This window comes from Pseudomonas sp. TAE6080, assembly GCF_018732265.1.
Lineage (GTDB): Bacteria > Pseudomonadota > Gammaproteobacteria > Pseudomonadales > Pseudomonadaceae > Aquipseudomonas > Aquipseudomonas brenneri.
In genome coordinates this window covers 1-56,865 of the sequence record NZ_JAHIDY010000027.1, presented here as the reverse complement: position 1 = coordinate 56,865, position 56,865 = coordinate 1, and the positions used below count along the sequence as shown (strand labels likewise).

Annotated in this window: 57 protein-coding genes, 1 tRNA gene, 1 rRNA gene and 1 pseudogene (1 of these 60 only partly in view); 16 read left to right on the top strand and 44 right to left on the bottom strand. The window is 57.9% G+C overall.

What is annotated here, in order from left to right; genetic code table 11:
- From KL786_RS19685 to trmJ, 21 genes are all read right to left on the bottom strand, one after another.
- Positions 1 to 736, bottom strand: the 5' portion of a protein-coding gene (locus KL786_RS19685) for a pyridoxal phosphate-dependent aminotransferase (protein WP_215518668.1). It extends 413 nt beyond the left edge of the window; only the first 736 of its 1,149 coding nucleotides appear in the window; its start codon is at positions 734 to 736; the stop codon falls past the left edge of the window.
- A gap of 146 nt (positions 737 to 882) precedes the next feature.
- Positions 883 to 2,352 carry a ribosome biogenesis GTPase Der gene (gene der, locus KL786_RS19680; protein ID WP_032858292.1) on the bottom strand — a complete coding sequence of 490 codons (1,470 nt, stop codon included), beginning with the start codon at positions 2,350 to 2,352 and terminating at the stop codon, positions 883 to 885.
- Positions 2,353 to 2,373: 21 nt separating this feature from the next.
- A complete protein-coding gene (locus KL786_RS19675; RefSeq protein ID WP_158682871.1) occupies positions 2,374 to 2,547 on the bottom strand; it encodes a hypothetical protein in 174 nt (57 codons plus the stop codon).
- A 63-nt stretch (positions 2,548 to 2,610) separates the two neighbouring features.
- On the bottom strand, positions 2,611 to 3,762 hold the full coding sequence (bamB, locus tag KL786_RS19670) for an outer membrane protein assembly factor BamB (protein WP_032858293.1): 1,152 nt from the start codon (positions 3,760 to 3,762) through the stop codon (positions 2,611 to 2,613).
- Entirely contained in the window at positions 3,755 to 4,396 is a 642-nt protein-coding gene (locus KL786_RS19665) for a YfgM family protein (protein ID WP_032858295.1), read from the bottom strand. The genes bamB and KL786_RS19665 overlap by 8 nt, the downstream gene beginning before the upstream one ends.
- A 41-nt stretch (positions 4,397 to 4,437) precedes the next feature.
- Positions 4,438 to 5,727 carry a histidine--tRNA ligase gene (hisS, locus tag KL786_RS19660; protein ID WP_032858296.1) on the bottom strand — a complete coding sequence of 430 codons (1,290 nt, stop codon included), beginning with the start codon at positions 5,725 to 5,727 and terminating at the stop codon, positions 4,438 to 4,440.
- A gap of 23 nt (positions 5,728 to 5,750) precedes the next feature.
- On the bottom strand, positions 5,751 to 6,860 hold the full coding sequence (gene ispG / locus KL786_RS19655) for a flavodoxin-dependent (E)-4-hydroxy-3-methylbut-2-enyl-diphosphate synthase (RefSeq protein ID WP_029298540.1): 1,110 nt from the start codon (positions 6,858 to 6,860) through the stop codon (positions 5,751 to 5,753).
- Positions 6,861 to 6,862: 2 nt separating this feature from the next.
- Positions 6,863 to 7,846, bottom strand: a complete 984-nt coding sequence (locus tag KL786_RS19650; protein WP_215518667.1) for a RodZ domain-containing protein — start codon at positions 7,844 to 7,846, stop codon at positions 6,863 to 6,865.
- On the bottom strand, positions 7,846 to 8,604 hold the full coding sequence (pilW, locus tag KL786_RS19645) for a type IV pilus biogenesis/stability protein PilW (RefSeq protein ID WP_215518666.1): 759 nt from the start codon (positions 8,602 to 8,604) through the stop codon (positions 7,846 to 7,848). Before pilW ends, KL786_RS19650 begins: the two co-directional genes overlap by 1 nt.
- Positions 8,605 to 8,616: 12 nt before the next feature.
- Positions 8,617 to 9,765 carry a dual-specificity RNA methyltransferase RlmN gene (rlmN, locus tag KL786_RS19640; RefSeq protein WP_029298546.1) on the bottom strand — a complete coding sequence of 383 codons (1,149 nt, stop codon included), beginning with the start codon at positions 9,763 to 9,765 and terminating at the stop codon, positions 8,617 to 8,619.
- A gap of 28 nt (positions 9,766 to 9,793) precedes the next feature.
- Positions 9,794 to 10,219 (bottom strand): nucleoside-diphosphate kinase, encoded by a 426-nt coding sequence (ndk, locus tag KL786_RS19635; RefSeq protein ID WP_017846179.1) that lies wholly within the window; start codon positions 10,217 to 10,219, stop codon positions 9,794 to 9,796.
- A gap of 91 nt (positions 10,220 to 10,310) precedes the next feature.
- Positions 10,311 to 10,511 carry a Fe-S cluster assembly protein IscX gene (gene iscX, locus KL786_RS19630; protein WP_215518665.1) on the bottom strand — a complete coding sequence of 67 codons (201 nt, stop codon included), beginning with the start codon at positions 10,509 to 10,511 and terminating at the stop codon, positions 10,311 to 10,313.
- A 14-nt stretch (positions 10,512 to 10,525) separates the two neighbouring features.
- The gene (gene fdx, locus KL786_RS19625) at positions 10,526 to 10,867 is read right to left on the bottom strand and encodes an ISC system 2Fe-2S type ferredoxin (protein ID WP_215518664.1); all 342 of its coding nucleotides are present in this window, start codon (positions 10,865 to 10,867) and stop codon (positions 10,526 to 10,528) included.
- A 3-nt stretch (positions 10,868 to 10,870) separates the two neighbouring features.
- Entirely contained in the window at positions 10,871 to 12,733 is a 1,863-nt protein-coding gene (gene hscA, locus KL786_RS19620) for a Fe-S protein assembly chaperone HscA (protein WP_215518663.1), read from the bottom strand.
- A gap of 51 nt (positions 12,734 to 12,784) precedes the next feature.
- A complete protein-coding gene (hscB, locus tag KL786_RS19615; protein WP_032858306.1) occupies positions 12,785 to 13,306 on the bottom strand; it encodes a co-chaperone HscB in 522 nt (173 codons plus the stop codon).
- An 8-nt stretch (positions 13,307 to 13,314) separates the two neighbouring features.
- Positions 13,315 to 13,638: an iron-sulfur cluster assembly protein IscA gene (iscA, locus tag KL786_RS19610; RefSeq protein WP_003175963.1), complete on the bottom strand. Its 324-nt coding sequence runs from the start codon at positions 13,636 to 13,638 to the stop codon at positions 13,315 to 13,317.
- A 28-nt stretch (positions 13,639 to 13,666) separates the two neighbouring features.
- Complete coding sequence (iscU, locus tag KL786_RS19605) at positions 13,667 to 14,053, bottom strand: Fe-S cluster assembly scaffold IscU (protein ID WP_003443374.1); 387 nt, start codon at positions 14,051 to 14,053, stop codon at positions 13,667 to 13,669.
- 99 nt (positions 14,054 to 14,152) lie between these two features.
- The gene (locus KL786_RS19600) at positions 14,153 to 15,367 is read right to left on the bottom strand and encodes an IscS subfamily cysteine desulfurase (RefSeq protein ID WP_065943314.1); all 1,215 of its coding nucleotides are present in this window, start codon (positions 15,365 to 15,367) and stop codon (positions 14,153 to 14,155) included.
- A gap of 50 nt (positions 15,368 to 15,417) precedes the next feature.
- Entirely contained in the window at positions 15,418 to 15,909 is a 492-nt protein-coding gene (gene iscR / locus KL786_RS19595; RefSeq protein ID WP_003210305.1) for a Fe-S cluster assembly transcriptional regulator IscR, read from the bottom strand.
- 238 nt (positions 15,910 to 16,147) lie between these two features.
- Positions 16,148 to 16,933, bottom strand: a complete 786-nt coding sequence (gene cysE / locus KL786_RS19590; RefSeq protein WP_215518662.1) for a serine O-acetyltransferase — start codon at positions 16,931 to 16,933, stop codon at positions 16,148 to 16,150.
- Between the two features lie 2 nt (positions 16,934 to 16,935).
- Positions 16,936 to 17,706, bottom strand: a complete 771-nt coding sequence (gene trmJ / locus KL786_RS19585; RefSeq protein ID WP_032858309.1) for a tRNA (cytosine(32)/uridine(32)-2'-O)-methyltransferase TrmJ — start codon at positions 17,704 to 17,706, stop codon at positions 16,936 to 16,938.
- Between the two features lie 145 nt (positions 17,707 to 17,851).
- Here trmJ and suhB point away from each other — a divergent pair, with 145 nt between their 5' ends.
- Positions 17,852 to 18,667, top strand: a complete 816-nt coding sequence (suhB, locus tag KL786_RS19580; protein ID WP_003175971.1) for a type III secretion system regulator SuhB — start codon at positions 17,852 to 17,854, stop codon at positions 18,665 to 18,667.
- Positions 18,668 to 18,873: 206 nt separating this feature from the next.
- Here suhB and KL786_RS19575 read toward each other — a convergent pair whose 3' ends face one another.
- The 6 genes from KL786_RS19575 to queA form a co-directional block, all read right to left on the bottom strand.
- Positions 18,874 to 19,416: a glycine zipper 2TM domain-containing protein gene (locus KL786_RS19575; RefSeq protein WP_032858310.1), complete on the bottom strand. Its 543-nt coding sequence runs from the start codon at positions 19,414 to 19,416 to the stop codon at positions 18,874 to 18,876.
- Between the two features lie 123 nt (positions 19,417 to 19,539).
- Positions 19,540 to 20,454: a protein translocase subunit SecF gene (gene secF / locus KL786_RS19570; RefSeq protein WP_215518661.1), complete on the bottom strand. Its 915-nt coding sequence runs from the start codon at positions 20,452 to 20,454 to the stop codon at positions 19,540 to 19,542.
- Between the two features lie 9 nt (positions 20,455 to 20,463).
- Positions 20,464 to 22,332, bottom strand: a complete 1,869-nt coding sequence (gene secD, locus KL786_RS19565) for a protein translocase subunit SecD (protein ID WP_215518660.1) — start codon at positions 22,330 to 22,332, stop codon at positions 20,464 to 20,466.
- 62 nt (positions 22,333 to 22,394) lie between these two features.
- A complete protein-coding gene (gene yajC / locus KL786_RS19560; RefSeq protein ID WP_032858314.1) occupies positions 22,395 to 22,733 on the bottom strand; it encodes a preprotein translocase subunit YajC in 339 nt (112 codons plus the stop codon).
- Between the two features lie 43 nt (positions 22,734 to 22,776).
- Complete coding sequence (gene tgt / locus KL786_RS19555) at positions 22,777 to 23,892, bottom strand: tRNA guanosine(34) transglycosylase Tgt (RefSeq protein ID WP_032858353.1); 1,116 nt, start codon at positions 23,890 to 23,892, stop codon at positions 22,777 to 22,779.
- 5 nt (positions 23,893 to 23,897) lie between these two features.
- Positions 23,898 to 24,947: a tRNA preQ1(34) S-adenosylmethionine ribosyltransferase-isomerase QueA gene (gene queA, locus KL786_RS19550; RefSeq protein ID WP_215518659.1), complete on the bottom strand. Its 1,050-nt coding sequence runs from the start codon at positions 24,945 to 24,947 to the stop codon at positions 23,898 to 23,900.
- A 108-nt stretch (positions 24,948 to 25,055) separates the two neighbouring features.
- On the opposite strand from queA, the gene KL786_RS19545 reads away from it, so the two are divergent.
- From KL786_RS19545 to KL786_RS19530, 4 genes are all read left to right on the top strand, one after another.
- Positions 25,056 to 25,140 (top strand) — tRNA-Leu (locus tag KL786_RS19545).
- Positions 25,141 to 25,303: 163 nt separating this feature from the next.
- Entirely contained in the window at positions 25,304 to 26,632 is a 1,329-nt protein-coding gene (locus tag KL786_RS19540) for a tyrosine-type recombinase/integrase (RefSeq protein WP_142580087.1), read from the top strand.
- Positions 26,633 to 27,620: 988 nt separating this feature from the next.
- Positions 27,621 to 28,601, top strand: coding sequence for an integrase domain-containing protein (locus KL786_RS19535; protein ID WP_215518658.1), 981 nt, complete (start codon positions 27,621 to 27,623; stop codon positions 28,599 to 28,601).
- On the top strand, positions 28,598 to 28,873 hold the full coding sequence (locus KL786_RS19530; RefSeq protein WP_142580090.1) for a hypothetical protein: 276 nt from the start codon (positions 28,598 to 28,600) through the stop codon (positions 28,871 to 28,873). The genes KL786_RS19535 and KL786_RS19530 overlap by 4 nt, the downstream gene beginning before the upstream one ends.
- Before the next feature lie 186 nt (positions 28,874 to 29,059).
- Here the strand turns inward: KL786_RS19530 and KL786_RS19525 are convergent, their stop codons facing one another.
- The 4 genes from KL786_RS19525 to KL786_RS19510 all read right to left on the bottom strand — a co-directional run bounded on the left by KL786_RS19525 (position 29,060) and on the right by KL786_RS19510 (position 33,374).
- Positions 29,060 to 30,481, bottom strand: a complete 1,422-nt coding sequence (locus KL786_RS19525; RefSeq protein ID WP_142580091.1) for an IS1182 family transposase — start codon at positions 30,479 to 30,481, stop codon at positions 29,060 to 29,062.
- Positions 30,482 to 31,058: 577 nt separating this feature from the next.
- Positions 31,059 to 31,190 (bottom strand): YHYH domain-containing protein, encoded by a 132-nt coding sequence (locus tag KL786_RS19520; protein WP_123722178.1) that lies wholly within the window; start codon positions 31,188 to 31,190, stop codon positions 31,059 to 31,061.
- 736 nt (positions 31,191 to 31,926) lie between these two features.
- Entirely contained in the window at positions 31,927 to 32,520 is a 594-nt protein-coding gene (locus KL786_RS19515; RefSeq protein WP_142580006.1) for an NADPH-dependent FMN reductase, read from the bottom strand.
- A complete protein-coding gene (locus tag KL786_RS19510) occupies positions 32,517 to 33,374 on the bottom strand; it encodes a sterol desaturase family protein (RefSeq protein ID WP_142580007.1) in 858 nt (285 codons plus the stop codon). The genes KL786_RS19515 and KL786_RS19510 overlap by 4 nt, the downstream gene beginning before the upstream one ends.
- A gap of 67 nt (positions 33,375 to 33,441) precedes the next feature.
- Here KL786_RS19510 and KL786_RS19505 point away from each other — a divergent pair, with 67 nt between their 5' ends.
- Positions 33,442 to 34,404: an AraC family transcriptional regulator ligand-binding domain-containing protein gene (locus tag KL786_RS19505; RefSeq protein ID WP_142580008.1), complete on the top strand. Its 963-nt coding sequence runs from the start codon at positions 33,442 to 33,444 to the stop codon at positions 34,402 to 34,404.
- Between the two features lie 581 nt (positions 34,405 to 34,985).
- On the opposite strand, the pseudogene KL786_RS19500 reads toward KL786_RS19505, so the two are convergent.
- Positions 34,986 to 35,891 (bottom strand): annotated as a pseudogene (locus KL786_RS19500) (tyrosine/phenylalanine carboxypeptidase domain-containing protein); the annotation flags it as partial.
- Positions 35,892 to 36,085: 194 nt separating this feature from the next.
- Here KL786_RS19500 and KL786_RS19495 point away from each other — a divergent pair.
- The 5 genes from KL786_RS19495 to KL786_RS19480 all read left to right on the top strand — a co-directional run bounded on the left by KL786_RS19495 (position 36,086) and on the right by KL786_RS19480 (position 41,127).
- Complete coding sequence (locus tag KL786_RS19495; protein WP_142580010.1) at positions 36,086 to 37,648, top strand: MltF family protein; 1,563 nt, start codon at positions 36,086 to 36,088, stop codon at positions 37,646 to 37,648.
- Positions 37,649 to 37,792: 144 nt separating this feature from the next.
- Positions 37,793 to 38,314, top strand: coding sequence for a hypothetical protein (locus tag KL786_RS19490; protein ID WP_252193781.1), 522 nt, complete (start codon positions 37,793 to 37,795; stop codon positions 38,312 to 38,314).
- A gap of 16 nt (positions 38,315 to 38,330) precedes the next feature.
- Entirely contained in the window at positions 38,331 to 38,453 is a 123-nt protein-coding gene (locus KL786_RS29890; RefSeq protein WP_286675743.1) for a hypothetical protein, read from the top strand.
- 42 nt (positions 38,454 to 38,495) lie between these two features.
- The gene (gene ppk2 / locus KL786_RS19485) at positions 38,496 to 39,317 is read left to right on the top strand and encodes a polyphosphate kinase 2 (protein ID WP_215518657.1); all 822 of its coding nucleotides are present in this window, start codon (positions 38,496 to 38,498) and stop codon (positions 39,315 to 39,317) included.
- Between the two features lie 49 nt (positions 39,318 to 39,366).
- Positions 39,367 to 41,127 carry a SulP family inorganic anion transporter gene (locus tag KL786_RS19480; protein ID WP_215518656.1) on the top strand — a complete coding sequence of 587 codons (1,761 nt, stop codon included), beginning with the start codon at positions 39,367 to 39,369 and terminating at the stop codon, positions 41,125 to 41,127.
- 43 nt (positions 41,128 to 41,170) lie between these two features.
- Here KL786_RS19480 and KL786_RS19475 read toward each other — a convergent pair whose 3' ends face one another.
- The 3 genes from KL786_RS19475 to KL786_RS19465 form a co-directional block, all read right to left on the bottom strand.
- A complete protein-coding gene (locus KL786_RS19475) occupies positions 41,171 to 41,539 on the bottom strand; it encodes a DUF5064 family protein (protein ID WP_215518655.1) in 369 nt (122 codons plus the stop codon).
- Positions 41,540 to 41,650: 111 nt separating this feature from the next.
- Positions 41,651 to 41,836 (bottom strand): hypothetical protein, encoded by a 186-nt coding sequence (locus KL786_RS19470; RefSeq protein WP_142580013.1) that lies wholly within the window; start codon positions 41,834 to 41,836, stop codon positions 41,651 to 41,653.
- Positions 41,837 to 43,096: 1,260 nt separating this feature from the next.
- Positions 43,097 to 43,762, bottom strand: coding sequence for a DUF2076 domain-containing protein (locus KL786_RS19465; protein ID WP_142580015.1), 666 nt, complete (start codon positions 43,760 to 43,762; stop codon positions 43,097 to 43,099).
- Between the two features lie 528 nt (positions 43,763 to 44,290).
- On the opposite strand from KL786_RS19465, the gene KL786_RS19460 reads away from it, so the two are divergent.
- The 3 genes from KL786_RS19460 to KL786_RS19450 all read left to right on the top strand — a co-directional run bounded on the left by KL786_RS19460 (position 44,291) and on the right by KL786_RS19450 (position 45,562).
- Complete coding sequence (locus tag KL786_RS19460; protein ID WP_109636033.1) at positions 44,291 to 44,509, top strand: hypothetical protein; 219 nt, start codon at positions 44,291 to 44,293, stop codon at positions 44,507 to 44,509.
- Between the two features lie 124 nt (positions 44,510 to 44,633).
- Positions 44,634 to 44,942 (top strand): hypothetical protein, encoded by a 309-nt coding sequence (locus KL786_RS30140; protein ID WP_123366410.1) that lies wholly within the window; start codon positions 44,634 to 44,636, stop codon positions 44,940 to 44,942.
- 389 nt (positions 44,943 to 45,331) lie between these two features.
- Positions 45,332 to 45,562, top strand: a complete 231-nt coding sequence (locus KL786_RS19450; RefSeq protein ID WP_215518654.1) for a hypothetical protein — start codon at positions 45,332 to 45,334, stop codon at positions 45,560 to 45,562.
- Positions 45,563 to 45,587: 25 nt separating this feature from the next.
- On the opposite strand, the gene KL786_RS19445 is transcribed toward KL786_RS19450, so the two are convergent.
- Complete coding sequence (locus KL786_RS19445) at positions 45,588 to 46,217, bottom strand: hydrolase (RefSeq protein ID WP_122840027.1); 630 nt, start codon at positions 46,215 to 46,217, stop codon at positions 45,588 to 45,590.
- A gap of 224 nt (positions 46,218 to 46,441) precedes the next feature.
- Between KL786_RS19445 and KL786_RS19440 the strand changes: the two genes are divergently transcribed.
- Positions 46,442 to 47,359, top strand: coding sequence for a LysR family transcriptional regulator (locus KL786_RS19440; RefSeq protein WP_215518653.1), 918 nt, complete (start codon positions 46,442 to 46,444; stop codon positions 47,357 to 47,359).
- Positions 47,360 to 47,539: 180 nt separating this feature from the next.
- Positions 47,540 to 47,749 carry a hypothetical protein gene (locus KL786_RS19435; protein WP_215518652.1) on the top strand — a complete coding sequence of 70 codons (210 nt, stop codon included), beginning with the start codon at positions 47,540 to 47,542 and terminating at the stop codon, positions 47,747 to 47,749.
- Positions 47,750 to 48,117: 368 nt separating this feature from the next.
- Here KL786_RS19435 and KL786_RS19430 read toward each other — a convergent pair whose 3' ends face one another.
- The 8 genes from KL786_RS19430 to rrf all read right to left on the bottom strand — a co-directional run bounded on the left by KL786_RS19430 (position 48,118) and on the right by rrf (position 56,678).
- The gene (locus tag KL786_RS19430; protein ID WP_215518651.1) at positions 48,118 to 49,863 is read right to left on the bottom strand and encodes an ABC transporter ATP-binding protein; all 1,746 of its coding nucleotides are present in this window, start codon (positions 49,861 to 49,863) and stop codon (positions 48,118 to 48,120) included.
- 55 nt (positions 49,864 to 49,918) lie between these two features.
- Positions 49,919 to 50,866 (bottom strand): acetamidase/formamidase family protein, encoded by a 948-nt coding sequence (locus tag KL786_RS19425; RefSeq protein ID WP_032858322.1) that lies wholly within the window; start codon positions 50,864 to 50,866, stop codon positions 49,919 to 49,921.
- 60 nt (positions 50,867 to 50,926) lie between these two features.
- Complete coding sequence (locus KL786_RS19420; RefSeq protein WP_215518650.1) at positions 50,927 to 52,546, bottom strand: ABC transporter substrate-binding protein; 1,620 nt, start codon at positions 52,544 to 52,546, stop codon at positions 50,927 to 50,929.
- Between the two features lie 29 nt (positions 52,547 to 52,575).
- A complete protein-coding gene (locus tag KL786_RS19415) occupies positions 52,576 to 53,502 on the bottom strand; it encodes an ABC transporter permease (RefSeq protein ID WP_252193780.1) in 927 nt (308 codons plus the stop codon).
- Entirely contained in the window at positions 53,503 to 54,351 is an 849-nt protein-coding gene (locus KL786_RS19410) for an ABC transporter permease (RefSeq protein WP_215518649.1), read from the bottom strand.
- Positions 54,348 to 54,941 (bottom strand): ANTAR domain-containing response regulator, encoded by a 594-nt coding sequence (locus tag KL786_RS19405; protein ID WP_215518648.1) that lies wholly within the window; start codon positions 54,939 to 54,941, stop codon positions 54,348 to 54,350. The genes KL786_RS19410 and KL786_RS19405 overlap by 4 nt, the downstream gene beginning before the upstream one ends.
- A complete protein-coding gene (locus KL786_RS19400) occupies positions 54,938 to 56,077 on the bottom strand; it encodes a transporter substrate-binding protein (protein ID WP_215518647.1) in 1,140 nt (379 codons plus the stop codon). The genes KL786_RS19405 and KL786_RS19400 overlap by 4 nt, the downstream gene beginning before the upstream one ends.
- A 485-nt stretch (positions 56,078 to 56,562) precedes the next feature.
- Positions 56,563 to 56,678, bottom strand: a 5S ribosomal RNA gene (rrf, locus tag KL786_RS19395).
- Between the last annotated feature and the right edge of the window lie 187 nt (positions 56,679 to 56,865).

Genomic DNA, 56,865 nt, shown 5'->3' with positions numbered 1-56,865 from the left:
CTGGCGCGACGACATAGCCGGTCTTCCAGCCAGTGACGTGATAGGTCTTGCCGAAGGAGCTGACCACGAATGCGCGCTGATACAACTCTTCGTGGGCCAGAACGCTGACGTGGGGCACGCCATCGAATACCAGGTGTTCGTAGACCTCATCGCTGACCAGATAGATATCGCGGTCACGGATCAACTCGGCCAACTGGTCCAGCTCGGCGCGACTGATCAGGGCGCCGCTGGGGTTGTGCGGGGTGTTGAGGATGATCATGCGCGTGCGCGGTGATAGCGCGGCCTTGATCTGCTCGAAATCCAGGCTGAAGTCCGCCAGCCCCAATGGCACATGTACACAACGACCGCCGGCCAGCTCCACAGAGGGCTCGTAGCTGTCGTAGCACGGGTCGAAGACGATGACTTCATCACCACTGCGGATCACCGCCTGGATCGCACAGAAGATCGCCTGGGTGGCGCCGGGGGTGATGGTCACTTCGCTGTCGGGATCAACCTGCACGCCGTAGCTGCGGGCGACCTTGGCCGCCACTTGCTCGCGCAGGGCCGGCAAGCCGGTCATCGGCGCGTATTGGTTATGACCGTTGGCAACATGTTTGCCCACCGCGTCGAGCAAGGCCTGGGGGCCGTTGAAATCGGGAAACCCTTGGGACAGATTCAGCGCGCCGGTTTGCGCAGCGAGTTGCGACATGGTGGTGAAGATGGTGGTGCCAACGTTCGGCAGCTTGCTGGTGATCATTCGGTGGGCCCCTGACGGTGAGTTACAAGTTGTAAGCTGCAAGCGCCGAGGGGTCAATCGTGAGGCACAAAAAAGGGCTCATTCAGAGCCCCTTCCTGGGTAACGCCTATCTTATGCAGGAGCTGGCTTGCCGGCTCCTACAGGGATCAGCGGCGGTCTTTACGCTTTTTGTCAGCCTTCTTGTTGTGGCTCATCAAGCGACGTTTCTTGTTCACTTGGCGGTCAGTCAGGCTGTTCTTGTTGCCTTCGTACGGGTTATCGCCACCTTTGAACTCGATGCGGATCGGCGTACCGACCAGCTTCAAGACACGGCGGTAGGTGTTTTCCAGGTAACGCACGTAGGACTTTGGCACCTTCTCGATCTGGTTACCGTGGATCACGATAATCGGCGGGTTGGCACCACCCAAGTGGGCGTAACGCAGTTTGATCCGGCGGTTGTTGACCATCGGCGGCGCGTGCTCGCCAACAGCGTCTTCGAGGATCTGGGTCAGGCGGTTGGTCGGCCAGCGGGTAACCGCAGACTTGAACGAGTTCTGTACCGACGCGTAGAGGTTGCCCACGCCAGTGCCGTGCAGCGCCGAGATGAAGTGGATATCGGCGAAGTCGACGAAGAACAACCGGCGTTGCAGCTCGACTTTGACGAAGTCACGTTCGCTCGGGGTCATGCCGTCCCATTTGTTGATCGCGATCACCAATGCCCGACCGGCCTCCAGGGCAAAGCCCAGCAGGTTGAGGTCGTGATCGACCACGCCTTCGCGGGCGTCCATGACGAAGATCACCACGTTGGCGTCTTTGATCGCCTGCAGGGTTTTGACCACCGAGAACTTTTCGACTTCCTCGTGGATCTTGCCGCGCTTGCGCACGCCGGCGGTGTCGATCAGCGTGTACTTCTCGTCGTTACGCTCGAACGGGATGTAGATGCTGTCACGGGTCGTGCCTGGCTGGTCATAGACGATTACCCGGTCTTCACCGAGCATGCGGTTGACCAGGGTCGACTTGCCGACGTTCGGACGGCCAATGATGGCGATCTTGATACCGTCTTTTTCGCTTGGGCCAGGAATGCGCTTGGCTTCCTCACCTTCGGCAACGACTTCTTCTTCGCCTTCAACTTCTTCGTCGTCATCCTTGGGGAAGTCGCGCAGGGCGATTTCCAGCATCTGGGTGATGCCGCGACCGTGAGCACCGGCGACCGGGATCGCGTCGCCCAGGCCCATCGGGCTGAATTCGGCTCGGGCCGCCTCAGGATCGATGTTGTCGATCTTGTTGGCGATCAGATAGGAACGCTTGTTGCGCTTGCGCAGGTGCTCGCCAATCATCTGGTCGGCAGCGGTGTAGCCCGCGCGGGCATCCACCAGGAACAACACGACATCGGCTTCTTCGATGGCCAGCAGAGACTGCTCGGCCATTTTTTCGTCCATGCCATGCTCGTCACCGGAGATACCACCGGTGTCGACAATAATGTAGGAGCGCCCTTGCCACTTTGCCTCACCGTATTGGCGATCACGGGTCAGACCGGACAAGTCGCCGACGATGGCGTCGCGAGTCCTGGTCAGGCGGTTGAACAAGGTGGACTTGCCGACGTTAGGTCGGCCCACCAGGGCGATTACGGGAACCATGCGGCTCTCCACTGCGTTATTTCAGAAAATACAAAAGCCGCTGCAAGGCAGCGGCTGGTGCTCGGGGCGGCATTTGAAATGCCACATGCCCTGCTCTGCCCCCGCTACTGTAGGAGCGAGCTTGCTCGCGAAAAACCCGAGGACGACGCGTTTATCCAGAAAACCCGCGTTATCGTTGACGTCCTTCGCGAGCAAGCTCGCTCCTACAACAACAGGTATTGAAGCAGGGCCGCCTGGGGGTTACCCCAAGCATAGTTCTTACTTGATGGTCAGGGCTTCCAGCTTGCCGCTGTTACCAAACACATAAAGCATGTTGCCTACTACCAGCGGACGCGCACGCAGGCCGTCGCTGTCGATACGTTCACGGCCGACAAAGCGACCATCCACCTGGCTCAGCAAGTGCAGGTAACCTTCCAGGTCGCCTACCGCTACATAGCTGGAGAACACTTCCGGAGCCGACAGTTGACGGCGAGCCAGCGAGTCGTTGCTCCACAGGGCTGTGGTGGAACGCTCATCGACGCTTTCAACGGTACCGGATGCCAGGCTCACGTAGACGCTGCCAAACCCTTGGGCGACACCGGCGTAGCTGGAAGCATCACGCTGCCAGAGGACGCGGCCGCTTTGCAGGTCCAGCGCCGCAACACGGCCCTGGTAAGTGGCGACGTACAGGGTTTCACCCGACAGCAGCAAGCCGCCGTCGATGTCCACGACACGGTCCAACTCGGAACGACCTTGCGGAATGGCGACCCGCGATTCCCAGGCCGGCACGCCGTTCTGGGTATCCAGGGCGACCACTTTACCGGTCGAAAGGCCAGCCAGCGCCAGGTTATTGGTCACAACCGGACCACTGGTACCGCGCAACGTCAACACCGCAGGGGTGCTGTCGTACAACCAGCGCTGCTCGCCAGTGTTGGCGTCAAGGCCAATGACACGGTCATCCTGGGTCTGCACCACGACGATATCGCCGTTGGTGGCAGGCGGTGCGAGGACTTCACTGGTCACGCGAGCGCGCCATTTCTCTTCACCGTTGCTCGAATCCAGGGCCACGACTTCGCCCTTGAGCGTGCCGATCATCACCATGCCGTAACCCACGCCGACGGCACCGGAAACAGGCAGTTCGAGATCCTTCTTCCACTTGACGTCGCCGTTCATGCGATCCATGGAGATCACAACACCCGTCACGTCAGCGGCCACAATGTTGTCACCGTCAATTGCCGGTACCAACATGTTGTAGGTGTCGCCCTGACCGTCACCGATGGAGCGGCTCCACTGCTTTTGCAGGACCACTTCTTCCTTGAAGCTGGTCAGCTCGGCCGGAGGCAGTTCTTTTTTGCTGTTGCTGCTGCAACCCGCGGCCAAAACGGCCAGAGCCAGCAATGCTGCATGTTTCCAACGGATCACGTCACGCATCCCCTTTGGCCAGGTCGTCCAGCTTGATTTGTAAGCCACCGACCGCTGCTTCATCAGACAGCGCAGCCTTGGCTTTTTGGTACGCAGCATTGGCTTCGTCGGTACGACCCAATTGGACCAGCAGGTCGCCCTTGAGCTCTTCGCGAGTGGCTACAAATGCCTTGTCAGCATCGCCGTCGAGCAGTTTCAGTGCTTCGTCGGCCTTGTTCTGTGCAGCCAGGACCTGGGCCAGGCGCTGACGTGCGATTTCACCCAGGGTCGGGTTGTTCGGCTTGTCGGCGACGGCTTTGAGCTCGGAGGCTGCGTCATCCAGCTTGCCGGTATCGACCGCGACTTTCGCGACGAACAGGCTGCCGTATTGGGCGTAGGTGCTACCGCCAAATTCTTTTTTCAGCTTGCCGGCCAGGTCCGCCACTTGGGCAGGGTCAGGCTTGCCAGTGGGCGTCAGCGTGGTTTCCAGCAGTTGCTGATAAAGCATCGAGGCGCCTTGCGACTGATTGCCCTGATATTTCTGGAACGCCTGCCAGCCAAACACCACTACCAGCGCCAGCAGGCCGCCAGTGACCAGGGGTTTGCCGTTACGCTGCCACCAGTCTTTGAACTCGGCCAGATGCTCATCTTCAGTACTCGACACCCCAATACTCCTTAATCGCTAAATTCGGCTGTTTGACAGCTTCAACCCTGCACGATGCAGGTGGCCAAGTGCGCTGCTAGCGCATCAAAGGCAATGCTTTGTTGTTCGCCCTGGCCACGCAGGGGTTTGACACTTACCACTTGCTGGGCCAGTTCATCATCACCCAGGATCAGCGCGTACAACGCACCGCTCTTGTCGGCTTTCTTGAATTGGCTCTTGAAGCTGCCAGCGCCGGCATTGACCTGCAGGCGCAGGCTCGGCAGTTGGTCGCGCAACTGTTCGCTCAAGGCCAGGCCAGCCAGTTCGGCCGCCTCGCCAAAGGCGCACAGGTACACATCCACCTGACGGGAAATTTCTTCAGGGATCTGCTCCAGGGTTTCCAGCAGCAGGATCAGGCGCTCGATGCCCATGGCAAAGCCCACGCCCGTGGTCGGTTTGCCGCCCATCTGCTCGACCAGGCCGTCATAACGACCGCCGGCACACACGGTGCCCTGGGCGCCGAGTTTGTCGGTGACCCACTCGAACACGGTCTTGCTGTAGTAATCGAGGCCACGCACCAACTTGGGGTTGATCACGTAGGGAATACCGGCCGCATCCAGGCGAGCCTTGAGGCCCTCGAAGTGCGTGCGGGATTCGTCGTCCAGGTAGTCGGCCATTTTCGGCGCGTCGACCAGGATGGCCTGGGTGTCGGCGTTCTTGGTATCCAGGACGCGCAACGGGTTGGTCTTCAGGCGGCGCTGGCTGTCTTCGTCGAGCTTGTCCAGGTGCGCAGACAGGAACTCGACCAGGGCTTCGCGGTAGCGGCCACGGGATTCGCTGGTGCCCAGGCTGTTGAGTTCAAGCTTGACCGCGTCGCGGATACCCAACTGGCCCCACAGGCGCCAGGTCAGCACGATCAGTTCGGCGTCGATGTCCGGGCCATCGAGGTTGAACACTTCGCAACCGATCTGGTGAAACTGGCGATAACGGCCTTTCTGCGGGCGTTCGTGGCGGAACATCGGGCCGATGTACCACAGCTTCTGGGTCTGGCCACCACCGGTGATGCCATGTTCAAGCACGGCGCGCACGCACGCGGCGGTACCTTCCGGACGCAGGGTCAGGGAGTCGCCGTTGCGGTCTTCGAAGGTGTACATCTCTTTTTCGACGATGTCGGTCACTTCACCGATGGAACGCTTGAACAGCTCGGTGAATTCGACAATCGGCATGCGGATCTGCTTGTAACCGTAGTTATCCAGCAGGCGCGCGACCGTGCTCTCGAAATAGCGCCACAGGGGCGTCTGTTCGGGCAGGATGTCGTTCATGCCACGGATGGCTTGCAGAGACTTGCTCACATCAAATCCTTAAATTCGTTCAATCAGCCGCGAGCGATCAGCGCTGCGTCTGCGGCGACCTTCTCGGCCGCTTTGTCGCGGATCAGCTTTTCCAGCTGATCCACCAGATTGTCATTTGTCAGCTTCTGCGACGGCTTGCCGTCGATGTAAATCAGGTTCGGGGTACCGCCGGTCAGGCCCACATGTGCCTCTTTGGCCTCACCTGGCCCGTTGACCACGCAACCGATGACTGCAACATCTAGCGGCACCAGCAGGTCTTCTAGGCGTACTTCCAATTCGTTCATGGTTTTCACCACGTCGAAGTTCTGCCGCGAGCAACTCGGGCAGGCAATAAAATTGATGCCACGGGAGCGTAGATGCAGGGATTTGAGAATGTCGTAGCCGACTTTCACTTCCTCCACCGGATCCGCCGCCAGGGAGATGCGAATGGTATCGCCAATCCCGTCGGCCAGCAGCATACCGAGACCTACCGCAGATTTCACTGTGCCTGAACGCAAACCACCGGCTTCGGTGATGCCCAGGTGCAACGGCTGCACGATTTCCTTGGCCAGCAGGCGGTAGGCTTCTACCGCCATGAACACATCGGAAGCCTTTACGCTGACCTTGAAGTCCTGGAAATTCAGGCGTTCGAGGTGCTCGACGTGGCGCAGTGCCGACTCAACCAGGGCTGCCGGAGTAGGCTCGCCATATTTCTTTTGCAGGTCTTTTTCCAGGGAGCCGGCGTTGACGCCGATACGGATCGGGATCCCGCGATCACGGGCAGCGTCGACCACGGCACGCACCCGGTCTTCGCGACCGATGTTGCCCGGGTTGATCCGCAGGCAGTCAACGCCCAGTTCGGCCACGCGCAGAGCGATCTTGTAGTCGAAGTGAATGTCGGCGACCAACGGCACCTTGACCAGTTGCTTGATGCGACCGAAGGCTTCGGCGGCGTCCATATCCGGCACGGAAACCCGCACGATATCGACGCCCGCAGCTTCCAGGCGGTTGATCTGGGCCACGGTGGCAGCCACATCATTGGTGTCGCTGTTGGTCATGCTCTGTACGGCGATGGGGGCATCGCCACCCACCGGCACCGAGCCGACCCAGATCTTGCGCGATACGCGACGTTTGATTGGAGATTCGCCGTGCATGACTATTGTCCCAACTTCAGGCGAGCGGTCTCGCCACTGGTGAACGGCGCCACGTCCACAGGCTGGCCGTTGTAGGCCACTTGCGCGCCACGGGCAAAGCCCAGACGCAGCGTCAAAGGAGGCTTGCCGACCTGATCAAGCGTATCTCCCTTACGCTTCAAAGCACTGAACAGGACTTTGCCATTGCCATCGGTGACTTGTGTCCAGCAGTCAGCGACGTAGGTAATCTGGAGACGGCCATCGCCCGCCACGCTGACTGGCGCCAGGGAAGCAGGTGCGGCAGCCGTTGGCGCAACAGGTGCGATCGGCGCTGGTACGACAGGCACCTGGGCCACGGTGGCCGGGGTTGCAGGTACGGCAGGAGTCGGTACAACGGCAACTGGGGCCGCTTCACTGACGCCTTCGGCAGGCGGCTGGCCTGCTTGCAGGTCAAGACTGGTTTCGGGCGCGGTCTGGCCCTGGACTACTGCCTGATCTTCAGGCTCGTCCAGAGGATGAATCTGAGTGGTGCCGTCGGCGCTCTCGACTTCGACGTGCTCCAAAGCGTTGCTGATCAGGTCCTTGCTGCGCAGGGTCGTCTGGTCCTGCCACCAGATAAAACCACCACCGATCACGGCAATCAGCAGCAACAGGCTGACAATTCGCAGAATAGTGTGGGAAACCCGCACCGGCTCTTCGATGCGACCGAGACCGTGGACATTGCTGCCCTGGGAGTCGGTACCGGTGAACTGGTCGAACTGCTGGACCAGGATGGCCTGGTCGGTGCCCAGCAGCTTGGCGTAGGCACGGATATAACCGCGGGCGAAGGTATGCCCGGGCAGTTTGTCGAACGCGCCGTTTTCCAGGTTGCCCAGGGAAGAGGTGGTCAAATTGAGCTTGAGGGCCACTTCTTCCAGCGACCAACCATTGCTTTCGCGGGCCTGACGCAAGGTCTCGCCTGGGTTTACGCGATTAGCGGCTACAACTTCCGGGTGCGCGGCTTTCATCATTGCTCCGACAGGTATTGCTGATATTCCGGCGTACCGGGATAGAGTCGTTCTAATTGCTGGCCAAAACGTGCGGCCTTGTCGCGTTCTTCATGAACCGTGGCCAGGCGCACACCAAGCAATAGACTACGTGCATTTTGCCCGCTGAGCAGGCTAAAACGCTCGTAATAGTCACGTGCTGGCACATAATGCCTGTCTTCAAACGACAACTGGGCCATTTCGAGCAAGGCCCGTGGCTGGCGCTGGTTCAAGTGCAGGGCCTTTTCCAGTTGCCGGCGGGCGCTTTCACGCTGCCCAAGGCGCACGGACGTTACCCCCAGGTTCTCGAAAACCCGCGAACGTTCAGGATATAGGGTATCAGTGGCTGCCTGCTGGAAATAACCGGCCGCTTGCTCATAACGTTCCTGCTGGTACAGGAAACTGCCGTAGTTGTTGAGCAGGCGCGGATCATGGGGGCGAACGGCCAGGGCTTTCTGGTAATACTGATCGGCCAGCTCAGGCTCGGCCTGGGCCTGGAACACCAAGGCCAGCGCCGCATTGGCGTCGGCATCCTGGTTATCGAGAGCCAGGGCCTTTTGCAGCGGCACCTTGGCCTGCTCGCTCAACCCCTGGCGCAGGTAACCCAGCCCCAACTGCACATAGGCAGCACGCGCTTCGTCACGGCCCTTGCCGGTTTGCAGCGGGCTGTCAGAGCCCGATGAAACACAGCCAACCGAGAGGCTGGCAACAAGCAAAAGCAGCGCAAGGCGCAAGGGCATAGAGATCCTCTCTCAGATTCGATTCACAGCAATCTGCGGCAAATCGTCGGCGGCGTTCAGTTCACGCACGGCGATATAACGCTCGCTGCGACGGGTGCGGTCCAGCACCTGTCCGACCAATTGGCCACAGGCGGCGTCGATGTCTTCACCACGGGTGGTGCGTACGGTGACGTTGTAGCCGGCCTGGTGCAGTTGATCCTGGAAACGGCGGATGGCGTTGTTGCTCGGCCGCTCGTAGCCAGAATGGGGAAACGGGTTGAACGGGATCAGGTTGATCTTGCACGGTGTGTTCTTGAGCAACTCGATCATCTCGACGGCGTGTTCGACCTTGTCGTTGATGTCCTTGAGCATGGTGTACTCAATGGTCAGCACGCGCTTCTCACCCAAGGTCGCCATATAACGCTGGCAAGATTCGAGCAGCATCTTAAGCGGATACTTCTTGTTGATCGGCACCAATTGGTTACGCAATGCGTCATTGGGTGCGTGCAGCGACAACGCCAGGGAGACGTCGATGTGCTTGGCCAACTCATCGATCATCGGTACCACGCCGGAGGTCGACAGGGTCACACGGCGCTTGGAGATGCCGTAGCCCAGGTCGTCCATCATCAAATGCATGGCCGCAATCACGTTGTCGAAGTTCAGCAGCGGCTCACCCATGCCCATCATCACCACGTTGGTGATGGCACGGTCGACGGTCGCCGGGACGCTGCCAAAGGATTTGTTGGCAATCCACACCTGGCCGATCACTTCGGCGGCGGTGAGGTTGCTATTGAAGCCTTGCTTGCCGGTGGAGCAGAAACTGCAGTCCAGGGCACAGCCTGCCTGGGACGAAACGCACAAAGTGCCGCGCTTGCCCTGGGGAATGTAGACGGTCTCGACGCAACTGCCGGACGCCACGCGCACCACCCACTTACGGGTGCCATCGCTGGAGATGTCCTCGCTGACCACTTCGGGACCACGGACCTCGGCAATCGCCTTGAGCTTGTCGCGCAGGGCCTTGCTGACGTTCGTCATGGCGTCGAAATCGTCGACGCCAAAGTGGTGAATCCACTTCATTACCTGACCGGCACGGAAACGCTTCTCCCCGATTGAGTCGAAGAATTTTTCCATTTCCTGTTGAGTCAGACCCAGCAGGTTGGTTTTTACAGTCGATGTAGTCATGGATTCACCTTCACTCTTAAGCCAATGCTTAGCGAGTGGTTACTTCGGTAGCTGCGAAGAAGTACGAAATTTCGCGAGCAGCAGCGGCTTCGGAGTCCGAACCGTGTACAGCGTTGGCGTCGATGGAGTCAGCGAAGTCAGCACGGATGGTGCCGGCAGCCGCTTCTTTAGGGTTGGTAGCGCCCATCAGCTCACGGTTCAGAGCGATAGCGTTTTCGCCTTCCAGAACCTGTACAACAACAGGACCGGAGATCATGAAGGCAACCAGGTCGCCGAAGAAACCACGAGCGCTGTGCTCAGCGTAGAAGCCTTCAGCTTCAGCCTTGGACAGTTGCTTGAGTTTCGAAGCTACAACCTTCAGGCCGGCTTTTTCGAAACGAGTGGTGATCTCGCCGATGACGTTTTTTGCAACAGCGTCAGGCTTGATGATGGAGAAAGTACGTTGAACAGCCATGGTGTAACTCCAGAAACGGTAATTTGCGAAAAATTAAACCCGCGAATTATACGCGGGTTCTTGGGTATTGCCTAACTGCGTGAGGGAGGCTTCAGTCCTGTTCTTCTTTCCAGGCAGTCTGGATAGCTTCAAGAACCTTTTCACCGCCGCGATCCCGCTCGTCGTCGAACCCTGGCAAGGCCATGACCATGTCACGCAAAGCTACAAAGTTCACCGAATAGGGATCCATATCCGGATAGCCGTCGACCAGCAGAATAGCGATCTCTTGCACATCAACCCATTTAAGACTCATGACATTTCCTTGAATCAGTGCGGCGCTTCGGCCGCATGGTTGAGCGAATACTTCGGAATTTCGACGGTAATGTCTTCTTCACCGACCAGTGCCTGACAGCTTAGGCGCGAATGCGCTTCCAGGCCCCAGGCGCGATCAAGAAAATCCTCTTCCAGCTCATCGGCCTCTTCGAGGCTATCGAAACCTTCGCGGATAATGCAATGACAGGTGGTGCAGGCATTAACGCCACCACAAGCACTCTCGATCTCGATGTGGTTGTCGTGGGCAACTTCGAGAATGGACTTGCCGGTCTCAGCCTCCACGACCATACCGTCCGGGCAATGCTCGGCGTGTGGCAGAAAAATGACCTGCGGCATCAGTTATTCCTCAATTTCATTCAGGTTGCGTCCCGCCAGGGCGGCTTTCACCGTCTGGTTCATACGACGGGCGGCAAAGGCATCGGTTACTTGTGAAAGGCGCTTGGTCTGTTGTTCGATGGCATAACCATCGGTGCCTTTCATCAATTGGGCCAGTTCCTGCATCTGCAGGTCGATGACCAGGCGCTCTTCAGCATCCAGAAGGCGCTCGCCGTCAGCCTCAAGGGCGCCCTGCACCGCTTCAAGCAGGCGCTGGGCATCGACTTGCTGCTCACGCAGTACACGAGCGACCTTGTCGTCACCGGCATACTGGAACGAATCCTTGAGCATCTTGGCGATTTCGCCGTCGGTCAGGCCGTAGGACGGCTTGACCTGGATACTGGCTTCAACGCCCGAGCCCAACTCACGCGCGGCCACACTGAGCAGGCCATCGGCGTCGACCTGGAAGGTCACGCGAATCTTCGCCGCACCCGCGACCATCGCCGGGATGCCGCGCAATTCAAAGCGTGCCAGGGAGCGGCAGTCGCTGATCAGCTCACGCTCGCCTTGCAGCACATGAATCATCATGGCCGTCTGGCCATCTTTATACGTGGTGAAGTCCTGGGCGCGGGCGACGGGAATGGTGGTGTTGCGTGGAATCACCTTCTCCATCAGGCCGCCCATGGTTTCCAACCCCAGGGACAACGGAATCACGTCGAGCAGCAGCAGTTCGCCACCATCGCGCTTGTTGCCAGCCAAGGTATCGGCCTGGATCGCAGCCCCAATGGCCACCACTTGATCCGGATCGATTTCAGTCAGCGGCTGGCGACCAAAGGCTTCGGCCACGGCTTCGCGAACCCGCGGCACACGGGTCGAACCGCCGACCATGACCACCGCGCCGACTTCTTCCAGCTCGATGCCGGAGTCACGCACGGCGCGACGGCAGGCTTTCAGGCTACGAGCAACCATCGGCTCAATCAGCGCATCGAAGGCTTCACGGGTCAGTTGAGCCGACCATGAGCCGTAGGAAACTTCAACAGATGCCGCGTCAGTCAGGGCTTCCTTGGCCGCGCAGGCTGTTTGCAACAGGTTGCGCTGGGCGCCCGGATCGAGGTCGGCGGACAAGCCGGCGCTGGTGATGATCCAGCCGGCGATGGCGTGATCGAAGTCATCGCCGCCCAGGGCGCTGTCGCCACCGGTGGCCAGGACTTCGAAGACACCACCGGTCAGGCGCAGGATCGAAATATCAAAGGTACCGCCACCCAGATCGTAAATCGCGACCAGGCCTTCGGCATGCTGGTCCAGGCCATAGGCCACGGCAGCAGCGGTCGGCTCGTTGAGCAGGCGCAAGACATTAAGGCCGGCCAGTTTCGCCGCATCCTTGGTGGCTTGGCGCTGGGCGTCGTCGAAATACGCCGGAACGGTGATCACCGCCCCTACCAGCTCGCCGCCCAAGGTCGTCTCGGCACGCTGGCGCAAGACCTTGAGGATATCGGCCGACACTTGCACCGGGCTTTTCGGGCCCTGGATGGTGTCGATAAACGGCATATGGGACTCACCACCGACAAAGCGGTACGGCAGTTGATCGCCCAATTGCTTGACGTCGGACAACCCACGACCCATCAAGCGCTTGACCGACAGCACCGTGTTCAGCGGATCGATAGAGGCCGCGAGCCTGGCTGACTCGCCCACTTCGGTGCGATCAGCGTGATAGCGCACGGCGGACGGCAGGATCACCTGGCCATCAGCATCGGGCAACGGCTCGGAAAGACCGCTGCGCAGTGCGGCGACCAGTGAATTGGTAGTACCCAAGTCGATGCCAACCGCCAGGCGACGCTGGTGCGGTTGAGGACTTTGGCCGGGTTCGGCGATCTGCAGTAGAGCCATGGTAATCAGGTCTTATCTGTCTATCAGGCGTGCAATCTGTGCAGCACTGGGTTAATCGTCGAGGCGCTCTTCTAACTGGCGCACTTCGTAAGTGAGCTTGTCGAGGAACTGCATGCGCCGCATCAGGCGTTCGGCCTGCTCACGCTGCGCTGCATCATCCCAACAAGCTGCGAAGCTTTCGTTGAGCTCATCCTGGGCCACTTTCAGACGACGCTTGAAGACCGCGACGCCAGCCAGATCGGCCTCGTCCTGCAAGTCTTCAAGTTCTTCACGCCATTGCATCTGCTGCATCAGGAAATCAGGGTCATGGACCGTAACTTCCAGCGGCAACTCGCCACCGTTCATCGCGAGCAAATAGCGCGCGCGTTTCGGCGGATTTTTCAGCGTCTGATAGGCTTCGTTGAGGCTGGCCGACTGCTCCAGCGCCAGGCGTTGCTCACGCTCGGAAGCGTCAGCGAAGCGGTCCGGATGCACCCCACGCGCCAACTCTCGGTAGCGCATGGCAAGCTGCTCAAGGTCCAGCCGAAAGCTCGGCTGCAGCTCGAATAAAGCGAAATGACAAGGAGTACCCACAGATAGCCTCAGATGTTGAAGCTTTCGCCGCAGCCACATTCACCGCGTACGTTGGGGTTGTTGAACTTGAAGCCTTCGTTCAACCCTTCCTTGACGAAATCGAGCTCGGTGCCGTCCAGGTAGGTCAGGCTTTTCGGGTCGATGATCACTTTTTCGCCGTGACTTTCGAACACCTGATCTTCCGCAACCACCTCGTCGACGAACTCCAGCACGTAGGCAAGGCCGGAACAGCCCGTGGTGCGAACACCCAGACGAATCCCCTCACCTTTACCGCGCCCATTCAGGGAACGGCGAATGTGCTGCGCAGCCGCTTCTGTCATGCTGATAGCCATCGTTGACTCCTTACTCGTCGCCAAATGCTTAGATCAAGCCTTTCTTCTGCTTGTAGTCGCGAACAGCCGCCTTGATGGCGTCTTCAGCGAGTACCGAGCAGTGAATTTTCACTGGCGGCAGGGCCAGTTCTTCGGCCAGTTGAGTGTTCTTGATGGTCTCTGCTTCATCCAGAGTCTTGCCTTTCATCCACTCGGTCGCCAGGGAACTGGAGGCGATGGCCGAACCGCAGCCGTAAGTCTTGAACTTGGCATCTTCGATGATGCCCTGCTCGTTGACCTTGATCTGCAGGCGCATGACGTCGCCGCACGCCGGGGCGCCGACCATGCCGGTGCCGACATCAGGATCTTCCGCGTCCATCTTGCCGACGTTGCGCGGGTTTTCGTAGTGGTCGATGACCTTTTCACTGTAAGCCATGGTATTGAATCCTCACTCATCAGGGCCGCTCTGGAACCCTGTAAAAACGCCTGCGTTTTCCGCCACGTTCCTACAGGGCTGGGGTGGCGGCTTCTATATTTAGTGTGCCGCCCACTCGATCTTGGAAATATCGACACCGTCCTTGAACATGTCCCACAGCGGCGACAGGGTGCGCAGCTTGGTGACCGCCTCGCAGACTTTCTGCGCGGCGTAGTCGACTTCTTCTTCGGTGGTGAAACGGCCGAACGTAAAGCGGATCGAGCTATGCGCCAACTCGTCGTTGCGGCCCAGGGCACGCAGGACGTAGGACGGCTCAAGGGAGGCCGAAGTGCAGGCCGAACCGGACGAAACCGCCAGGTCCTTGAGCGCCATGATCAGCGACTCGCCTTCGACGTAGTTGAAGCTCAAATTCAGGTTGTGCGGTACACGGGCGGTCATGCTGCCGTTGATGTACAGCTCTTCAAGGTTCTCGACCTGCTTGTAGAAGCGATCGCTCAGGGCCTTGATGCGCACGTTTTCGGCAGCCATGTCTTCCTTGGCTACACGGAAGGCTTCGCCCATGCCGACGATCTGGTGGGTCGCCAGGGTGCCCGAACGCATGCCGCGCTCGTGACCGCCGCCGTGCATGGTGGCTTCGATGCGCACGCGAGGCTTGCGGCTCACGTACAGCGCGCCAATACCTTTGGGGCCGTAGGTCTTGTGGGCCGAGAACGACATCAGGTCAACTTTAAGCGCAGACAGGTCGATATCGACCTTGCCGGTGGACTGGGCAGCATCGACATGCAGCAACACGCCTTTGGAGCGGGTCAACTCGCCGATGGCGGCGATGTCGTTGATGGTGCCGATTTCGTTGTTCACGTGGATCACGGAAACCAGGATGGTGTCTTCACGCATCGCGGCTTCGATCATGGCCGGGGTGACGATACCGTCAGTGGTCGGCTCAAGGTAGGTGACCTCGAAGCCTTCACGCTCCAGTTGGCGCATGGTGTCGAGGACAGCCTTGTGCTCAATCTTGGTGGTGATCAGGTGCTTGCCCTTGGTCGCATAGAAATGCGCGGCGCCCTTGATAGCCAGGTTGTCGGACTCGGTGGCACCGGAGGTCCAGACGATTTCACGCGGATCGGCGTTGACCAGGTCAGCGACCTGGCGACGAGCGTTCTCGACCGATTCCTCGGCTTTCCAGCCGAAAACGTGGGAACGGGAGGCCGGGTTGCCGAAGTTTCCGTCAACCAGCAGGCATTCGCTCATCTTTTGCGCGACACGCGGATCAACCGGGGTGGTCGCTGAGTAATCAAGGTAAATCGGCAATTTCATGGACTTTCTCCTAAATCAGGCTGGCTGGCGTGCCGTTAGCTCTTCGGCTGTCACTCGACGGCGGACGCTTCAATCTTGTCCAGACGCGGCGCCTTGGTGTTGCAACGGCGCTGGTCCTGACGCTGGGCTACTTCCTGCACCTCACGGCGAGTCACAAGATCAGCCAAGCTGATACCACTCAAAAACTCATGGATCTGCAGGCTCAGGTCACACCACAAGTGGTGGGTCAGGCAGGTGTCGCCGGCATGGCAATCACCCAGGCCCTGGCACTTGGTGGCATCGACGGATTCATTCACCGCGTCGATCACCTGGGCAACCTGGATGCCTTGCATGTCACGGGATAACTGATAACCGCCACCCGGGCCACGCACACTGGAAACCAGGTTGCTGCGGCGCAACTTGGCGAACAGTTGCTCAAGGTAAGACAGGGAAATGCCTTGGCGCTCGGAGATATCGGCCAGGGACACCGGCCCGTTTTGCGCGTGCAAGGCCAGGTCGAGCATGGCGGTCACCGCGTAACGGCCTTTTGTAGTCAGTCTCATGGACAAGTACCAAGGTGTTTCAGAATGGGAGCAAGTATGCGATTCCCGAGTATTTAAGTCAACTATAAGACCTAGTACTTTAGTCAGGAATACCCGTAAAAAGGGCGCGCGAATTGTAGCAGGGTGGGGTGGGATCGAACAGCGACAGCGGACAACCTGCATTGCCCGGCACGCCGAGGATCAATTGTGGGAGCGGGCTTGCTCGCTCCCACAGGGGGTTTGCAGTGATTGCGAGAACTCAGCCGGCCTTGGTGGTAGCTGTTTCGCTCTTGATCTCGGCGAAGTCTTCTTCGCGCAACTCAGGCAGCTCTTTCGCACAGTAGGGACTACCCAGATCCTTCAGCGCGCCGCACATGCCATCCAACTTGCCGTCCACCGCTTGCAGATGGTCGAGCAACTGACCGATGGCGCGTGCCACCGGGTCAGGCATGTCCTCACTGACGCCATAGGCATCAAAGCCGATTTTCTCGGCCATGGCCTTGCGCTTGGCCTCCTGCTCATCGCTCACTTGCGGCTTGACGATGATCCGCCCAGGGATGCCCACCACGGTTGCACCTGGCGGCACCGCCTTGGTGACCACCGCATTGGAGCCGACTTTGGCGCCAGCGCCGACGGTAAACGGACCCAGGACCTTGGCCCCCGCCCCGACCACCACGCCATTTTCAAGGGTCGGGTGGCGCTTGCCCTTGTTCCAGGTGGTGCCGCCCAGGGTCACGCCCTGGTACAGGGTCACATCGTCACCAATCTCGGCGGTTTCACCAATAACGATGCCCATGCCATGGTCGATAAAGAAGCGACGACCCACCTTGGCCCCCGGATGAATCTCAATCCCGGTCAACCAGCGCCCGAAGTTCGACACCAGTCGCGCCAGCCATTTCCAGCCCATACCCCACAAGGCACCGGACAGACGGTGGATCCAGATCGCGTGCATACCCGGATAGCAGGTCAGCACCTCAAAGGCGTTGCGTGCCGCCGGGTCACGGTGGAAAACACTCTGGATATCTTCTCGCAAACGCTCGAACATTTTTAATCCTTCCGCTTAAGAAGCTCGCCACGGGCCGCTTTCTGGGTTTCCGTGAGGATGCCACGCAATATATTCATTTCTGCCCGGCTGACCGAGCTGCGTCCGTAAAGCCTGCGCAGGCGCGCCATCAAGTGCCGTGGTTTTTCCGGATCAAGGAACTCGATGGCCACCAGGGTTTGTTCCAGGTGCTCATAGAATCGCTCCAGCTCGTCCATGGTGGCTAATTCGCCACTTTTGGTCGACGCGACCTCGTCCTTCTCCATCTTGCTCGGCTGACCTTGCGCTGCCAGCCAGGCCATGCGCACCTCGTAACTCAACACCTGCACCGCCGCCCCAAGGTTCAGCGAGCTGAATTCAGGGTCCGATGGAATGTGTACGTGATAGTGACATCGCTGCAGCTCTTCATTGGTCAGGCCGGAGTCTTCACGACCAAATACCAAGGCGATTTCGGCGCCGCCGGCCGCCTCTTCGACCACTTTGGCCCCGCATTCGCGGGGATCAAGCAGCGGCCAGGGGATGCGACGGTCACGGGCGCTGGTACCGAGCACCAGGTTGCAGCCGACCAAGGCGTCTTCCAATGTGGCGACGACCTGGGCTTTTTCAAGGATGTCATTGGCGCCGGAGGCACGAGCGTCGGCTTCGTGGTGCGGGAACACACGCGGCTCCACCAGCACCAGGCGCGTCAGCCCCATGTTTTTCATGGCCCGCGCCACCCCGCCGATATTGCCGGGATGACTGGTATTGACGAGGACGACACGAATGTTTTGCAGCAAGGGAGGCGCTCTCGGACACGGGAAAGGGGAGCAAATCTTACAGAACAGCCTAAGGTTATGCCATGAAAGCGAACGTCGTCCTTCACCTGAAGAAAGTTTCTGCTAGAATGCTCGGCTTTCTTTAACAACCTTAGGTGACACATCCATGCAGCCCATGCTGAATATCGCGCTGCGCGCCGCCCGCAGCGCCAGTGAATTGATCTTCCGCTCCATCGAGCGCCTGGATACCATCAAGGTCGACGAAAAAGACGCCAAGGATTATGTATCCGAGGTGGATCGCGCCGCCGAACAGAAAATCATCGACGCCCTGCGCAAGGCCTACCCTACCCACGGCATCCTCGGTGAAGAAACCGGCCTGCACAAAGGTAGCGGCGAAGGCGAAGACTACCTGTGGATCATCGACCCACTGGATGGCACCACCAACTTCCTGCGCGGCATCCCGCACTTTGCCGTGAGCATTGCCTGCAAATACCGTGGCCGTCTGGAACACGCTGTTGTACTCGACCCGGTTCGCCAGGAAGAATTCACCGCCAGCCGTGGCCGTGGCGCCCAGTTGAACGGCCGTCGCCTGCGCGTCAGCGGTCGCACCAGCCTGGACGGCGCCCTGCTGGGTACCGGTTTCCCGTTCCGTGACGACCAGATGGACAACCTGGAAAACTACCTGGGCATGTTCCGCGCCCTGGTTGGCCAGACTGCCGGCATCCGCCGCGCTGGCGCAGCGAGCCTGGACCTGGCCTACGTGGCCGCCGGTCGCTTTGATGCGTTCTGGGAGTCGGGCCTGTCCGAGTGGGACATGGCCGCAGGCGCGCTGCTGATCCAAGAGGCTGGCGGCCTGGTGAGCGACTTCACCGGCGGTCACGACTTCCTGGAGAAGGGCCACGTGGTTGCAGGCAACACCAAATGCTTCAAGGCAGTATTGACGGCGATCCAGCCGCACCTGCCGGCATCGCTGAAGCGCTAAGCGAGCGAGCGAGCACAAAAAAGCACCCCGAGGGGTGCTTTTTTATGCCTGGGATTTAGCCAAGCCTCGATTTCAGCGACAACACACATCAAATGTGGGAGCGGGCTTGCTCGCGATAGCGGAGTGTCAGTTTAGATAGATTTGACTGGCCCACCGCTTTCGCGAGCAAGCCCGCTCCCACATTTTGAACTTCGCCAGACTTGGTATTACTGCTGATTCTGGCCGAGGATCAGGCGACCCTCTTTATCCACCGGGATCTGGCTACCTGGATCACGCTCCATACGCACCGACCCCTCCTTGCCATCCAAGTTGTAACGCACGTCATAGCCGACAACCTTGTCGCTGATGTCATTGACGGTGTTACAGCGCGTCTGGGTGGTGGTGTAGGTATCACGGTTCTGCATGCCTTCCTGAACCTTGTTACCTGCGTAACCGCCACCAACCGCACCGGCTACGGTGGCAATCTTCTTGCCAGAACCGCCACCAATCTGATTACCCAACAGGCCGCCTGCCAGGGCGCCAACCACAGTACCGGCGATTTGATGCTGATCCTGCACCGGACGCTGCCGGGTCACGGTGACGTCCTTGCAGACCTCACGAGGGGTTTTGATCTGGGTCTTGACCGGCTGCACTGCCAGTACTTGCGCATACTCAGGGCCGCTTTTTACCAGGCTGTAGGTGGCAACAGCACCCCCGGCAGTCACACCGACAGCACCCAATACCGCACCAACCAGTAACGACTTGTTCACGTGAACCTCCTGACCATCACAAGCGGACTGAAAAGTCCGCGCTATACCCAGCCTTGGAGCAAAAAAAAAGGCGTGAGTTCAATACTCACGCCTTCTTTGTAACAGCGGATCAACAAACACCCATCAAGGGCGGTCGTCGACCTCCTTGTCGGTTGCGACAGGAGGGATCAGATCTTCGCTGCTGAGGTTCAGCCAGATCAGCACCACGTTGGCGATGTAGATCGACGAGTAGGTACCCGCCAGGACGCCGATAAACAGCGCCAGGGAGAAGCCCCACAGGTTGTCGCCACCGAAGATCATCAGTGCGGCAATCGCCAGCAAGGTGGAGATCGACGTCGCCATGGTACGCAACAGGGTCTGGGTGGTGGAGATGTTGATGTTTTCGATCAACGTCGCCTTGCGCAGTACCCGGAAGTTCTCACGAACCCGGTCGAACACCACGATGGTGTCGTTGAGCGAGTAACCAATGATCGCCAGCACTGCCGCCAATACTGTCAGGTCGAAGGTAATCTGGAAGTACGCCAGGATGCCCACGGTCACGATCACGTCGTGGATCAGCGAGACAATCGCACCGACACCGAACTTCCACTGAAAGCGGAATGCCAGGTAGATCATGATGCCGGCCAGCGCCATCAGCATGCCGAGGCCGCCCTGGTCGCGCAGTTCTTCACCGACCTGCGGGCCGACGAACTCGACACGCTTGACCGACGCAGGGTTGTCGCCACCGACCTTGAGCAAGGCCTCGGCCACCTGGTGACCCAGTTGCGGGTCTTCGCCAGGCATGCGCACCAGCAAGTCGGTAGTCGCGCCAAAGCTCTGCACGATGGCCTCCTGATAACCGGCCTCGTTCAGCTGGGTACGCACCTTGGCAACGTCGGCCGGCTTCTCGTAGGTCAGCTCGATGAGCGTACCGCCGGTGAAGTCCAACCCGTAGTTCAGGCCCTTATGGAACCAGCTGAACAGCGCCAGGACGGTAAGGAGCACAGTGACGCCGAACGCAATGTTGCGAACGCCCATGAAGTTGATTGTACGTAACATGGCAGCCCCTTAAATCCACAACTTCTTGAAGTCACGCCCGCCATAGATCAGGTTGACCATTGCGCGGGTCACCAGAATGGCCGTGAACATCGAGGTAAAGATACCCAGGGACATGGTCACCGCAAAACCTTTGACCGGGCCGGTGCCCATGGCAAAGAGAATCCCGCCGACCAGCAAAGTGGTCAGGTTGGAGTCGAGAATAGCGGTAAATGCCCGGCCGAAACCTTCGTTGATTGCCCGTTGTACGCTCATGCCCGCCGCGATCTCTTCACGAATCCGCGAGAAGATCAGAACGTTGGCGTCCACCGCCATACCCATGGTGAGTACGATACCGGCGATACCCGGCAGGGTCAGTGTAGCCCCCAGCAGCGACATCAAGGCCAGCAACATGACCATGTTCCCCGCCAGCGCAACGGTGGCGATCACGCCAAAGAAGCGATAGATGGCGATGATGAACAGGGAAACAAACAACATGCCCCACAGCGCCGCATCGACGCCCTTGGTGATGTTGTCGGCACCCAGGCTTGGACCGATGGTGCGTTCTTCAGCAAAGTACATCGGTGCCGCCAGGCCACCGGCACGCAGCAACAGGGCCAGCTCGGAAGACTCACCCTGGCCGTTCAGGCCAGTGATACGGAATTGAGCACCCAGCGGCGACTGGATGGTCGCCAGGCTGATGATCTTCTTCTCTTCCTTGAAGGTCTGGACCGGCACGTCTTTCTCGACGCCGTTGACCATTTGCTTGACGTAGGTGGTCACCGGGCGTTGCTCGATGAAGATCACCGCCATGCTGCGACCGACGTTGCTGCGGGTGGCGCGGTTCATCAGTTCGCCGCCATGACCATCCAGGCGGATGTTCACTTCAGGCGTACCGTGCTCGCCGAAACCGGCCTTGGCGTCTGTCACCTGGTCGCCCGTGATGATCAGGCTACGCTCGATCTGCGCAGAAGGACGATTGCCCTCACGGAACTCGAAAGTCTCGGAAGTGGCCTTGGAAGCACCCGGCTCGGCGGCCAGGCGGAATTCAAGGTTGGCGGTCTTGCCGAGGATCCGCTTGGCTTCAGCGGTGTCCTGCACGCCTGGCAGCTCGACCACGATGCGGTTGGCACCCTGGCGCTGAACCAGAGGCTCGGCCACACCCAGCTCGTTGACGCGGTTACGTACCGTGGTCAAGTTCTGCTTGATGGAGTATTCACGGATTTCCGCCAGCTTGGCCGGGGTCATCGCCAGACGCAGCACCGGCTGACCATTGAGGTCGGCAGGCACAATGTCAAAATCGTTAAAGCTCTTGCGAATCAGGGCACGCGCCTGTTCACGGGCGGCCTCGTCAGCAAAGCCCAGCTGGATGGCACCGTTGAGCTGCGGCAGGCTGCGATAACGCAACTTTTCTTTGCGCAGCAGGCTCTTCACATCGCCTTCGTAGACTTTCATGCGCGCGTCGAGGGCTTTGTCCATGTCCACTTCCAACAGGAAGTGCACACCACCGGACAAGTCCAGGCCCAGCTTCATCGGGTGTGCACCGATGCTGCTCAGCCATTTTGGCGTGGTCTGCGCCAGGTTGAGCGCAACGACATAGTCATCACCCATTACCTTGCGCACGACATCTTTGGCCGGCAATTGGTCTTCCTGCTTGGTCAGGCGCAACAAGCCGCCCTTCGCATCAGCTGCCAATGTTGCCGCCTTGACCTGGATACCCGCGTCAGTGAGCGCTTTGCTCGCGCGTTCCAGATCAGCCTGATTGACCTGCAGCGAAGTGCTGGCGCCAGTGATCTGGATCGCAGGGTCATCAGGATAGAGATTGGGAGCGGAATAAATAAAACCGATCGCCAGCACCGCCAGGATCAGTACGTATTTCCACAGAGGGTATTTGTTCAGCATCACGCCGCCCGCTTATGACGCGGGGCGCCTTGCGCGCCCCGTCGATTGGTAAAAGTTGTTACTCAGATCGCTTTAAGCGTGCCTTTTGGCAGCGTGGCGGCGATGGCGCCTTTCTGGAACTTGATTTCAACGGTGTCGGAGACTTCCAGGACGACGAAAGCATCGGCAACCTTGGTGATCTTGCCAGCGATACCACCGGTGGTCACAACTTCGTCACCTTTCTGCAAGCTGCCCAGCAGGTTTTTCTGCTCTTTGGCGCGCTTGGCCTGTGGACGCCAGATCATCAGGTAGAAGATGACCAGGAAGCCGACCAGGAAAATCCACTCGAAACCACCGCCCATAGGACCGGCAGCGGCCGGTGCAGCGGCGTCAGCCATAGCGTTAGAGATAAAAAAGCTCATTTAGCACTCCAGTTGCAAATAGTGAATCTTAGGGTCGGAAAACTCAGTCCAAGGGCGGCACGGGAAGCCCGCGCTTGGCATAGAAGGCATCGACGAAGGCGGCCAATGTACCCTGTTGAATAGCCTCGCGCAAACCAGCCATCAAGACCTGGTAGTGACGCAAATTGTGGATGGTATTCAACATGCTACCCAGCATTTCCCCGCATTTGTCCAGATGGTGCAGATAAGCACGGGAGAAGTTCTGGCAGGTGTAGCAATCACAGGTGGGATCCAGCGGCGAATCATCATGGCGATGGAACGCGTTACGGATCTTCAGCACGCCTGTATCAATGAACAGATGCCCATTGCGGGCATTACGGGTTGGCATCACGCAATCGAACATGTCCACACCGCGGCGCACACCCTCTACGAGATCTTCCGGTTTGCCAACGCCCATAAGGTAACGAGGTTTGTCAGAAGGCATCAGGCCTGGCAGGTAGTCCAGCACCTTGATCATCTCGTGCTTGGGCTCGCCCACCGACAGGCCGCCAATGGCCAAGCCATCGAAGCCGATCTTGTCGAGGCCTTCGAGCGAGCGCTTGCGCAGGCTTTCGTGCATGCCGCCCTGGACGATGCCGAACAGCGCAGCAGTGTTGTCGCCGTGGGCATTCTTCGAACGCTGGGCCCAACGCAGCGACAACTCCATGGAAATCCGCGCCACATCTTCATCGGCCGGGTACGGCGTGCACTCGTCAAAAATCATCACGATGTCGGAGCCCAGGTCGCGCTGGACCTGCATCGACTCTTCCGGGCCCATGAACACCTTGGAACCATCCACCGGCGAGGCGAAGGTCACGCCCTCCTCCTTGATCTTGCGCATGGCGCCCAGGCTGAACACCTGGAAGCCACCGGAGTCGGTGAGGATCGGGCCTTGCCACTTCATGAAATCGTGCAAGTCACCGTGCTTCTTGATCACTTCCGTGCCTGGGCGCAGCCACAGGTGGAAGGTGTTGCCGAGGATGATCTCGGCGCCGGTGGCAACGATGTCACGCGGCAGCATGCCCTTGACGGTGCCGTAGGTGCCGACCGGCATGAACGCCGGGGTCTCCACGGTGCCACGGGGGAAGGTCAGGCGACCGCGACGGGCCTTGCCGTCGGTGGCCAGTAATTCAAACGACATACGACTCATAGTTGTTCCTCTGGGCCGCGCGGCGCCGGATTACGGGTGATAAACATCGCATCACCGTAGCTGAAAAAACGGTACCCGTTATCGATGGCGGCCTGGTAGGCGGCCATGGTTTCGGGGTAACCGGCAAATGCCGAGACCAGCATCAACAGCGTGGATTCGGGCAAATGGAAGTTGGTGACCAGGCAATCGACCACATGGAACGGCCGGCCTGGGTAGATAAAGATATCGGTGTCGCCACTGAACGGCTTGAGCACGCCATCGCGCGCCGCACTCTCCAGGGAACGCACGCTGGTGGTGCCCACTGCGACCACTCGCCCACCGCGCGCCTTGCACGCGTTGACCGCATCCACGACGTCCTGGCTGACTTCCAGCCACTCGCTGTGCATATGGTGGTCTTCGATGTTATCCACACGCACCGGCTGAAACGTCCCGGCCCCCACGTGCAGGGTCACATAGGCTGTCTCGACGCCCTTGGCCGCAATCGCATCCAGCAGCGGCTGGTCGAAATGCAGCCCGGCCGTCGGCGCAGCGACGGCACCCAGGCGCTGGGAGTACACCGTCTGATAGCGCTCGCGGTCCGAGTCTTCGTCGGGGCGGTCTATATAAGGAGGCAACGGCATATGGCCGACACGCTCCAGCAGCGGCAACACTTCCTCGGCAAACCTGAGCTCGAACAACGCGTCATGACGCGCCACCATCTCGGCTTCGCCACCGCCATCAATCAGGATGCTCGACCCTGGTTTGGGCGACTTGCTGGAGCGCACATGGGCCAGCACACGATGACTGTCCAGCACCCGCTCCACCAGAATTTCCAGCTTGCCGCCGGAAGCTTTCTGGCCAAACAGCCGCGCCGGAATCACCCGGGTATTGTTGAAGACCATCAAGTCGCCCGGGCGCAAATGCTCAAGCAAATCAGTGAATTGACGGTGTGCAAGGGCACCGCTGACCCCATCCAGGGTCAACAGTCGACTGGCGCGACGCTCGGCCAAAGGGTGGCGAGCAATCAGCGAATCCGGGAGTTCAAAAGTAAAGTCAGCAACGCGCATGATGGGGTTCGTCTAGCAGGGCCGGGAAGTCTAGCGGAAATAGTGAAAATAGACCATGAAACGTGATTGACCAACGGTAATCACCTCTCTATACTTCGCCGCCATTGAGCCCTGATGGCGGAATTGGTAGACGCGGCGGATTCAAAATCCGTTTTCGAAAGGAGTGGGAGTTCGAGTCTCCCTCGGGGCACCATTTGCAGTACATAGACGACTACCAGCGTCTACGTAACACCCCTAGAGCCCGCTAACTGCGGGCTTTTTGGTCTCTGGGGTTCCACCCCCATCTCTTGCAAGCCAACCTCTTTTTGGTACATTTTCTGTACATATTCCAGTTCGAGAACCGGAGGTGTACAGCGATGCCATTGACCGTCTTGCAAATCAAAGCATCCAAGCCTGCCGACAGACCGTTCACGTTGAGTGATAGTTCGGGTCTTGCCTTGCTGGTGAAACCCAACGGCAGCAAGTATTGGCACTTCCGGTACACCTATCAGGGGCGGGCGGCGCGCATGTCACTGGGCGTGTATCCGTATATCTCCTTGCAGGAAGCCCGTGAACGAGCTGCAGAATGCCGCAACCTACTCAAGCAAGGCACCAACCCCGGCGCCAAACGCCGCGATGACAAACTGCGACAGCAGGAGGCCGGGCTCAACACCTTCAGGCGAGCCGCGGAGTACTGGTACCAATTCAAATCGGACTCCGGCCGCAGCAGCGCGACGCTGAAGAAGATCCGCGACTATCTCGATAAGGATCTACTGCCCGCTCTCGGCGAGAAGCAACTGGAGCTCATCACGCGAAGCGACTGCGCAAAACTGCAGGCCTGCATCGAAAAACGAGGCGCCTTCAATGTTGCGGACAAGACCCGGACCTGGCTGAAACAGATTTTCAGTCAAGCCATTGCACGCGGCCTGTGCGAACACAATCCAGCCTCCGAACTCCATGCCATTGCGATAGCGCCACCGCCCACTCAACACTACCCACATCTGCACGAACACGAACTACCTGAGTTTCTCCGGGCCTTAAGCAAGACCACCAGCCGGCTACCAGCGAGGATTGCATCATGGATGACAATTCTGACGGCGAGCCGCCCCGGCATGGTTCGCTACGCAAAATGGGAGGAAATCGATTTTGAGGAAGGGATATGGACCATCCCGGCCGCCCGCATGAAGATGCGCAGAGACTACGTCAGCCCTCTACCTCATCAATTGATCGCCATGCTTACCAAACTGAACCAAAGCACTGGCCGCAGTCGGTATCTATTCCCAGGCAATGGTGAAAAGCAGCCAGTCATCAGTGAAAACACGATCAACCTAGTGTTCGCCAAGATCGGCTATAAAGGACGACTCGTCAGCCATGGCACTCGTCATACCGCAAGCACGCTGCTGCGCGAACATGGCTGGCTGAAGGACCATGTCGAAAGCCAGCTGGCTCACGTCGAGGGCGGCATCTCTGGCGAGTACAATCAAGCCCTATACCTGCCGCAACGTCGGATCATGATGCAGTGGTATGCAGACTATCTCGACGCCCTCAAAGAAGGCATTACAGCCAACCTTCGCGATCAATTTGATACTCGCGTTAATCAGTTCCTCGCACGCCCTTCTGCACCGCCTCTAACAGCATCTCATGCACACAAAGATGATCACCTCCAAAAGTTGCCTATCGAGACAGACTCAACGGAGACTCAGTGATCACGTGACGCCTCACCAATTCGACCCGGTCGACGACAACATCATCGCCTTGCAAAACTACCGTGGCGTATTCCAGCACTGGTAAGTCGGTGAGATCTCCACAGCCCAGCCTTCCACGCGGGTCCATCCAAACAGGGCTGCAAAGCCGCCCTGCTTGGATGGACCTCACTTAAAAAATCTAAAGCCCATGCAACTGTCTGTGGAAAACCACAGATTTCCACCGGTGGATAATTTCATCCACCGCCGCAGAACTCCGGAAAATTCGAGCCTTGACCCGAATTATCCACAGGCGTAGAAAAGATCGGGCAAAGCGCTGTCGTTGACAGCAACCCAGGTAGCCAGAACCTTTAAGGCTACGCCACACCGTGGTGGTTCTCCCAAAGTGCGATTAGCGTCCGGCGGTTCGCACGGTCACAGCGATGTGATGGATGCCTACTTTTACCAGCGTGCCCACTGCGGCAACTCATTCCCTTTCATAGCTGCCCTGCAGCAACCTATCCGCTTGGCCATTTCCTTGCGCCAACCTACGCCCGTCTCTTTCTCCCGGAAAGAGACGGGCGCTCGTACCGCTGCTGCAGCCCAACTCGTACAAGGCATTGCGGCATTTCCCCTCGTGACAATCGGCGTGACAAACACCGAAGTCACCAGCAACAGCGATGCAGATGATGGTACCGCAGCCCACGGGATGGACTGCACCTGACTGACAGTCAGGCATGCCCCGGTCATCGCTTCACTGCCTTCACCTGACTCAGGATCTCGCGGCACTGGTCTCGTCAGCCAGTGCAGCCTCCACCCGCCCACCGGTAACGGTGTTCAGGAGACCAGATCATGAGATGCCCAAGCTCCCGGTCGTAAAGAGCCGCCAGTCCCGCGCTAGTGGACAACCCTCACAGGTCGCAGGGGCCTTGATCCCTGATAACACTCAACATTCTTGGCGGGATGACGTGGGGAAAAGCTTCAACGTTTTGACTTCGAGAGGAGTTTGATCATGGCGTTGGTCGGTAAACGGGACGAGCGCAATTTTGGCTATGGCCGGCAATTGAGCTACGCCGGGCCGCAGGCGTTGAAAGACATGTTCGGCGGCGGGCATTACGGCACGGTCAAAGCTCACAGTGATCGATGGCAGGCGTTTGTACGCTGGTGTCGGTCGGAGGATGGACCAGGGCTTAACGATGCGCGGCGGATTGATCGGCAGACTTTGCTGGACTACGCCGGGCACTTGCGTCAAAAAGTTGAGTTGGGTGAGCTAGCCATCGCCACAGCGCAAAACCGGTTGTCCAGCGTCAACCGGACCATGGCCGCGCTTCGCGGTGATCAATATGTGAAAGTGCCGAGCCCGAGCAAGGCGTTAGGAATGCGGCGGACCACCGTTCGCACAACCGCTCCCCAAGGCCAAGATCGTGAGCAAGTTATGCGCATCGTCGAAGCACTTCGCGAACACCAAATGCCGCGCGCGGCGGCTATCGCTCAGTTGGCGCGAGCCACCGGCATGCGCTTACGCGAGGCGATTTTGGCCGACCTACCGCGTTTAAAACGTGAGGCCGAACGCTACGGCAAGATCAACATCCAGGATGGCACCAAAGGTGGCCGTTCAGGCGCGTTGGCACCTCGCTGGATCACTGTGGATGATCACATCCGTGACGCGCTGAGGTTTGCCCAAAAGGTCTCGCCCGACCATAGCCGCAACCTGCTTGCACCGAACGAACGCTACCTCGATTTCTTGCAGGGAATCGTCGGCCCCGCACGGGACATCCTCCATAAGAACAACCTCAAAGGCTTCCATGAATTGCGGGCAGCCTATGCATGCGAACGTTACGAGCAAATCACCCATCATCCCGCGCCTATCAACGGTGGCCATTGCTATCAGCTCAACCGACACCTCGATCAGGAGGCCCGAGTACAAATCAGCTATGAGCTGGGGCACGGCCGTATCGGCGTGGTATCGGCTTATATTGGTGGTCGAGCATGAACACGGCATTCGATATGGAGCTGTTCCTGGCGGGCGTCTTGACCGGGTCACACACCACACGCCAACGCCACCTGCGTCAGGCGAAGACTATCCAAACAGCGATCGCTGAGCGCTGGCAATGCGACAATCCATGGAATTGGCAGAGAAAACACCTTGCATGGTTTTTGAATCACCATCTAAACCAGCGCACTGAATCGACGCGCTATTACTATTTGCTGACCATGCAATTACTCACTCATCGTCTAGGAAAATCCTGGCAGTTCACCCCCTAAGCGAAGGTCAGAAAACGGCCCAGAGTGTGTAAAAACGCCAGATTGGGTTTTCTATATCGACGCTAGGAGACCATGCTTACGTTTCGAAAACTGATCAAGTCTGTGACGTTTCCAGGAACAGTTAAGACCGCTCAGCAACCTCTTAAAGCCCTTTGGATGGGGCAAAAAAGACCCGTTTTTACGCCGTTAACGCTTCATCAAGCCAGTGGTGCCGATGATTTTTATGACCCGTTTCAGGTTGTAGGCAAGCACATTCAAGCTCATCTCGGCGCTTACCCCGTTAAGCTTTCGGGTCAGAAAGTGCGTCGCACCCATCCATTGCTTGAGCGTCCCGAAGGGATGCTCAACAGTCCGTTTTCGGATTCGCATCATCTCCGGCATGTTGCTCAGCCGATTCTGCATTTGCTCCAGTACGGCTTCATGTCCCCATCGCCGAACTCGCCGTTGCTTGCTCGGTGTGCACTTCGATTTCAGCACGCATCCCTGGCAATTAGAACTCCAGTAACGGTGCAACTTCAGGCCTTTTTCAACGCTGGAAAAGCGCCAGATCAACGCCTCTCCAGCGGGACAAATGTATTCGTTTTTTGCCGCATCATAGATGAAGGCATCGTTATTGAAACGCCCGTCAGCCTTGGCTCCAGAGGTCATCGGCTTGGGCACATAGGCGGTGATGCCTGCATCGTGACAAGCTAGGATTTGTTCGCTTTTGAAGTAACCTCGGTCAGCCACTACCGACAACGTATCTGACGCCATCGCCTCGCGGGCCTGCTTGGCCATCGAGCTGAGTAGATCGCGGTCGGAACCGACGTTGGTCACCTCATGCGCAACGATCAAATGGTGCTGGGTATCGACTGCTGTCTGCACGTTGTAACCGACGATTCCAGTGCCGCGCGTCATCATGGAACGGGCGTCTGGATCGGTCAGTGAAACCTGTTTGTCCGGCGAGTCGTTGAGCTGGATTTCGATCGCTTGAAGCTCCTTCATTTGCGTCTTCAGCTTGGCGATTTTCTCTTCCAGCCGCACGGCCTTGGGCTCCGAGGATGTGGGTTCTTGTCGATCGGCAGCATCGAGCGCGGTCAGGTAACGGCTGATGCTCGATTCAATTTCTTCCATTCGCCGCTTCAGTTTGGCGCTGGTGAAATTGCGGTCGCGGTTGTTGACCGCCTTGAACTTGCTGCCGTCGATGGCGACCAGATTCTCTCCGAACAGTCCCAACTGCTGACACAGCACAATGAACTGGCGGCAGACACCTCGAATGGCCTTGCTGTTGTCTCTTCGGAAGTTGGCAATGGTTTTGAAATCGGGCATCAAGCGACCGGTCAGCCACATCAACTCGACATTGCGCCGGGCTTCTCGCTCCAGCCGTCGACTCGACTGAATGCGGTTGAGATAGCCGTAAATGTAGATCTTCAGCAGGATCGCGGGGTGGTAAGCAGGCCGGCCAGTGTCAGCTGGAATGACGCCTTCAAAACCCAGCTTGACCAGGTCAAGTTCGTCGACAAAGACTTCGACTACGCGCACCGGATTGGTATCCGTGACGTAATCGTCGAGGCTTTCGGGCAGTAAGGTGCTTTGGCCTCGATGCTCACCCTGAATGAAACGTTTCATGGGCAATCCTGCGTTAACACTTTGGGCAATCATAGCAACGATAGCCGCGTCTTCACGTACTGTGATGTAAGCACGATATGCTACTGAATTTGGAATTGAAGGGCTTACGCATGGATGTAATTTCAGCACACCAATTTTGTAAAAGTCACCGCAAACAAATTGAAGCAAGTAATCGTTGTGGCTGTTTTTACTGCTTAAGTGTGTTTTTCCCCGTAGAAATCACAGAGTGGGTCGACTTGGATACCACCGCCTTGTGTCCGAAGTGTGGGATTGACTCAGTCATCGGTTCAGCATCCAACGTGCCGGTTAACCCAGAGTTTCTTTCGAAAATGAACGAGCACTGGTTCTAAACGCCCCCTCTTTTTGATGGCTTCCGTTTAGTCTGGCATCTACATGCAACTGGGTTTGCCTCAGAGGCATACGTTGCTGCTGATCGACTACGTTTTTACACACTCTGGGCCAAAAGCGGCCCTTCACTTTAAAGTCTGAAGCGCATGGAAGAAGCCTTTCTTTAACTGGCCTCCACAAATGTGAGAATGCCAGCTTGCGGCCCAGCCACAAGGTGTGATCTTGCTGTTTAGTGGCAGTGGTAGTCGTTCGTTTTATGGTTGCGATGGCAACCTTTTGAATCAGTACCGCCACTGTGCGCGAAGACAGCAACGGACGTAATCGAAAGTAAAGCGGCGATCAAAATGGCGGACAGTTTCATCAGGGCTTGCTCCATGATCATGTTTTTTTATCCGTGAGATATCTCACGCTTCGCAGCGTATGGCTAATTGCCTTCATTGGGCAAGCGACTTCCTAACTGTCTTCCCAACATTAGATGAACGGCTGAGCGCCTACTTCTAGCTACCACTGGCTCTGGTTTAGGATGGCCCCACATCTCCCTAGGGGGGATATAAAATCCCCTACAAACGGGAAACTCGTCGCTTTCATGCAGCAGTGGCGAAAAAGGCACAACCTCCGAGAGTGCCTAGCGCGGCCATTCGCACGAGTAACACTCCGAAATAAACAAGGCTGCGATTGCGGCCTTGTATTTCTACGTGACGACACTGTCCTCTGAGCCAGCGATTGAGCGACTCAAACTGAATGTAGGCTTTGGGTCGATTGTGTTGTAAAAGTCGGTCCTTCCAGACTGCCCGCGCACTGACTGCTGAAAATGCCTTTTTTGCGCGCAGCTACGCGAAATCTGAGAACGGAATCCTCTGCTCAAAGTAAAGAATTCAATCTCAAGCGCGTACTTTTCTGCCGTGGAAACCATGGCCGACTTTTTCCACAGAATCGGTCGATGACTGCCCTTCGCGACGAGCAGAAAACGACTGTGGATTCAACCCGTCGATGCAATACTCTGCTGGCTCAATATTGAATGTTTTTTACATCGACTTGGTTGAAATGCACACATTAGCGCAAGGTTTATTTATTCAATTCGTTGAGGTGCTACAGTTTTACATCCCCGTAGAGAACTCAGGTGGGTGTTTGATTGCAGTTCGTATCGTGCGCAAGGCATCATCGTATTGACAAAGTAAATGCAAAGCCCAGTCGATACGTGTGCGGATGCGAACATCATTTTCGTCTGAGGGAATTTCGCTATTCAACATCGATTCAACATTTCTTATGATGAGTTGTTCAGGCAAATACATGATCCGGCTGTTTTTGTAGCTCGAAGCACGCAATTCAGTAATTGGATAGGCTCCCCCGAGCCCAGCCGAAACCCCCACCAGGAGCGCTGGCTTGTGTCCAAGTTCACCGAGTCCTGCGTACAAAAAGAAATTTTTCAGCGCCGGGCAAGCCATGCCATTCCACTCCGGACTGATCACGATCAGTGCGGTAGCTTTTTTAAGGATGGATTGCTGGACATTCCAGATTCCATCAATGTCTTCTTCTGGCCACAGCGGTAGCCGACTGGAAGCCAAGTTCAGCAGTTCGCCTGAATCACAAAGACCAAGTTGCTCTAATCGGTCGCGCAAATATTTGGCGACTTTGAGTGATTGGCTGTTTGATCTATTCGATCCAGACAGCAGAACGATATGACGGCTCATTGCGCCACCTTCTGTTTAGCGTTGCGTGCTTTCGGGGCGACACGGCGTGAACGCACGATGGGCCAGAACAACTCTTCTTTCCAACTGATCGGTGACAAGTGTTCGATACCGTATAAGGGCGGACGCCGGCGGGTAATTTTGGCCGTACCGAACAGGATGTCCCAGAAGAACAACAGGTTGCCGAAGTTGCCCTTGTAATGCGTGACACCATCCTCGGCAGTCAAGCCGTGATGGGCTGAATGAGTGGAGGGGGTGGAGATCGTTCGCTCCAGAACCCAGACAATAGGACGCAACACACGGATGCCATACAGTTTGTCATCCCACGCAACGCTGCTGTGCGCTGCGAAGATGACGATCATCTTTAGGATCAGATAAACATAGTAAATATGCGCAAGTCCTAGATAGATCAGTATGCCGGACAGCCAGATGCCGGGCATCAGCATGTAGTAGAAGCTGTTGTTTCGATAAACGATGCGGACACTCATGTAGGGCGCGGAGTGATGAGCGCGGTGCAGCGCATAAAGTGCCGGGACCCGATGTGTCAGCCGATGCCACCAGTATTGAGTCATGTCATCCAGTACTAGAAACAACACGAACCCTGCGATCCAAGGAATGCTGGCCAGGGCGCCTTTCATTTCCGGAACAGCCAGGCTCAGGATTTTTCCACTGAGCCACATGACACTGGGGAACGTGATTGCAACTAGAATCCCGGAGCCTATGACTTCGATCAGTACGTCACGCTTCCCGCTCGACGGGTGTCGGAGCGAAGAACACGCAAGTTCCAGCAAGATGAAGGCGAGGAATATCCCGGCCACTATTACGGAAGGATTGTTGGCGAGCATTATTGTATTCATGGCACTCTCGATTCAGGCCCCTGCGGGCAATGCCCTTTCATTAGAAGCCAACGAGTAAGCCATCCCTATGCGCGAAACGGACAAAATTGAGCGAGAACAGGTCAATCGTTCCCCCCTGCGCTTTCATCGCGGCAAATTGGGCCAGGTGCTGGAGCGTTTCCTGGATAGCCAGGCCTTGAGAGAAAACAGGGATTACAGCCTGATCGAGCTGGATCAGCTTTGGCGCGAGGCGGCGCGCATCGATCCGGCGATCGGGTTGAAACTGTTCACGCTATTCACGCCTCAGGACTGGCACGTCCTGGCCTATCTGTGCTTGTACAGCCCCGACGTTTTATCATCCATGAAGCTTTGGGCCCGGTACGCGCGGCTTGCGGCGGACACGGACACGGTGAGACTGCTCAATGATGAAAACGGCGTCGGCATCGAGCTGTGCGTCGATGCGCCCAGTGAGTTGGCGCGCTATGTCATTGAGCACTACGGTGCAATGTCCATCGCGCAGTTACGGCGGGGAACAGGGCAGCAGGTGCAGCCGGTCCTGGCAAGATTTACTCACTCTCGTCCGTCGTATTACAAGCAATACACCCAATGGTTTGGGGGCCGTGTCGAGTTTGACTGTCCGATTAACTGCTTCTATTTCGACGCTCGAAGCTTGAGCCTGCCGATGCAGACACATCATCACGGGATGCTTGAGTTATTGACCCAGGAACTGGATCGACGGATCGCCGCGCATCGGAATTTCAGCGGTTGGTCAGCCAAGGTTGCTGAAGGAGCGCGACGATCTCTAGCGAGAGGTGAAACTCCCAATCTGGACAATCTGGCGAAGGCGCTGCACCAGACGCCAAGGACCTTACGGAGACGACTGGAAGAGGAAGGTACAACCTTCAGACAATTGCTCGATCAGATTCGCGCAGAATTGGAACTGCATCTTGAATTGCAAGGAGAGTCATTAACGGAGATTGCAGCTCAACTAGGCTACAGCGATTTGACGGCGTATCTCCACGCCCGAAGTCGATGGCGTGACAGGAAGTAATGTGGCGGGCCCGAACTTTTCGGAACGACAGCGTTACCTCACAAATCACCTGGTTTGGCTCTGCCTGGACGCACACCGGTGTCAGACTCTTCCTTCACTCTGACTGACGATTCGGCATTTCCAAGGTCAGCCTCAATTAGCCCAATGCAACCCCAGCAATCACCGCCACAATCGACTGAAAGTGGATCGTCTTCGAGGCCCAGTTTTCGACCGCAAATACCGCACACATCTGACATGCCTAGATCCTTCCTTAGTTAAAAATTTTCTTACGCCGAAAAAGTAAAAACCTGCGATTGAAATCCTGCATTTTCGCTCGGGCTCGGGCTTTACGTAGAAGCGTACTAAAACGCAGCTTTCATCGTTCAATTTCTCACCGATTCGAAAATCCGACTTTTTCAACAGAATCGGCCGATTTCAGCCCTTCACGACGGGCAGCTATCGGCAATGCGCAGCTTTTGTGAACTGGCGAGTGGTCGTTGCTGGCGGCACCCCACTCCTGGCGCCTGCTTTCAATGTTTAAGTGCTCGCCCACATCAATCGACAGGGGTGTTATCACCGACTGCGACAAGGTGAAAGTTGACCGTCCTGACCGGTTGCTTCTGTGACTGACCGGCGACGAGAAAACCTTCGAATACCTGAATGAAGTCGGCACCATCCAGCGCCTGCTGGACCGCGAGCACGCGCAGGGCGAGGCGGCGCAGGCGGTTGATGTCCATGCTGCCGGTGAACAGCTCGGCCAGGGTGGCGATGCCCTCCTGAGTCTGGGTCGTGCGTGGCGCCCCCAACCCCAGGCTTTTCAGGTTGCGTTGCAGCGCGCCGTTTTGTGCCGTGGCGACATGCAAGAAGGCCTCATGTTGCAACAGTTGGTTCTTGTCCGGTTCCGAGAACAGGGCACTGGCACGCAGGCGGATGCGACTGGCCCCGGCGATGGCCTTGGCGGCCAGGGTCGGATCGAGCACGACGGTGATCCGGGCGGGTCCGAAGAAGCGGTCGAGTTCCGGTTGCATCCAGGCGGCGAAGACCTCGGCCGGAATTTCCGCCGGGCTCGGTGGAATCCGGGTTCCGCCCAGAAGGGCATCGGTGGTCTTGAGGAGGAATTGGGCCGCGTCCAGCATGCTTAGTTTCAGGCGCGAGTAGTAGAAGTCCGGGTGCCGGTACAGCGCTGACGAATACTGAGTAAAGGCGGGTGTGCCGATGGCACCGAGCATATGCCCCGCCGTGGCATAGCTGCGCGCCGTCATGGCGAGGTGGCGCCCGGCCGGATGGTCCTCATCGCAGCGGCCGATAAAGGCTTCGAGGGCGGCGATGTCGGCGCTGTGGTCGCGCGGGCGCAGCTCGATCTTGGGCAGTTTCGCCTGCCCGGCGCGCCAGCGTGTCAGGAATACTTCCTCGACCCCATCCGGCCAGGACAAGGCATCCAACACGCGGATCTTGCGGACCAGACCGGGTAGAGCGGCATCCAGTTCGGACAGGGGAGCGACGCTCACAGAAATCTCCTTGGGAGACAAGGTTCAATCGTAAAAGCGTAGTCGCTGGCGATGCATCGCGTGCTGATAGGCAAGTCTGAACTAAGCTTTTCTGTGTGCTTGCGGATGTATGGTCTTGGCCATCCGGGCAGGGCTGAACTCAGGATGGAGCAGTTGGAACACGTCAGACCCAAACAACGTGTGGAGCACTGATCATGTTGGGAATCCGCGGTTGGGTAACACATTTTACGGCTCATCCCTCTGCACGCTCAGTGCCGATCACTCACATCCTTGCGGTCCTAGCGTTCACACTTTTCGCTGGCGCGATTGATGCTGCAGCCGAGGCAAAGGCGCCCCCCGAGGCGCCGCTGCGTGAGCAACTCACCCTCCCGACCGAGAGCGCAATGAAGCCGTGGACCGGTGATCTCGACGGGATGATCGATCGACAGATCATTCGAGTCCTGACGGTTTACAGCAAGACGTTTTATTTTGTCGACAGAGGTGTCCAGCGCGGAACGACTTACGATTTTTTTCGTGTATTCGAGGAGGATCTGAACAAGAAGCTGGCCAAGGATAAAAAGCTCAAGCACAAGGCGCTGAAAGTGCGGGTGGTGCTCATTCCTGTGGCACGGGATGAACTGCTGCCGGCGCTGGCTGCCGGCAAAGGCGATATTGCGGCGTCCAACCTGACCGTGACCGAGGAACGCAAGCAACTGGTTGATTTTACTTCACCTGTCTATCGCAACGTCAGCGAGGTGGTGGTCTCCGGTCCCGACTCGCCCGCGGTGTCCAGCGTGGACGAATTGGCGGGGCAGGTGGTCTTCGTTCGCAAATCCTCCAGTTACTACGAGAGCCTGATGGCCCTCAACCAGCGTTTCGCCGGCGAGAACAAACCTGCGGTCATCCTCAAGGAAGCACCAGAGGCCCTGGAAGACGAGGATCTGATCGAGATGCTGAACGCCGGGATGATTCCTCTCATCGTCGTGGACAAGCATAAAGCGGACTTCTGGAAGAAGGTCTTCCCGGCTATCACGGTGCATGACGACGTCACGTTACGCACCGGAGGGGAGATTGCCTGGGCGATTCGCAAGGGCAGTCCGCAGTTGCAGGCCTTCACCAATGATTTCATCACTCGTCACGGTCAGGGGACCGCCATCGGAAACATGATCCTGACGCGTTTTTTTAGAAGCGAAAAATATGTAAAGGCCTCTGTCTCCGAGTCCGAACGCAAGAAATTTATCGCATTGGTTCAGTACTTTCAGCAGTACGGAGACAAATATGATGTGGACTGGTTGCTGATGGCCGCCCAGGGATACCAGGAATCTCAACTGAATCAGGCAGCCAAGAGCAAGGTGGGGGCCATCGGTGTCATGCAGGTCATGCCCGCCACCGGCAAGGAACTCGGCGTCGGCAACATTGCTGAAGTCGAGCCAAACATTAACGCCGGGATCAAGTACATGCGTTGGATGATCGACCAGTATTATGGCAAGGAGCCCATGACCAATCTGGACAAGGCCTTGTTCGCCTTCGCTTCTTACAATGCAGGGGCGGGCAGGATTTCCAAACTTCGCAAAGAAGCCACCCTCCGTGGGCTGGACCCGAACGTCTGGTTTCACAATGTTGAGTACGTTGCCGCCGAGAAGATCGGTGCGGAGACGGTTACCTACGTCAGTAATATCTACAAATACTACATTGCCTACCAATTGATCATGCAAGCCAATGCGGCGAAAGCCGAGGCTGCGCAGACGTTGAAAGACCAGAGCAAAGAGTTGCCTTGATTGACCAATGTGACCACAGGAGCGAAAAAATCTTTTCAACCTACACTGAATTGGGTTGAGAACGCCCTGGAAAAAAGCCCCGTGCTTAGGTCTGCGAACCTTACGAGGGCATCACGCTGACGCAGGTGTGGCGAGGATGAGCGGATGCAAAGCACTGGAGAGCCAAAGCGGGCCCGTGTACTTGATCCGGTCGATCGTGTCACGGAGGTCATTTTCGGCCTGCTCATGGCAATGACCTTCACTGGAACCATCAGCGTGGCCACGTCTGGCCGGGAGTCGGAACGCACGATGATGATCACCGCGCTGGGTTGCAACCTCGCCTGGGGATTCGCGGACGCCGTGATGTATTTACTGCGAACCCTGATCGAGCGTGTGCGCAACCGCACGCTACGCGCAAGTCTATGCGGCGCGACTGATGCAGTCACCGGAAAAGCGCTCATTGCTGAGGCATTACCCCCTCGTCTCGCGGCAGTGGTCGGCACGGATGATCTGGAATCGTTGCGTCGCCGTGTGCTCGAGTTTTCATCTATGCCCTTACCGCCGGCCTCGGCTAGGGATGATTTCAAGGGGGGCGTGGGTTTTTCCTGCTGGTGGCGCTCTAGACATTGCGCTTGTGGTGCCGTTTCTGGTGCTGGATCGGACGGCGCTCGCCGTACGCGTTTCTAACCTGGTCGGACTCGCAGTGCTGTTCATCGCCGGTTGGGTACTCGCGAAATACGCTGGCGCAAAACCGTGGCAAGGCGCAATTGCGTTGGCAGTCACCGGTGCTGTTCTGATCACCGCGATCATCGCGCTCGGTGGATGAACAGATTGCAACCCTACGCTGTTTATTGGTGAGGTCTCGATCATGGCAAAAGACAAGAAAAAAGCCCCCAAGAGCCACTCTGCTGAAAGCCTGAAACTGAAGAACAAGGATTATCTTGAGCAACTGCGCAGCCTGCACGTCGAACTTGTCAAATTGCAGGAGTGGGTAAAAGCCAAGGGCATCAAGATCTGTATCGTCTTCGAAGGGCGCGATGGCGCTGGCAAGGGAGGGACGATAAAAGCGCTCACCGAACGCGTGAGCCCCCGTATCTTTCGGGTGGTGGCGCTGACGGCGCCGAGTGAACGAGAGAAAAGCCAGATGTATGTCCAGCGCTACCTGCCGTACCTTCCCGCGGCTGGCGAAGTGGTGATCTTCGATCGCAGTTGGTACAACCGGGCGGGCGTCGAGCGGGTGATGGGATTCTGCACCAAAGAGCAGGTTGCCAGTTTCATGACGACAACGCCGCTGGTGGAGCGTGCAATCGTCGACTCAGGCGTGATCCTGCTCAAGTACTGGCTGGAAGTCAGCGAAAACGAGCAGACCCGCCGGCTTCAGGCACGTATCAAGGACGGACGCAAAATCTGGAAACTGACCCCGATGGATCTCAACTCATACAGCCGCTGGTATGACTATTCACGCGCGCGTGACGACATGTTCAAGGCCACTGACACCGAACATGCCCCATGGGTGGTGGCCAACTCGAACGACAAGCGCCGGGCGCGCCTTAACATCATCACCGATTTGCTCAGCCGCATCCCGTACAAGGATGTCGCACGCGAGGAGGTGATATTGCCCAAGCGGCAGAAGCCTGGTGGCTATCGCGACCCGGATTATCCGCACCGACGAGTTCCCGAAAAATTCTGACGGACACGTATAAGCGAATCTGCGCTGTACACCAACGGGCCACAGTCCTATGAGCCATTCGGATTCTTCGCCTCCCGCCCCGGAACCGGGCCGAGTTGCACGTCGCGATGCCGGCGACGAGACCGGCTGGGGCCGCTGGCTTCCTGGACTCCGCACGCTGCGCGGGTATCAGGTTGCCTGGTTGCGTCACGACATCATGGCCGGACTGGTGCTCACCACGATGTTGGTGCCCGTGGGCATAGCCTACGCCGTGGCATCGGGCGTACCCGGCATCTATGGCCTCTACGCGACCATCGTTCCGCTACTCGCATATGCATTGTTCGGGCCTAGCCGGATTCTGGTGCTGGGCCCGGACTCGTCATTGGCCGCCGTTATCCTTGCTGTCGTCCTTCCTCTGTCGGGCGGCGACCCGCATCGCGCCGTAGCCCTTGCGGGCATGATGGTGATCGTTTCAGGAACTGTGTGCATCCTGGCGGGCATCATGCGTTTGGGCTTCATTACGGAGTTGCTGTCTAAACCCATCCGTTACGGGTACATGAACGGCATCGCGCTGACCGTATTGATCAGCCAATTACCCAAGATTTTCGGTTTTTCGATAGAGTCCGACGGGCCGGGGAGAAACCTGTGGGCCATCGCCACCGCGGTAATGGAAGGAAAGACCAACTGGTCCGCGTTCATGATCGGCGCAGCCACCTTGGTCGTGATCCTTCTGCTCAAACCCCACAAACGGGTGCCGGGCATCTTGATCGCAGTGGTCGGTGCGACTGTCGCCGTCGGTGTGCTGGACCTTGGCGCCCGCGCCGGGGTGTCGGTGCTCGGTGTTCTTCCACAAGGTTTACCTGCCTTCGCCATCCCCTGGATCACCCGAGCTGATATTGTCCCCGTGCTCATCGGCGGTTGTGCCGTCGCCCTGGTGTCGTTCGCCGACACCAGTGTGCTTTCTCGTGTGTATGCAGCGCGGACCCGTACCTGCGTGGACCCGAACCAGGAGATGGCGGGGCTCGGTTTTGCCAATCTGGCGGCTGGATTTTTCCAGGGCTTTCCAATCAGTAGCAGTTCTTCACGTACCCCCGTGGCTGAAGCCGCAGGCGCCAAAACCCAGTTGACCGGCGTTGTCGGCGCGTTGGCAGTTGCCCTGCTGCTGATGGTGGCGCCGAACTTGTTGCAGAGTTTGCCCAACAGCGCATTGGCAGCGGTGGTGATCGCATCAGCCATTGGCTTGATTGAAGTCGCCGACCTGCGGCGAATTTATCGCATCCAGCGCTGGGAGTTCTGGCTGTCGATCATGTGCACCCTCGGCGTGGCTGTATTTGGCGCGATTGAGGGCATCGGAATGGCCATCGTAATAGCCGTCATCGAATTTCTATGGGATGGCTGGCGACCGTATTCCGCAGTGCTGGGTCAAGCCAAGGGCGTCAAGGGCTACCACGACATCCAGCGCTATCCGGACGCGCACCTTATACCTGGCCTGGTGCTGTTTCGCTGGGATGCGCCGTTGTTCTTCGCCAACGCCGAACTGTTCAACGACCGAGTGCTCGACGCCGTGGCGGCATCGCCTACGCCGGTACGCTGGCTGGTCGTTGCGGCGGAACCCGTCACCAGTGTGGACGTGACCTCGGCTGACATGCTGGCTGAACTGGACGACACCTTGCACGCGGCGGGCATCAAGTTGTGCGTGGCCGAGATGAAGGACCCGGTCAAGGACAAGCTGAAGCGATTCGGGCTTTTCGCACGGTTTGGCGAAACGGCGTTCTTTCCAACCATAGATGATGCAGTCAGCAGCTATCTCTTGATTCATCCAGTGGATTAGCCGGTTCGGCAGGACGAGGCTTACTGAGTAGTACAGGAGTCACTCAGCGACGGTCGTTCTCAGCGTTATCAAGATTGACCGGCTCGCCCGGTTGGACGCCGAGTTTGTCGCGAATACCCTCGAACATTGCGTCGTATTCTTTGTGCCCGCGCATGATGAGACTGGCATTGGCGGGTACTCCATGCTTGACCGCAGTCTTGGCTACTCGGCTGGCAAAGTTGAAGGCAGTGTCGCGATGCATATCGAATTCTTCAGTAAAGCTGCGACCTGATACTTCTCCAACCATCTTGAAGTGCATCAGCATGCCTTCCTTTGGGTCGCGACGAACTTCATAGATGACATCAATGCTGTATTCCGGGACTCCCGCGTTGCCAGAAGTGCTGGAACGATGAAGACGACCTGGGGTAAACATAGGATGCTCCTTTTTTTGGGGGGATAGCCCTATAAAAAAATTAGGTTAGGGCGTCTCATCAGCGAACTCCCTCGACACGCTCGCAGCGCTCAAGTCTTGCATCCGGGATGACTATCTTCTGTTCATTCGGGGTTGAATTTGTTGTCGGGGGATAATTCCCATTCCCGTGCGAGCTGGGCTGCCATCCATCGTTTGCTTGTTTTGCAAATTATCCTCTTCTTTTTGGTCGTGACAGGACGCACCACCGAGACAGATGGTAGCGGCAATCAAAAAAATAGGACTCAAATGCTTGATCATCGGAATCTCCACGCTTTGAAAGGTCAAGTGGCTTAGATTCTCTCCATGTAATCGCATTAGGTAAGAGCTTAGGTGAAAGCTAGGGGTTACCTATTGCTGCCCGATAGTCGGACCAAGCTGATTGTGTCTAGATTGCCTTAATGGCTGGCGAACTGCTTTTGGCCGACTTCTGCCTGTCGCGACTGGCCGAAGTCGACCCAGAGCGGTAGGTGAGCCAGTGGGCCAGCGGTCAGACGGTATGAATTATCTGCCGTCTCCGCACTCCACCGCCCGAGGAGCAGTTGTTTCTTAATAGCGGTGAACTCCGCTCCGAGGCAAAGCTAATGGCATCTATCGATGACTTCAGAATCGAGTCACATAAACTCTTAATGGAACTGGACGCTGCCACGATGGGAATGATGATGCTGGTCTCAGCCAGATGTGTTTCAGGCCCCGACTGGGACGCTGCTAGCAAGAGGCAGTACGATGCCTACGAAAGCTGGGACACGTTTATAAATTTCCCATCAGGGCCGGCCTCTGGCAATGCTACGTTTGTCAGCTGAATTGTTGCCGCCTCCTCATACTTACCTTCTTGTTCTGGAGATTTTTATTGCACCGGCGAGAAGCGTTTTTAAAGGAAGCCATCGAGGTCCATCGTGCTTACGAGCAGGCCACGGAAACTTTGCGTCGGCTATTGAGGGAGAACAAAGGATGTAGCCCTGAGTGGGATGAGGTCGTTGAGCATCAGCAGCAGCTCTTAGCGGCGTGGGCGGCACTTCCTGTCAAATACGGCGACTTCGATTCTGAGGACGATCCAGGTTGAGCGCTGTGTCGGCTCGCACCATTAAACTGGTCGTAGCCGCGGGTGGGAAATACATCGTGTTGTCCATAAAAAAGATGTCAGCGGACGAGAGACCGCTTTTGACCGAGGCTGTGTAAAAACGTTTTTGAGCGCGACAGGTACTCAAAACCGGACTGAAAATCGCGCTTCTACGCGAAACCCACATCTGCTGACGTGCCGATAAATTTCAGATTTAACGTAGACGCGCACACTTAAAATCTGGCGAAGCGTTTTTACACACTCTGGACCCAAAGCTGCCGGTGGCAAAAGGCAGAGCCACAACCCAAAGCGGACCTCCAGATGGCAGTTCCAACCATGTCCTCATGGGTCACATCTTTAATAGGCGTTCCCAGCTTCAATTTGACGAACATTGGAAACGTTTGGGCGAGTAAAAAACATGCCGGTCATTAAGACCGGCATCTTTAGCTCATTTTGCGAAATCAAACAAACTCGTCGTCCTCCCCGCCACCGAAGAAGCCCTCGTCAGCATAGTAGTCATCTGCTGCGGGTTCCTCCTGTGCCACTGGTGGCTCTTCTACAGGTGCTTGGCTAGCAAGTTGATCAGCACCATCGTCTTGGAACATACCCATCAACATGTTACCAAGCACCATCCCTCCAGCAACACCGGCGGCCGTTTGCAAGGCGCCCGAAAGGAAGCCGCCACCTTGCGCCGGCGCTCCGCGTTGGACGAACCCTGGCTGCTGTCCTGCACCTGATTGTTGTCCGAAACGCCCGCTGGCAAGTGAGCTTTGTGCACCGGTATTGCCAGCCAGGGAACTGGCCGGCCGGTTCTCAACTGGGTGAGCCTGGCTACGACCGCCAAACAGGCCTGCCAAGAAACCGCCACTGTTCTGCTGTGAAGCATTCTGAGCACCCTTGAGAGCTTCAATCTCCGCTGCCTGTTCTTTAATGCGAGCGTCCAACTGCTCGATAGCATTTTCCTGCACGATGATGGCCTGCGCCATGAAATAGGGGGCTGCGGGCTGACGAGCAACGTGCTCCCTTATCAATGCGTCTGCCTGGGGCTCTCGCGGTGCGGATTGCCCCTCAACAGCATGCAGGCGGGCAAAAAGTCCATCAATCAGGTTCTTCTCTTCAGGTTGCATAATGTCTACTCAATGCCTTATGGCAGGTGCACGCATCATCAGAAGCGGCTTCTGCGATGTCAAAAAACAGCTATTTCAAGAGGTTTCAACACGCGATCAAGCGCTGGATAAATATTTCCAGTGACATTATTTTTTCAGAACATGACGGCCTCAAAAGAGTGCAGGAGCACTTCTGACCACAGGGGAAATGACTTCCCAGCCAAGCTACCGCCGCCCTCAAGAGTCTATTGAAGGCGGCGGTAGTTCAAAGCAAGTTCGAAACCACGCGGAGTCAGCGACTCACTGCTGGATGGTTTCGTCACTTATGACCGATTTCTGCCGGTCGTCATTCCCACGTGCGCTGGTCAAGTCGGCTGCAAATGACTGGTCAGTTGTGATGCAGATGGGGGGCAAGTCCGTGCAACTCCAAAAGCCCAGCCGCCCGCTGGACTTTTTACTGCCCGCTCATCTGCTCAGTCGCACACTTTTCACCTGCCAAATTCAAACTATTACGGCCCAGAAAAGCTGGACCTCATTGGTGAGGTGGGTATGTCTACCGATTCGAGTTTTCAAAACCAAACACAAGGTTCTGTTCCATCCAAGCCTGAGCCAGGTTCAGATGAGCCGACGCTAGATCCAGATGATCCGAACAAATACGATCCGTTGAAAAATCCAAGCGATGATCGTCCAGAAGACTGGAAGGATCCTGGTGAGAGGACTACCCCAGAGGCGGATGAACAGACACCGCTTTCAGACGATAGGAGATAGGAGAGAAAGCCCGGCCAGTGAGCCGGGTTTTTCTTCTCCGTTCGTCTACTGCGCTGCACTTGTAACGCTTTGCCGTTTCTCATGTTCAAGCACGGCATCCCGCGCATCAGCACGGAGGTTCAGCATGGACATTGACGAGAACGCACCTGGCAACAAATCACAGCAGCCCGAAACGCGCACAACGGACAACGAAACCGGCCATGACCCCAAGAGGGACGAGCCCGAAGTTCCGCTGCCTCCAGACGACGAGGCTCCTGTCGACGAAGACATGACTGACGTGGATGCAAATAACTCGGTGTCGAGTGAGCATCCAGAAGCTGGACAGAGCGGTCGAGTCGATAACCCTGATGCCGACCCACAGATGGACGATCAGGACGAAAACGATAAGGAAGCTCGCGGTATGCCTGCAAGTGACCCTGAATCAGGTGCCTGAATTAGTTCGGATGATTTCCGATGCCCGCTCAACGCGGGCTTTTTTACGCCTCGAGTTTACCTGTAGCCACGGCAGCCCTTGGGGAGGCTTGGACGTCGATGGCCGGATAGTGCGACGTACGGAATCAACACCGGCAGCCCCCGCACCCTGACCTCACATGCTTTCGGGGTGGTGCGAGACGGGATCAGCGAGACCGATGCAATAGGGCGTCGGCGCCGTGAACGTCTTCGGCAGACAGCGGGATTTAGAGCAGTGAATAGCCGCTGGGTTCGTACACGCGTCTAATGCCTGCATTTGGCCGATTCTGTTGAAAAGTCGGTTGCCAAAATCGCTCAAATATTGATGGGTAAAAACACCTCTTTTGCGGGCTGCTACGTGGAATCCGAGTCTTGAACCTTCTGCCCAAAGCACAGATTTCAATCTCAGGCGCGAACTTTTCTGCTGTGGAAACCGAAGCCGACTTTTTCAACAGAATCGGCTGTGGATTCAACCGGTCGACGCAACAGATTGGCTATCTCGCCCTACTCGAACTCGCCAGGCATACAACCCCAAGGGTGGAAAGCGCATGTCTTGCTGCAATGAAGGTGACGGTCACATTGAGTGTCACCTTCATTCGTTAGCGAGGCTGGTGGCCTCTGCTCCAATTTAGAGGGCCTTTTTTTCGGCGTTGAAGCCGTCGAAGTTTTCGAACACGCCCATGAAGCCCGGAATGCTCGCTTCACGCGCCCAGTCGCGCTGCAATTCGCAGTACATCTGTACGCGACTGATCAGTTTCGCCCCCGCCCGCTCCATGCGGCGCAATGCTGCTTCGTGCGCGGCAAGGGAGGTTCCACCGACCGCATCGACCGGAATATAGACCTCATAACCTTCTTGGATCGCGTCGAGTACCGGGAAGGCCAGACAGGCTTCGGTCCACAGCGCGGTCATGATCAGTTTGCGGCGCCCGCAGGCTTTAACCGCCTGCTTGAATTCGCTGTCTTCCCAGCTATTGATCGAGGTGCGGTCGTAGGTAGGCAAGTGGCCGAGCACGTCTTGCAGTTGCTGAATGGGCGGCTTGTTGCGACCGGTGCCGACGTTGACGGTCGAGTGAATGATGGGGAGATTGAAGTTAACCGCCGCCTTGGCGACGCTTGTGATGTTGAACACCAGTTCCTCGCGCGGCATCGAGCGGATCGAGGACACCTGGACCGGCTGGTAGTCGATGATGATAAAAGCCGAGTTATCCGGCGTCAGGAGTTGGTCGGTGTGGGGGTTGCGGATCGTTTCGCTCGTCATAGCTAGTCCTCGTTATGGATGTGATCCACGCGTGCAGTTGAGCTGGATATCTCACGCGCTGAGGCGACGATCACGAACCTGACACTGCTGCGAGTAAGGGGCGAGCCGTTAACAAGCCATGCGTCAGCGGCGTCGTTGCCTGTGAGCGGCATTTTGCTGTTCCCTTAAGCGCACCGGTAGTAGCATTGCTCGACTAGCTGTGTAGCGAGAAGGGGAACGCCGAATTGGATATCGAAGAGCTACGGACATTTGTCGAGGTTGCCGATGCCGGAGGCGTTTCGCCTGCTGCGCTTCGGCTTGGAGTATCCAAGTCGATCGTCAGTCGCAGGCTGGCGCGTCTGGAAACGGAGCTTGGCGTGCAGTTGCTGACACGGTCCACCCGTGGCGCGGCGCTGACAGAAGCCGGTGCTACGTTCCGCGAACATGCCGCCAAGGTGTGTGCCGAGATTGAATTAGCACGGGAAGCAATTCTGCCCGCGGGCCCCCTGCGTGGTCGTATGCGCGTTGCCGCACCGCTGTCTTTCGGACCGACGCATATCGCCCCGGTGGTGGCAGAGATGGCGCGCAGACACCCACAGCTGAATATCCAGACCTGCTACACCGATCGCTTTGTAGATCTCATTGCCGAGGGATACGACTGTGGCATACGGGTTGGCTACCTTCCTGACTCCAACCTTATCGGCAGACGTGTGGGCCCGATCGGAGTCCAACTGGTCGCGAGCCCAGGCTATATCAAGGCCTATGGCTCACCGCAACGGCCGGACGAACTGGCCTCCCATCAAGCCCTGATGCAGAGCACTGAGGCCTGGCAGTTTATGGATGGTGGCAAGGTTATTTCGGTTCGCCCTCAGGGGCGATTCAAGGCCGACAACGGCGTCGCGCTTGTCGCCGCCGCCATAGCAGGGCTGGGGGTCGCTTACCTGCCCGATAGCCTCACCCATGACAGCCTCGCCTCCGAGGCACTGGTGCCAATCATGACGAGTTATCCACCGCCTCCCGCGGGAGCGTATTTGGTCCGTCCTCCAGGTCAGCATCCCGCGCGGAAGATCCGTGTCCTCACCGAACTCCTGATCGAGTACTTCGGAAAGTCTCCACACTTTGCAGGGGCCGCCTCTACCTTTCCCCCCGAGTCTGCCCAATGACTGCTTCTGGCCGTTTTTGACTATCACCGCCGGCAGCTATGGGTCGACTGCGGCCCTTCGTGACTGGCAGCAATCGACTGTGGATGCACCCTCCTCCCGGCGTCCTTCCGACCATGCGCAACTCCCTACCGAGGTCAGTAATCCCCCTGCTACGCTGAAAATTTCACGGAGGATTGCACAATGCCAAACTCAGACTTACTCCCTTCCCTGCTAGTTAAGATCAACGAAAACCAGCTCGCCCTGGAGGCCGCCATCATGGAGCTTTCGAACTGGGTAGAGATGCGCGGATCGGCAGACGTCGCCGACAATGTTCGGGGCGCCCTGGACACGATCGATCGAAACGAGGAGTTCATCAAGATAACGCTTGCTGTGCTCATGACTCCCGACTAATCGCGAAAGTTCGCCATGTGTCGGTTCGGCATTTTTTGGCAGACCAGGGAGTCTATCCGTAACCAGTTTCTTGTAGATATTATTCACAGCTCGTCGGAAATTGGATGGAGAAGTCCGATCAAGCTTCCATCCACACCAGTCCTTATTGGAGGCAGGCAGGGTGTACACTTCACGGTACAACGTGGAAGTGTACACATGCAAAAAACTATGTTAATTATACAGTTATGCTATTATTCGAGTCTCCCTCGGGGCACCATATAGCAGTATCTGAAAGTCTCTACCAGGCTCTCAGCAACAGAGAAACCGGCCACTTGAGCCGGTTTTTTTGTGCCTGGCCATCGGCCCGGCCATAGCGCAATCGCGATCGACTACCCCACCGCCACCCAATGCCCACCGCCCACTTCACGAAACTTCTGCAGCGGCGCTTCAAACCCCTTGCCCTTGATCGGGCTGGGTTGCTCGAACTCTTGCAGCAACGCCTTGAAATCACGTTTCTGGTCGACATCAGGCATCGGCACCGCACTGAGCAGGCGTTTGGTGTAGGGATGCTGGGGATTGTGCAGTACGTGATCACGGCGGCCGATCTCGACAATCTGGCCGCCATACATCACCGCGACACGATGGCAGATGCGCTCGACCACGGCCATGTCGTGGGAGATGAACAGGTAGCTGAGTCGATGCTGTTCGCGCAGGTGTTCCAACAGCTCTAGCACTTGGGCCTGCACTGACACATCGAGGGCCGAGACGGACTCATCGGCGATGATGACTTTGGGGTTGAGCGCCAATGCCCGGGCAATGCAGATACGCTGGCGCTGCCCGCCCGAGAACTGGTGTGGGTAGCGATACATGGCGTCAACCGGCATATCGACCTGGCGTAACAGCTCGGCGACACGTTCTTGTCGTTGCGCCAGTGGCAACTGGTCATGGATCAACAGCGGCTCACCTACCAGCTCCAGGATGTTTTTGCGTGGGTTCAGGGCCGCGTAAGGGTCCTGGAAGACCATCTGGATATCACGCCGCACAGCCTGAAGCTCGGCGCCGTGCAGGCCGTTCAGTTCCTTGCCGAACAACTGCACGCTGCCTTGATAGGCCAGCATATTCATCAGCGCCTTGCCGGTGGTGGATTTACCGCAACCGCTCTCCCCGACCAGCCCCAGGGTTTCGCCCTGGCGCAGTTCAAAGTTGACGCCTTCTACCGCGTGTACCTGCTTGTCCTCCTCGAACCAGCCCATGCGCACTGGAAAACGCACCGACAAGTCGCGCACCTGCAAGACCACCGGTTGCTGGCTGACGTCACCCGGCTGGCCCGCCGTGCCCAGCACCGGCACCGCCGCGAGCAATTTACGGGTGTAATCGGCCTGAGGTTGGGTGAACAACTGGCGCACGGGCGCTTGTTCTTCGGTGCGGCCATGGTTCATCACCACCACCTGGTCGGCCATTTCAGCGACGACCCCCATGTCGTGCGTGATCATCAGCAAGCTGGTGCCGTAGACCTGTTGCAGCTCGCGCATCAGCTCCAGGATCTGCGCCTGGATGGTCACGTCCAGTGCAGTGGTCGGTTCATCGGCGATCAGTACCTTGGGGCGGCAGAGCATGGCCATCGCGATCATCACGCGCTGGCGCATGCCGCCGGACAGCTCATGAGGGTACTGCTGCAAGCGCTTTTCCACCTGCGGCATGCGCACTGATTCAAGCATCTCCCGGGCGCGCTGGCGCAGCGCCTGGCGCCCCAGTGGCTCGTGCCGACGCAGCGTCTCCTGCAGTTGTTGGCCAACGGTCATCAGCGGATTCAGCGATGTCATCGGCTCCTGGAAAATCATGCCGATCTGCTTGCCGCGCAGCCGTTGCAACTCGCGCTCGGGCGCGCCGATCAAGTCGCGCCCTTCAAAGCTGATTGCACCTTCGGCCACCCGGACGGCCTTGGGCAACAGCCCCATGATCGCCAGTGACGACAGCGATTTACCACTGCCGGACTCCCCGGCAATGCACAGTGTCTGGCCGGCAAACAGGTCGAAGCTCAGGTGATCGACCACGCGCCGGGAGCTGGCCCCCATGCCGACATCAATGGACAACTGCTGCACCGACAGAATCGGCTGGGAGGTCCCGTTACTCATCAAAGCTCCTCACGCGTGAAGCGATAAACGCCTAGCCGTTGGCGATGAACAGCCATCAGGCAAATACGATTTTCGGGAAGTAGAACGACACGACCCAGTTAGGCAGGTCGACGATCTCGCTGATGCGCAAATCGCCACACACCGAGCACAGCATGTACGCCTGCTCCGCCGGCATATGGTGCTCACGGCACAGCCAGTCGATGGTGTTGCTGACGGCCTGACGCGCGGCTTGCATCAAGTCCGGGCCGATGCCAGTGAAGGCTTCGTAGCCCGCACCGTCCAGGTGACGAGTCACGGGGCCCGGCGTGCTGAAACGCGGCGTTGCCAGCGGGGTGTTCTTGATCAGGTCCAGCTTTACCACCACGTCCATTGCACTCTCGATCGCGGTGCCACACACCTCACCGTCGCCTTGTGCGGCGTGAGTATCGCCAATCGACAACAAGGCTCCGCTGACCTCCACCGGCAGGTACAACGTGGTCCCGGCCGAGAGGTCACGGATGTCCAGGTTGCCGCCGACCCGGCGCGGCGGCACCACCGAGTGCAAGCCGGCCAACGCCGGCGCCAGGCCAATGGTGCCGGCGAAGGGCTTGAGCGGCACCTTGGCGAACGTGCTGAAGGCCGCTGGGCTCAGGGCCAGTTTGTCGTAGTGCCACAGCACCAGGGCGGGGTCCGTGAACTGGTCCGCGAGCAGGCCAAACCCAGGGATGTTGGCCGTCCAGCCAAAGCCACTGGGTTTGAAGCTGTCGAGGGTGATTTTCAGCACGTCGCCTGGCTCGGCACCCTCGACAAAAATCGGCCCGGTGACCGGGTTGATGGTGTCGAACGGCACCTGGGTGACATCGCTCACCGTCGATTGCGGCGTGAAGAAGCCGTTGGACGAATCCCGGCAGCAGAACTCCAGCATGGCACCTGGCGCCACCCGGGCGGTCGGTTCGATGCTGTTGTCCCAGCCGAAATGGCTGTTGACGCTGTGAATGGTCTTGACCAGGCAGTTCTGGCACATAGAGAGAAAGCTCCACGTAAGGACCACGCCCGGAAGGCGTGGTGGCAGGCCGGCTGCGCTTTATTTCAGGTAGATGTAGTTGTAGTTGACCGGAATGTGCACCGGGTCGACATACAGCGCGTCGCTGCCGCCCATGCGCGAGGAACGCACGGTGAAGCGCTGTTCGTTGAAGATCGGGACCCACGGCGCATCGGCCATCACATCGATGAAGATCTTCTTCCACAGTGCCGTCCGTTCAGCCTGCTGCTCCGGCTTGGCCATGCTGTCGGCCTTGGCGGCCAGCGCATCCAGGCTCTTGTTGCAATACAGCGCCCAGTTCCAGCCACCGTCCACCGCACTGTCACAACCCAGGATCGGCCCGTAGAAGTTCGAGGGGTCCGGGAAGTCGGCAATCCAGGCCATGCCACCGGACCACACCATCGGCGCCTGGTCCTTGGAACCGCCTGCGGCAATCACGTTGGCTTGCGCCAGGGACTTGATCTTCACACGCACCCCGACCTTCGCCAGGTCTTGCTGGATAGCCTGGGCGATACGCGGCTGCGGATCGGTGTTCATCACGTACATCTCGGTGTCGAAGCCCTTGTCGAAACCGGCTTCGGCCAAGAGCTTCTTCGCGCCTTCGACATCGTAGGCGTAGCCTTTGTAGTCCTTGTCGTAGCCCGGCATCGCCGGCGGCAGCGGCTGGTTGGCCGGGACCGCGCGGCCGTTGATGATGCGCACGATGCGGTCCTTGCTGATCGCCATGTTCACCGCCTGGCGCACCTTGAGGTTGTCGAAGGGCGGCAGTGTGGTTTTCAGGGTCAGGTAGCCGGTCTGCAATTGATCACCGATGACCACCAGGCTCTTGAACTTGGGATCGTTCTTGAACTCCAGGAACTTGGCCGGCGGCACACCGTCGCCCGCGATATCGACCTCGCCCTTCTGCAAGCGCAGGAGTGCGACCATCGGATCCTGACCGACTTCAAAGGTGATCGTGTCAAGGTGCGGCAGGCCTGCCTTGAAATAGCTCGGGTTCTTCTTGAACAGAATCTGTTGCCCCAGCTTCCACTCCGCCAGGCTGTAGGCGCCGGTGCCCACCGGATGCTTGCCGAAGTCCGCGCCCCACTTCTCGACCTCCTCCTTGGGTACGACAAAGGAGAAATTGATCGCCATCACCTGCAGGAACGTCGCATTCGCCGACTTGAGCGTGATCTTGACGGTGTAATCGTCGACGACCTCAATGCCCGATAAATGCTCGGCCTTGTTGGTCGTCATGTCTTCATAGCCCACGATCGAACTGAAGAAGCCCGCGCCAGGGCTCTGGGTTTTCGGGTTGACGGTACGCTCCAGGGAATACTTCACGTCGCTGGCCTTGAGTTCGCGACCGTTCTGGAACTTCACGCCTTTCTTCAAGGTGAAGGTATAGACGGTGCCATCCTCGGAGATGCTGTAGTCCGACGCCAGGTTCTTGGTCAGCTCTGTAGTGCCAGGCTTGTAGTCCATCAGCCCGTCGAACAGGCTTTTGATCATCGACCAATTCTGCCAGTCATAACCGATGGCCGGGTCGAGGGTGGCCACGTCGTTTTGATAGGTAATGACAGCGGCGCCACCGTCTTTGGCGTTTGGATCAAAGTCATCGGCCAACAGATTGCCGGCAAACAACGCAGCCGCGATGGCCAAGGATAATGCTTTGCGATTCATGCTCCAGCCCCTTACCTATGGTGATGTTCCTAGTGTTTTTTGATGTCGATACGCGGGTCGACCCAAGGGATCACCAGGTCGGCGACCAGGTTGCCCAAAACGATTGCCACCGCTGAAACCGTGGTCACCCCGACAATCACCGGGATGTCGACTTGCTGGATCGCCTGCCATGTCAACTGGCCGATCCCAGGCCAGCCGAAGACTGACTCGACCACCACCAGCCCGCCCATGAAGATCCCGATGTCGATGCCGATCATCGGAATCACCGGCACGATGGCGTTGGGCAATACATGGCGCAAAACCACGCGTACGCGGCTCAAGCCCTTTGCCCGGGCGGTGCGAATGAAGTCCTGGTGCAGCACCTCGATCATTGAGGAGCGCACCATGCGCGAGTACCAGCCGCTGCCGAGAATGCCCAGGGTCAGGGCCGGCAACAGCAGGTGTTTGAAGCCGCCATAACCGCCTATGGGGAACCAGTCCAACTGCACGGCGAAGAAGTACAGGAACAGCATCGCCGCGATGAACTGCGGGGCCGACACACCGATAAACGAGAGAGCCATCAAGGCTTTGTCGGCCCAACTGTCGCGACGCAATGCGGCGATCACCCCGAGGCTGATGCCAATCAGCAGCTCGAAACCGATGCCGGCGGCCATCAATTCCAGGGACGGACGCAAGCGCGCGCCGATCAGCTCCGTCACCGGGCTGCGCTGGATGTAGGAGCGCCCGAGGTCGCCCTGCACCAGGTTGCCCAGGTAATTGGCGTACTGCTGATAGAACGGCAGGTCGAGCCCTAACTGCATGCGGATCCCGGCCACCACTTCGGGCGTGGCACTGCGCCCGGCAATCTGGCGTGCCGGGTCAGCCGGCAGCATGAACAGCAGCAGGTACGTGATGAAGGTCACGCCAAGCAGGATCAACAGCGAGTAGCCGATGCGACGACTGATGAAGGCCAACATTCAGCTTCTCCCTTGCAGGGTAGGATCGAGTTCATCGCGCAGGGCATCGCCCACCAGGTTGAATGCCAGCGACAGCAGGACAATCGCAATGCCGGGGAAAAACACCAGCCACGGTGCCGAGGTGAAGTAGGTCTGGCTCTCGAAAATGATGTTGCCCCAGCTTGGCGTTGGCGGTTGGACCCCCACGCCCAGGTACGACAAGGTGGCTTCCAGCAACACCGTGGTCGAGATGCCCAGGGTGGCCCAGACCAGGATGGTCGGCAGCAAATGTGGCAGCAGGTGAGAGAACAGTATGCGCAGCGAACTGGCGCCCAGGGTTCGCTCTACGGCCACGAAGTCACGGGCGCTCAGGGCGATGGTTTCGGAGTAGATCACCCGGGCGATCTGCACCCAGTTGACCATGGCGATCACCAGGGCAACGATACACACGCTGGGCTGGAAAATCGCCGACAGCGCAATCGCCAGCAGCAAGGCCGGGAACGCCATCATCAGGTCGGTGAAGCGCATCAGCGTGCTGCCGACCCAGCCGCGCAGGAAGCCCGCGCTCAACCCCACCAACGTGCCGATCAGCACCGCCAGGCCATTGGCGAGCAAACCGATGAACAGCGACGTCCGCGCGCCATAGATCAGCCGCGACAGCAGATCACGGCCGAGTAGATCGGTGCCCAGCAGGTACGGCGTATCGGGGGGCAGCGGCGCGCCTTCCAACGACAGGCCCTCGACAAATTGCTCGGACGGGTCGTACGGGCTCATCCACGGTGCAAACAACGCCAGTAACACGACAATCACAATGTACAACAGCGAAAACGCCACCGCCGGGCGGCGAACCAAGGCACGCAACAGCTTCATAGCTGGCCCCGGCTCGGCTGCAGGTGGTCCGCCGCCAGATCCGCACACAGGTCATCCAGGCTACGGTTCAGGTGCATGGACAGGCTGCGCAGACGCTCATAGGCCTCACGCTCATCGATCTGCTGCTCGATCATCAGCCGCGCCAGTGCCTGGGCCAGCAGCGGCCGTGCCAGGAGTCGTTGTTGCAGCGCGCCAATGGTCTGCGCGTCGCTGTCTAGTCGCTCACGCAGACCGATCGCCATCATCAACGTGGTGTAGACCGAGCCTTGGGTGATCGGCTTGTTCAGCAACGCCGTGGCCCCCAACTCAATGGCACGCTGGATATGCGCCAGGGTTTCGTGGGAGGTCAGCGCAACAATGGGTACGCCGGCAGCATTCAGGCGTTGCAGGGTGGTTGGGCTGGCGAAGGGTTCCAACTCGACGATGGCGGCAAAACAACCGTCGAGCGAATCATCCGCGTCCTCAAACAACTCCTGTGCGGTAATCCCCAGCCGCTGCAGGCTCTTGTGCAGATTAGCCAGGCTGCGGGGCTCGCAGTCGATCAACAGCAACCGACCTGCTTCAAAGTCCGGGCGTTTGAACAGGCTCATTTGACGATCCTCAGGCGGGGTGCTGGTGCAACTGCGCGCAGACGTTGAAATTCACTCAGGTCGGTGGCGGTCAGGTAAGGGTCGGCCGGCAGTGGCCGTGCTTCACTGTGCAAGACCACAAAACGTCCTGCGCGCAGTTCAGCAATATGGCACGGCTGGCTGCTGTGGTTGTTGCGCTCGGCGATGGCCAGGCTGCCGAATACGCTGTCCTGCGGGTGGTCATACACGTAGCGGCAAATCCTATCGGGATCATCGCTGCCACACTGTTCCAGCGCACGGGCAAACAGGTGCAGGGCCACGTACATCCCGGTATAGAAGTGCGAAATCGGACACACCCCATGCAGCATGTGCTGCTGCTGGCTGAACGCGGGGGCGACTTCTTCAAAGAACGGGCCGCACGACAACACACGCAGGCTGCGCAGGTCGCCGACGTCACTCAACTCGGCCTCGGTCAGGTTGCAGCTCAACACCGGCAGGCTCCAACCGACGCTATTGCACGCTGCATCCAACTGCTGCAAAAAGGCGTAGGAGGACTTCCCGATCAAGTTGTTGAGAATGAACGCCGGCCGCTCTGCCAGGAGCGTCTGGATCAACTCACTGAAGGGCGTTGCATCCAGGTGGATGTAGCGTTCCAGCAACACCTCGGCGCCGGCCACTTCGAGCACTTCACGGGCAACCCGATTACTTTCCCAACCCCAGCTGTAGTTCGAGCCCAGCAGCACCGCGCGCTTGCCAAACGTTTGCAGGGCGTAGCGCAACAAGGGGATCAACGTCTGGTTCGGGCAACCGCCGAGATAGAGCACATGCTCACTGCTCTCGAACCCCTCATACGGGCAGGCGTACCACAACAGGCCGGCGTTTTGCTCCAGGTCCGGAATGATCTCCTTGCGACTGGCGGAGGTAGTCGTGCCGAAGATGTGCCGAACCCCGGACTGCATCAATTCCACCGCCCCTTCGCTGTACCGGTGCAGAACGCCTCGTGGATTGCGGTGGGTGGCCCGCAGGACAAAGTCATAGCTGGGGTTGCCATTGATCTGTGCAAGCGCGTGGGTTGCCCCGGCCAACGCATTGCGGCCAACACTTTTGTAAGTGCCCTCGGTGGAGAGCAACAGCCCAACCTCAATGGTACGACGCATCTATTTTCCCCAAAAAAAAACCTGATCGACCAGCGGACTGGTCAATCAGGCTTCATTACCTGGCGCTCAAGGCGTGCGATGTCTGTCGGCAAGACTTAATGACCAGGGCCAGGCTTGCTCGTAGGTTTAGCTATGAAAGAAGCGTGCCATCTTTATAGTGGCGCAGGATCAGGGGCGCGCAATAGTGTGCAAGGCTCGCGTCAGCACTGAGCTGGAGCGCATTGGTTTGTCTGGGCATCAGAATGGTGCGCGCATTAGGAGACAAACTTGCTCGGGCTCCAGGCGTGATTACTCCGCACAGATGTAACGTTAATTCCCATACAGCTGCCGTCGCCTTCACCCGGATGCGCAATACGAGACAACCATTTTCTGGGCTTGGTACACATCGAGTCTTGCAGCTAAACGCTTGAAACTTGAAGCTGCTCCTTTCCAACCGCCCAAAACAAAACCCCAACTGCTTTCGCAATTGGGGTTTCGGAATTTAATCTTGACGATGACCTACTCTCACATGGGGAAACCCCACACTACCATCGGCGATGCATCGTTTCACTACTGAGTTCGGGATGGGATCAGGTGGTTCCAATGCTCTATGGTCGTCAAGAAATTCGGGTACTGAGTCGCGACCAGTTGGTCTCGCTTCAGCAAATTGGGTATGTAATAGAATTCGGTGTTTTGTGAGAATCGAACTTTCGGTTCATTTCGTCTTCACACACCGCAATCTGGCCTTTCGACGCAAATTGCTTGGGTGTTATATGGTCAAGCCTCACGGGCAATTAGTATTGGTTAGC

Coding starts and splice junctions, on each gene's coding strand:
- der (WP_032858292.1), bottom strand. CDS start 2,352: ATGGTTCCCGTAATCGCCCTGGTGGGCCGACCTAACGTCGGCAAGTCC.
- bamB (WP_032858293.1), bottom strand. CDS start 3,762: ATGCGTGACGTGATCCGTTGGAAACATGCAGCATTGCTGGCTCTGGCC.
- ispG (WP_029298540.1), bottom strand. CDS start 6,860: ATGCACGGCGAATCTCCAATCAAACGTCGCGTATCGCGCAAGATCTGG.
- KL786_RS19650 (WP_215518667.1), bottom strand. CDS start 7,846: ATGAAAGCCGCGCACCCGGAAGTTGTAGCCGCTAATCGCGTAAACCCA.
- pilW (WP_215518666.1), bottom strand. CDS start 8,604: ATGCCCTTGCGCCTTGCGCTGCTTTTGCTTGTTGCCAGCCTCTCGGTT.
- rlmN (WP_029298546.1), bottom strand. CDS start 9,765: ATGACTACATCGACTGTAAAAACCAACCTGCTGGGTCTGACTCAACAG.
- ndk (WP_017846179.1), bottom strand. CDS start 10,219: ATGGCTGTTCAACGTACTTTCTCCATCATCAAGCCTGACGCTGTTGCA.
- iscX (WP_215518665.1), bottom strand. CDS start 10,511: ATGAGTCTTAAATGGGTTGATGTGCAAGAGATCGCTATTCTGCTGGTC.
- fdx (WP_215518664.1), bottom strand. CDS start 10,867: ATGCCGCAGGTCATTTTTCTGCCACACGCCGAGCATTGCCCGGACGGT.
- hscA (WP_215518663.1), bottom strand. CDS start 12,733: ATGGCTCTACTGCAGATCGCCGAACCCGGCCAAAGTCCTCAACCGCAC.
- iscA (WP_003175963.1), bottom strand. CDS start 13,638: ATGGCTATCAGCATGACAGAAGCGGCTGCGCAGCACATTCGCCGTTCC.
- iscU (WP_003443374.1), bottom strand. CDS start 14,053: ATGGCTTACAGTGAAAAGGTCATCGACCACTACGAAAACCCGCGCAAC.
- KL786_RS19600 (WP_065943314.1), bottom strand. CDS start 15,367: ATGAAATTGCCGATTTACCTTGATTACTCAGCGACCACCCCGGTTGAT.
- iscR (WP_003210305.1), bottom strand. CDS start 15,909: ATGAGACTGACTACAAAAGGCCGTTACGCGGTGACCGCCATGCTCGAC.
- cysE (WP_215518662.1), bottom strand. CDS start 16,933: ATGTTCGAGCGTTTGCGAGAAGATATCCAGAGTGTTTTCCACCGTGAC.
- suhB (WP_003175971.1), top strand. CDS start 17,852: ATGCAGCCCATGCTGAATATCGCGCTGCGCGCCGCCCGCAGCGCCAGT.
- secF (WP_215518661.1), bottom strand. CDS start 20,454: ATGTTACGTACAATCAACTTCATGGGCGTTCGCAACATTGCGTTCGGC.
- secD (WP_215518660.1), bottom strand. CDS start 22,332: ATGCTGAACAAATACCCTCTGTGGAAATACGTACTGATCCTGGCGGTG.
- yajC (WP_032858314.1), bottom strand. CDS start 22,733: ATGAGCTTTTTTATCTCTAACGCTATGGCTGACGCCGCTGCACCGGCC.
- tgt (WP_032858353.1), bottom strand. CDS start 23,892: ATGTCGTTTGAATTACTGGCCACCGACGGCAAGGCCCGTCGCGGTCGC.
- queA (WP_215518659.1), bottom strand. CDS start 24,947: ATGCGCGTTGCTGACTTTACTTTTGAACTCCCGGATTCGCTGATTGCT.
- KL786_RS19540 (WP_142580087.1), top strand. CDS start 25,304: ATGCCATTGACCGTCTTGCAAATCAAAGCATCCAAGCCTGCCGACAGA.
- KL786_RS19535 (WP_215518658.1), top strand. CDS start 27,621: ATGGCGTTGGTCGGTAAACGGGACGAGCGCAATTTTGGCTATGGCCGG.
- KL786_RS19530 (WP_142580090.1), top strand. CDS start 28,598: ATGAACACGGCATTCGATATGGAGCTGTTCCTGGCGGGCGTCTTGACC.
- KL786_RS19525 (WP_142580091.1), bottom strand. CDS start 30,481: ATGAAACGTTTCATTCAGGGTGAGCATCGAGGCCAAAGCACCTTACTG.
- KL786_RS19520 (WP_123722178.1), bottom strand. CDS start 31,190: ATGAAACTGTCCGCCATTTTGATCGCCGCTTTACTTTCGATTACGTCC.
- KL786_RS19515 (WP_142580006.1), bottom strand. CDS start 32,520: ATGAGCCGTCATATCGTTCTGCTGTCTGGATCGAATAGATCAAACAGC.
- KL786_RS19510 (WP_142580007.1), bottom strand. CDS start 33,374: ATGAATACAATAATGCTCGCCAACAATCCTTCCGTAATAGTGGCCGGG.
- KL786_RS19505 (WP_142580008.1), top strand. CDS start 33,442: ATGCGCGAAACGGACAAAATTGAGCGAGAACAGGTCAATCGTTCCCCC.
- KL786_RS19495 (WP_142580010.1), top strand. CDS start 36,086: ATGTTGGGAATCCGCGGTTGGGTAACACATTTTACGGCTCATCCCTCT.
- KL786_RS19490 (WP_252193781.1), top strand. CDS start 37,793: ATGCAAAGCACTGGAGAGCCAAAGCGGGCCCGTGTACTTGATCCGGTC.
- ppk2 (WP_215518657.1), top strand. CDS start 38,496: ATGGCAAAAGACAAGAAAAAAGCCCCCAAGAGCCACTCTGCTGAAAGC.
- KL786_RS19480 (WP_215518656.1), top strand. CDS start 39,367: ATGAGCCATTCGGATTCTTCGCCTCCCGCCCCGGAACCGGGCCGAGTT.
- KL786_RS19475 (WP_215518655.1), bottom strand. CDS start 41,539: ATGTTTACCCCAGGTCGTCTTCATCGTTCCAGCACTTCTGGCAACGCG.
- KL786_RS19470 (WP_142580013.1), bottom strand. CDS start 41,836: ATGATCAAGCATTTGAGTCCTATTTTTTTGATTGCCGCTACCATCTGT.
- KL786_RS19465 (WP_142580015.1), bottom strand. CDS start 43,762: ATGCAACCTGAAGAGAAGAACCTGATTGATGGACTTTTTGCCCGCCTG.
- KL786_RS19460 (WP_109636033.1), top strand. CDS start 44,291: ATGTCTACCGATTCGAGTTTTCAAAACCAAACACAAGGTTCTGTTCCA.
- KL786_RS30140 (WP_123366410.1), top strand. CDS start 44,634: ATGGACATTGACGAGAACGCACCTGGCAACAAATCACAGCAGCCCGAA.
- KL786_RS19445 (WP_122840027.1), bottom strand. CDS start 46,217: ATGACGAGCGAAACGATCCGCAACCCCCACACCGACCAACTCCTGACG.
- KL786_RS19435 (WP_215518652.1), top strand. CDS start 47,540: ATGCCAAACTCAGACTTACTCCCTTCCCTGCTAGTTAAGATCAACGAA.
- KL786_RS19430 (WP_215518651.1), bottom strand. CDS start 49,863: ATGAGTAACGGGACCTCCCAGCCGATTCTGTCGGTGCAGCAGTTGTCC.
- KL786_RS19425 (WP_032858322.1), bottom strand. CDS start 50,866: ATGTGCCAGAACTGCCTGGTCAAGACCATTCACAGCGTCAACAGCCAT.
- KL786_RS19420 (WP_215518650.1), bottom strand. CDS start 52,546: ATGAATCGCAAAGCATTATCCTTGGCCATCGCGGCTGCGTTGTTTGCC.
- KL786_RS19415 (WP_252193780.1), bottom strand. CDS start 53,502: ATGTTGGCCTTCATCAGTCGTCGCATCGGCTACTCGCTGTTGATCCTG.
- KL786_RS19410 (WP_215518649.1), bottom strand. CDS start 54,351: ATGAAGCTGTTGCGTGCCTTGGTTCGCCGCCCGGCGGTGGCGTTTTCG.
- KL786_RS19405 (WP_215518648.1), bottom strand. CDS start 54,941: ATGAGCCTGTTCAAACGCCCGGACTTTGAAGCAGGTCGGTTGCTGTTG.
- KL786_RS19400 (WP_215518647.1), bottom strand. CDS start 56,077: ATGCGTCGTACCATTGAGGTTGGGCTGTTGCTCTCCACCGAGGGCACT.